This is a genomic window from Streptococcus anginosus (assembly GCF_001697145.1).
In the GTDB taxonomy this organism is placed as follows: domain Bacteria; phylum Bacillota; class Bacilli; order Lactobacillales; family Streptococcaceae; genus Streptococcus; species Streptococcus hominis.
In genome coordinates this window covers 80,172-137,500 of sequence record NZ_CP012719.1, presented here as the reverse complement: position 1 = coordinate 137,500, position 57,329 = coordinate 80,172, and the positions used below count along the sequence as shown (strand labels likewise).

General features: G+C 40.5%; 50 protein-coding genes, 2 tRNA genes and 2 rRNA genes (2 of these 54 cut by a window edge). 6 read left to right on the top strand and 48 right to left on the bottom strand.

The window, feature by feature from the left end:
- The 3 genes from SanJ4206_RS00715 to SanJ4206_RS00705 all read right to left on the bottom strand — a co-directional run.
- Window positions 1-275: ribosomal RNA gene (locus tag SanJ4206_RS00715) — 23S ribosomal RNA — on the bottom strand; it reaches 2,626 nt to the left of the window's first position.
- 264 nt (window positions 276-539) lie between these two features.
- Window positions 540-612: transfer RNA gene (locus tag SanJ4206_RS00710), tRNA-Ala, on the bottom strand.
- 56 nt (window positions 613-668) lie between these two features.
- Window positions 669-2,224, bottom strand: a 16S ribosomal RNA gene (locus SanJ4206_RS00705).
- The 16S and 23S rRNA genes sit together here with 1 tRNA gene alongside, the layout of an rRNA operon.
- Window positions 2,225-2,533: 309 nt before the next feature.
- Here SanJ4206_RS00705 and SanJ4206_RS00700 point away from each other — a divergent pair.
- Entirely contained in the window at window positions 2,534-2,821 is a 288-nt protein-coding gene (locus SanJ4206_RS00700; RefSeq protein ID WP_230454368.1) for a hypothetical protein, read from the top strand.
- Between the two features lie 15 nt (window positions 2,822-2,836).
- A tRNA-Cys gene (locus tag SanJ4206_RS00695) sits at window positions 2,837-2,907 on the top strand.
- Window positions 2,908-3,120: 213 nt separating this feature from the next.
- Here SanJ4206_RS00695 and nusG read toward each other — a convergent pair.
- The 4 genes from nusG to pbp2a all read right to left on the bottom strand — a co-directional run bounded on the left by nusG (window position 3,121) and on the right by pbp2a (window position 6,416).
- Entirely contained in the window at window positions 3,121-3,657 is a 537-nt protein-coding gene (gene nusG, locus SanJ4206_RS00690; protein WP_003027329.1) for a transcription termination/antitermination protein NusG, read from the bottom strand.
- A 151-nt stretch (window positions 3,658-3,808) separates the two neighbouring features.
- Window positions 3,809-3,985 (bottom strand): preprotein translocase subunit SecE, encoded by a 177-nt coding sequence (gene secE / locus SanJ4206_RS00685; RefSeq protein WP_003027327.1) that lies wholly within the window; start codon window positions 3,983-3,985, stop codon window positions 3,809-3,811.
- 9 nt (window positions 3,986-3,994) lie between these two features.
- Window positions 3,995-4,147: a 50S ribosomal protein L33 gene (gene rpmG, locus SanJ4206_RS00680; protein ID WP_003074882.1), complete on the bottom strand. Its 153-nt coding sequence runs from the start codon at window positions 4,145-4,147 to the stop codon at window positions 3,995-3,997.
- Between the two features lie 49 nt (window positions 4,148-4,196).
- Window positions 4,197-6,416: a penicillin-binding protein PBP2A gene (pbp2a, locus tag SanJ4206_RS00675; protein ID WP_003028604.1), complete on the bottom strand. Its 2,220-nt coding sequence runs from the start codon at window positions 6,414-6,416 to the stop codon at window positions 4,197-4,199.
- A 137-nt stretch (window positions 6,417-6,553) separates the two neighbouring features.
- On the opposite strand from pbp2a, the gene SanJ4206_RS00670 reads away from it, so the two are divergent.
- Window positions 6,554-7,414, top strand: a complete 861-nt coding sequence (locus SanJ4206_RS00670) for an RluA family pseudouridine synthase (protein WP_003028603.1) — start codon at window positions 6,554-6,556, stop codon at window positions 7,412-7,414.
- Between the two features lie 285 nt (window positions 7,415-7,699).
- Here SanJ4206_RS00670 and SanJ4206_RS00665 read toward each other — a convergent pair whose 3' ends face one another.
- From SanJ4206_RS00665 to SanJ4206_RS00630, 8 genes are all read right to left on the bottom strand, one after another.
- The gene (locus SanJ4206_RS00665) at window positions 7,700-7,909 is read right to left on the bottom strand and encodes a heavy-metal-associated domain-containing protein (protein WP_003028602.1); all 210 of its coding nucleotides are present in this window, start codon (window positions 7,907-7,909) and stop codon (window positions 7,700-7,702) included.
- Between the two features lie 12 nt (window positions 7,910-7,921).
- Window positions 7,922-10,174: a heavy metal translocating P-type ATPase gene (locus tag SanJ4206_RS00660; RefSeq protein WP_003028601.1), complete on the bottom strand. Its 2,253-nt coding sequence runs from the start codon at window positions 10,172-10,174 to the stop codon at window positions 7,922-7,924.
- Window positions 10,175-10,177: 3 nt separating this feature from the next.
- Window positions 10,178-10,645, bottom strand: a complete 468-nt coding sequence (locus tag SanJ4206_RS00655) for a CopY/TcrY family copper transport repressor (protein ID WP_003028600.1) — start codon at window positions 10,643-10,645, stop codon at window positions 10,178-10,180.
- 144 nt (window positions 10,646-10,789) lie between these two features.
- Window positions 10,790-12,292: a zinc ABC transporter substrate-binding protein AdcA gene (locus tag SanJ4206_RS00650; RefSeq protein ID WP_003028599.1), complete on the bottom strand. Its 1,503-nt coding sequence runs from the start codon at window positions 12,290-12,292 to the stop codon at window positions 10,790-10,792.
- A gap of 9 nt (window positions 12,293-12,301) precedes the next feature.
- A complete protein-coding gene (locus tag SanJ4206_RS00645) occupies window positions 12,302-13,108 on the bottom strand; it encodes a metal ABC transporter permease (protein WP_003028598.1) in 807 nt (268 codons plus the stop codon).
- Window positions 13,101-13,808 carry a metal ABC transporter ATP-binding protein gene (locus SanJ4206_RS00640; RefSeq protein WP_003028596.1) on the bottom strand — a complete coding sequence of 236 codons (708 nt, stop codon included), beginning with the start codon at window positions 13,806-13,808 and terminating at the stop codon, window positions 13,101-13,103. Before SanJ4206_RS00640 ends, SanJ4206_RS00645 begins: the two co-directional genes overlap by 8 nt.
- Complete coding sequence (locus SanJ4206_RS00635; protein ID WP_003028595.1) at window positions 13,805-14,248, bottom strand: zinc-dependent MarR family transcriptional regulator; 444 nt, start codon at window positions 14,246-14,248, stop codon at window positions 13,805-13,807. Before SanJ4206_RS00635 ends, SanJ4206_RS00640 begins: the two co-directional genes overlap by 4 nt.
- A gap of 306 nt (window positions 14,249-14,554) precedes the next feature.
- Window positions 14,555-20,809 (bottom strand): Spy0128 family protein, encoded by a 6,255-nt coding sequence (locus SanJ4206_RS00630; protein WP_037619435.1) that lies wholly within the window; start codon window positions 20,807-20,809, stop codon window positions 14,555-14,557.
- A gap of 421 nt (window positions 20,810-21,230) precedes the next feature.
- On the opposite strand from SanJ4206_RS00630, the gene SanJ4206_RS00625 reads away from it, so the two are divergent.
- Window positions 21,231-21,854 carry a TetR/AcrR family transcriptional regulator gene (locus SanJ4206_RS00625; RefSeq protein WP_003028592.1) on the top strand — a complete coding sequence of 208 codons (624 nt, stop codon included), beginning with the start codon at window positions 21,231-21,233 and terminating at the stop codon, window positions 21,852-21,854.
- Between the two features lie 274 nt (window positions 21,855-22,128).
- Here SanJ4206_RS00625 and SanJ4206_RS00620 read toward each other — a convergent pair whose 3' ends face one another.
- From SanJ4206_RS00620 to SanJ4206_RS00535, 18 genes are all read right to left on the bottom strand, one after another.
- Window positions 22,129-23,703: an ABC1 kinase family protein gene (locus SanJ4206_RS00620; protein WP_003028591.1), complete on the bottom strand. Its 1,575-nt coding sequence runs from the start codon at window positions 23,701-23,703 to the stop codon at window positions 22,129-22,131.
- Between the two features lie 108 nt (window positions 23,704-23,811).
- On the bottom strand, window positions 23,812-24,090 hold the full coding sequence (locus tag SanJ4206_RS00615) for a phasin family protein (protein ID WP_003028590.1): 279 nt from the start codon (window positions 24,088-24,090) through the stop codon (window positions 23,812-23,814).
- 92 nt (window positions 24,091-24,182) lie between these two features.
- Window positions 24,183-25,517, bottom strand: a complete 1,335-nt coding sequence (locus SanJ4206_RS00610) for an Nramp family divalent metal transporter (protein ID WP_022525232.1) — start codon at window positions 25,515-25,517, stop codon at window positions 24,183-24,185.
- Window positions 25,518-25,617: 100 nt separating this feature from the next.
- On the bottom strand, window positions 25,618-25,980 hold the full coding sequence (locus SanJ4206_RS00605) for a DUF1304 domain-containing protein (protein WP_003028587.1): 363 nt from the start codon (window positions 25,978-25,980) through the stop codon (window positions 25,618-25,620).
- 13 nt (window positions 25,981-25,993) lie between these two features.
- Window positions 25,994-26,428 (bottom strand): MarR family winged helix-turn-helix transcriptional regulator, encoded by a 435-nt coding sequence (locus SanJ4206_RS00600; protein WP_003028586.1) that lies wholly within the window; start codon window positions 26,426-26,428, stop codon window positions 25,994-25,996.
- Between the two features lie 92 nt (window positions 26,429-26,520).
- On the bottom strand, window positions 26,521-27,132 hold the full coding sequence (locus tag SanJ4206_RS00595; protein WP_003028584.1) for an HAD-IA family hydrolase: 612 nt from the start codon (window positions 27,130-27,132) through the stop codon (window positions 26,521-26,523).
- Complete coding sequence (locus tag SanJ4206_RS00590; RefSeq protein ID WP_003028583.1) at window positions 27,129-28,406, bottom strand: MATE family efflux transporter; 1,278 nt, start codon at window positions 28,404-28,406, stop codon at window positions 27,129-27,131. The genes SanJ4206_RS00595 and SanJ4206_RS00590 overlap by 4 nt, the downstream gene beginning before the upstream one ends.
- A 130-nt stretch (window positions 28,407-28,536) precedes the next feature.
- Window positions 28,537-30,021 carry a threonine synthase gene (gene thrC / locus SanJ4206_RS00585; RefSeq protein WP_003028581.1) on the bottom strand — a complete coding sequence of 495 codons (1,485 nt, stop codon included), beginning with the start codon at window positions 30,019-30,021 and terminating at the stop codon, window positions 28,537-28,539.
- A 307-nt stretch (window positions 30,022-30,328) separates the two neighbouring features.
- On the bottom strand, window positions 30,329-30,952 hold the full coding sequence (locus SanJ4206_RS00580) for a V-type ATP synthase subunit D (RefSeq protein ID WP_003028575.1): 624 nt from the start codon (window positions 30,950-30,952) through the stop codon (window positions 30,329-30,331).
- 13 nt (window positions 30,953-30,965) lie between these two features.
- The gene (locus tag SanJ4206_RS00575; RefSeq protein ID WP_003028574.1) at window positions 30,966-32,357 is read right to left on the bottom strand and encodes a V-type ATP synthase subunit B; all 1,392 of its coding nucleotides are present in this window, start codon (window positions 32,355-32,357) and stop codon (window positions 30,966-30,968) included.
- Window positions 32,344-34,134, bottom strand: coding sequence for a V-type ATP synthase subunit A (locus tag SanJ4206_RS00570; protein WP_003028573.1), 1,791 nt, complete (start codon window positions 34,132-34,134; stop codon window positions 32,344-32,346). Before SanJ4206_RS00570 ends, SanJ4206_RS00575 begins: the two co-directional genes overlap by 14 nt.
- A 104-nt stretch (window positions 34,135-34,238) precedes the next feature.
- A complete protein-coding gene (locus SanJ4206_RS00565; RefSeq protein ID WP_157621998.1) occupies window positions 34,239-34,934 on the bottom strand; it encodes a GNAT family N-acetyltransferase in 696 nt (231 codons plus the stop codon).
- 7 nt (window positions 34,935-34,941) lie between these two features.
- On the bottom strand, window positions 34,942-35,262 hold the full coding sequence (locus tag SanJ4206_RS00560; RefSeq protein WP_157621997.1) for a V-type ATP synthase subunit F: 321 nt from the start codon (window positions 35,260-35,262) through the stop codon (window positions 34,942-34,944).
- Window positions 35,252-36,262, bottom strand: coding sequence for a V-type ATPase subunit (locus tag SanJ4206_RS00555; RefSeq protein ID WP_157621996.1), 1,011 nt, complete (start codon window positions 36,260-36,262; stop codon window positions 35,252-35,254). The genes SanJ4206_RS00560 and SanJ4206_RS00555 overlap by 11 nt, the downstream gene beginning before the upstream one ends.
- Window positions 36,263-36,273: 11 nt before the next feature.
- The gene (locus SanJ4206_RS00550; RefSeq protein ID WP_003028569.1) at window positions 36,274-36,864 is read right to left on the bottom strand and encodes a hypothetical protein; all 591 of its coding nucleotides are present in this window, start codon (window positions 36,862-36,864) and stop codon (window positions 36,274-36,276) included.
- 46 nt (window positions 36,865-36,910) lie between these two features.
- Window positions 36,911-37,390 carry a V-type ATP synthase subunit K gene (locus SanJ4206_RS00545; protein ID WP_003027244.1) on the bottom strand — a complete coding sequence of 160 codons (480 nt, stop codon included), beginning with the start codon at window positions 37,388-37,390 and terminating at the stop codon, window positions 36,911-36,913.
- Window positions 37,391-37,486: 96 nt separating this feature from the next.
- Complete coding sequence (locus SanJ4206_RS00540) at window positions 37,487-39,445, bottom strand: V-type ATP synthase subunit I (RefSeq protein WP_003028568.1); 1,959 nt, start codon at window positions 39,443-39,445, stop codon at window positions 37,487-37,489.
- Window positions 39,435-39,758, bottom strand: coding sequence for a hypothetical protein (locus SanJ4206_RS00535; protein ID WP_022525235.1), 324 nt, complete (start codon window positions 39,756-39,758; stop codon window positions 39,435-39,437). Before SanJ4206_RS00535 ends, SanJ4206_RS00540 begins: the two co-directional genes overlap by 11 nt.
- A gap of 287 nt (window positions 39,759-40,045) precedes the next feature.
- Here SanJ4206_RS00535 and SanJ4206_RS00530 point away from each other — a divergent pair, with 287 nt between their 5' ends.
- On the top strand, window positions 40,046-40,891 hold the full coding sequence (locus SanJ4206_RS00530; protein ID WP_003028566.1) for a MurR/RpiR family transcriptional regulator: 846 nt from the start codon (window positions 40,046-40,048) through the stop codon (window positions 40,889-40,891).
- Between the two features lie 68 nt (window positions 40,892-40,959).
- Here SanJ4206_RS00530 and SanJ4206_RS00525 read toward each other — a convergent pair whose 3' ends face one another.
- The 8 genes from SanJ4206_RS00525 to SanJ4206_RS00490 all read right to left on the bottom strand — a co-directional run bounded on the left by SanJ4206_RS00525 (window position 40,960) and on the right by SanJ4206_RS00490 (window position 47,867).
- Window positions 40,960-41,844, bottom strand: a complete 885-nt coding sequence (locus tag SanJ4206_RS00525) for an ROK family protein (protein ID WP_003028565.1) — start codon at window positions 41,842-41,844, stop codon at window positions 40,960-40,962.
- A 17-nt stretch (window positions 41,845-41,861) separates the two neighbouring features.
- Complete coding sequence (locus SanJ4206_RS00520) at window positions 41,862-42,779, bottom strand: dihydrodipicolinate synthase family protein (protein WP_003028564.1); 918 nt, start codon at window positions 42,777-42,779, stop codon at window positions 41,862-41,864.
- Window positions 42,780-42,804: 25 nt separating this feature from the next.
- Entirely contained in the window at window positions 42,805-43,452 is a 648-nt protein-coding gene (locus SanJ4206_RS00515) for a YesL family protein (protein ID WP_003028563.1), read from the bottom strand.
- A 24-nt stretch (window positions 43,453-43,476) separates the two neighbouring features.
- On the bottom strand, window positions 43,477-43,932 hold the full coding sequence (locus tag SanJ4206_RS00510) for a YhcH/YjgK/YiaL family protein (protein WP_003028561.1): 456 nt from the start codon (window positions 43,930-43,932) through the stop codon (window positions 43,477-43,479).
- A 13-nt stretch (window positions 43,933-43,945) separates the two neighbouring features.
- A complete protein-coding gene (locus tag SanJ4206_RS00505; protein ID WP_022525236.1) occupies window positions 43,946-44,776 on the bottom strand; it encodes a carbohydrate ABC transporter permease in 831 nt (276 codons plus the stop codon).
- Window positions 44,777-44,792: 16 nt separating this feature from the next.
- Complete coding sequence (locus tag SanJ4206_RS00500; protein ID WP_003074939.1) at window positions 44,793-45,680, bottom strand: carbohydrate ABC transporter permease; 888 nt, start codon at window positions 45,678-45,680, stop codon at window positions 44,793-44,795.
- A 111-nt stretch (window positions 45,681-45,791) separates the two neighbouring features.
- Window positions 45,792-47,117, bottom strand: coding sequence for an ABC transporter substrate-binding protein (locus tag SanJ4206_RS00495; RefSeq protein ID WP_037596356.1), 1,326 nt, complete (start codon window positions 47,115-47,117; stop codon window positions 45,792-45,794).
- 45 nt (window positions 47,118-47,162) lie between these two features.
- Window positions 47,163-47,867, bottom strand: coding sequence for an N-acetylmannosamine-6-phosphate 2-epimerase (locus SanJ4206_RS00490; RefSeq protein WP_157621995.1), 705 nt, complete (start codon window positions 47,865-47,867; stop codon window positions 47,163-47,165).
- A 370-nt stretch (window positions 47,868-48,237) separates the two neighbouring features.
- Between SanJ4206_RS00490 and SanJ4206_RS00485 the strand changes: the two genes are divergently transcribed.
- Window positions 48,238-48,408 carry a helix-turn-helix domain-containing protein gene (locus SanJ4206_RS00485; RefSeq protein ID WP_306806815.1) on the top strand — a complete coding sequence of 57 codons (171 nt, stop codon included), beginning with the start codon at window positions 48,238-48,240 and terminating at the stop codon, window positions 48,406-48,408.
- 283 nt (window positions 48,409-48,691) lie between these two features.
- On the opposite strand, the gene SanJ4206_RS00480 is transcribed toward SanJ4206_RS00485, so the two are convergent.
- The 7 genes from SanJ4206_RS00480 to SanJ4206_RS00450 all read right to left on the bottom strand — a co-directional run.
- Window positions 48,692-49,843 (bottom strand): iron-containing alcohol dehydrogenase, encoded by a 1,152-nt coding sequence (locus SanJ4206_RS00480; protein ID WP_003028554.1) that lies wholly within the window; start codon window positions 49,841-49,843, stop codon window positions 48,692-48,694.
- A 423-nt stretch (window positions 49,844-50,266) separates the two neighbouring features.
- The gene (gene adhE, locus SanJ4206_RS00475; RefSeq protein ID WP_003028552.1) at window positions 50,267-52,918 is read right to left on the bottom strand and encodes a bifunctional acetaldehyde-CoA/alcohol dehydrogenase; all 2,652 of its coding nucleotides are present in this window, start codon (window positions 52,916-52,918) and stop codon (window positions 50,267-50,269) included.
- 363 nt (window positions 52,919-53,281) lie between these two features.
- Window positions 53,282-55,099: an acyltransferase family protein gene (locus SanJ4206_RS00470; RefSeq protein WP_003028551.1), complete on the bottom strand. Its 1,818-nt coding sequence runs from the start codon at window positions 55,097-55,099 to the stop codon at window positions 53,282-53,284.
- Entirely contained in the window at window positions 55,089-55,502 is a 414-nt protein-coding gene (locus tag SanJ4206_RS00465) for an MORN repeat-containing protein (protein ID WP_157621994.1), read from the bottom strand. The genes SanJ4206_RS00470 and SanJ4206_RS00465 overlap by 11 nt, the downstream gene beginning before the upstream one ends.
- Before the next feature lie 8 nt (window positions 55,503-55,510).
- Window positions 55,511-55,939, bottom strand: a complete 429-nt coding sequence (locus tag SanJ4206_RS00460) for a low molecular weight protein-tyrosine-phosphatase (protein WP_003040862.1) — start codon at window positions 55,937-55,939, stop codon at window positions 55,511-55,513.
- A gap of 185 nt (window positions 55,940-56,124) precedes the next feature.
- Window positions 56,125-56,970: a class C sortase gene (locus tag SanJ4206_RS00455; protein WP_003028548.1), complete on the bottom strand. Its 846-nt coding sequence runs from the start codon at window positions 56,968-56,970 to the stop codon at window positions 56,125-56,127.
- Window positions 56,971-57,057: 87 nt separating this feature from the next.
- Window positions 57,058-57,329 carry the 3' end of a SpaH/EbpB family LPXTG-anchored major pilin gene (locus tag SanJ4206_RS00450; protein ID WP_003028547.1) on the bottom strand. Its footprint extends 1,192 nt past the window's final position, so only the last 272 of its 1,464 coding nucleotides appear in the window; its start codon lies off the right edge, out of view; its stop codon occupies window positions 57,058-57,060.

The following is a 57,329-nucleotide window of genomic DNA, read 5'->3' as shown; positions in this document are numbered from 1 at the left end:
TTCTCGGTTTGCCCTCTTGCCCTTTCGCTCGCCGCTACTCAGGCAATCGCTTTTGCTTTCTCTTCCTGCAGCTACTTAGATGTTTCAGTTCACTGCGTCTTCCTCCTCATCTCCTTAACAGAGATGGGTAACAGGTAGTACCTGCTGGGTTCCCCCATTCGGATATCCCTGGATCTACGCTTACTTACAGCTCCCCAAGGCATTTCGTCGTTTGTCACGTCCTTCTTCGGCTCCTAGTGCCAAGGCATCCACCGTGCGCCCTTACTAACTTAACCTTATCTTTGACCTCTCAGTCATATACTCATTAATATTCACAGCGTTTTCGGTTTATTTTCTTGTTACTATTTGATATCGTTATTCAATTTTCAATGTGCTAATCTTAGGATATTAAGAGACGGTTCGCTTGCGAAAACTTCTGTAGAAAAATAGGAAACTGACGCTGTGTTCGTCGAACACAAGGAAGTTTATCTTTTTTCCTAAGAAGTTAGTCTCATATGCAACTTCACTTCTTTATTAAGTTCAGTAGGATTCTATCCTAATGGAGCCTAGCGGGATCGAACCGCTGACCTCCTGCGTGCAAAGCAGGCGCTCTCCCAGCTGAGCTAAGGCCCCACAAGACCTCTCAAAACTAAACAAGACAAACTCAATGGCTTCCGTTTTTTCCTTAGAAAGGAGGTGATCCAGCCGCACCTTCCGATACGGCTACCTTGTTACGACTTCACCCCAATCATCTATCCCACCTTAGGCGGCTGGCTCCTTACGGTTACCTCACCGACTTCGGGTGTTACAAACTCTCGTGGTGTGACGGGCGGTGTGTACAAGGCCCGGGAACGTATTCACCGCGGCGTGCTGATCCGCGATTACTAGCGATTCCGACTTCATGTAGGCGAGTTGCAGCCTACAATCCGAACTGAGACTGGCTTTCAGAGATTAGCTTGCCGTCACCGGCTTGCGACTCGTTGTACCAGCCATTGTAGCACGTGTGTAGCCCAGGTCATAAGGGGCATGATGATTTGACGTCATCCCCACCTTCCTCCGGTTTATTACCGGCAGTCTCGCTAGAGTGCCCAACTCAATGATGGCAACTAACAATAAGGGTTGCGCTCGTTGCGGGACTTAACCCAACATCTCACGACACGAGCTGACGACAACCATGCACCACCTGTCACCGATGTTCCGAAGAAACTTCCTATCTCTAGAAATAGCATCGGGATGTCAAGACCTGGTAAGGTTCTTCGCGTTGCTTCGAATTAAACCACATGCTCCACCGCTTGTGCGGGCCCCCGTCAATTCCTTTGAGTTTCAACCTTGCGGTCGTACTCCCCAGGCGGAGTGCTTAATGCGTTAGCTGCGGCACTAAGTCCCGGAAAGGACCTAACACCTAGCACTCATCGTTTACGGCGTGGACTACCAGGGTATCTAATCCTGTTCGCTCCCCACGCTTTCGAGCCTCAGCGTCAGTTACAGACCAGAGAGCCGCTTTCGCCACCGGTGTTCCTCCATATATCTACGCATTTCACCGCTACACATGGAATTCCACTCTCCCCTTCTGCACTCAAGTTAAACAGTTTCCAAAGCCTACAATGGTTGAGCCACTGCCTTTCACTTCAGACTTTTCTAACCGCCTGCGCTCGCTTTACGCCCAATAAATCCGGACAACGCTCGGGACCTACGTATTACCGCGGCTGCTGGCACGTAGTTAGCCGTCCCTTTCTGGTTAAGTACCGTCACAGTATGAACTTTCCATTTTCACACTCGTTCTTCCTTAACAACAGAGCTTTACGATCCGAAAACCTTCTTCACTCACGCGGCGTTGCTCGGTCAGGGTTCCCCCCATTGCCGAAGATTCCCTACTGCTGCCTCCCGTAGGAGTCTGGGCCGTGTCTCAGTCCCAGTGTGGCCGATCACCCTCTCAGGTCGGCTATGTATCGTCGCCTAGGTAGGCCATTACCCTACCTACTAGCTAATACAACGCAGGTCCATCTACTAGCGATGCAATTGCATCTTTCAAGCATCTAACATGTGTTACATACTGTTATGCGGTATTAGCTATCGTTTCCAATAGTTATCCCCCTCTAATAGGCAGGTTACCTACGCGTTACTCACCCGTTCGCAACTCACAGTCTATGGTGTAGCAAGCTACGGTATAAACTGTGCGTCCTACTTGCATGTATTAGGCACGCCGCCAGCGTTCGTCCTGAGCCAGGATCAAACTCTCATATAAAGTTTGAGCTCTCACTCATTTCTGTCACTGACAGATTTATTGTTTCTTTTTAATGTTTGACGGACTGTTCTTAAACAGTCGCCTGCACATTGGTTCGTCTTGTTCAGTTTTCAAAGGTCTTTGTCGCCCCTCAAGCGACAACTATCTTAGTATATCACCTCCTTCTCTTCTTGTCAATACCTTTTTTCATCTTTTTTTATTTTTCTTAAACTTTTTTCTTCCAAATTGATAGCTGAAAACATTTATTTGTTGAAGAAGTTCCCATGGCTAAAAAATATAAACTTCTAACTTTTAGAAATGTCATATGAGATGGATACAATTATTAAAAAAAGGAAGCAAGTAACGGGAAATCAACTTATGACTTCTTTACTTTTAGGAAGATGGTGGCTGATATTTTTGAAGCTAGTTGATTCAGCTAAACAAGTTTATCTTATTGCTATCTTAACTAAAGCAAGAAAAACTATCAATCCAAACTTTTCTTCGGCTTATCAAAATGATAATTTCACCACTTTAATGATTAAATTTAATCGGAAAACACTAAAATTTTACAAAGAGAAACCAATCTCCACTCTTGACGAAAACGATTTTTTAGGATAAAATAATAAACGTTGTGGCGGTATAGCCAAGTGGTAAGGCACGGCTCTGCAAAAGCTTGATCGTCGGTTCAAATCCGTCTACCGCCTTCCGTAACCTGATTTAACAGGAATTAACCGAATGAAAAGCCCGTAAAATCGGGCTTTTTTATTTTTTTGTTCGGTTAAATTAGGTCAAATATAATAAAATTGGTGGGTGAATTTGAGACAAACATTTTCAACAAGAGTTTATTTTTCATCAAAATAGTACAAAAAGTGAGCTAAACCAATAACTATAAAAATTGATTTCTAGCTCACTTTTTATTATAATTCAGCAATTTGGTTCAGATTTACTTCGGCAACTGTATCATTTCCGAATAGCGAAATAATCATCTTCACTTTGTTGTTGTCAATTTCGGTGATTTTACCCGTATAATCTGCAAAAGCGCCGTCAATGATACGTACGGTATCGCCAACTTTCACATCAATATCAAATTCTTGAACGGTTTGTCCCATTGAAATCAAGATTTGGCGAATTTCCTCTTCCAAAAGTGGTGTTGGTTTAGAGCGGTTTCCATGTGAGCCGACAAAGCCTGTTACGTTTGGTGTGTTCCGTACGACAAACCATGCTTCGTCTGTCATCACCATTTCTACCAAGACGTAACCTGGGAAACGATTTTCTTCAACTTCTTTGGTTTTTCCGTTTTTCTCCACTTGTACCGTTTGCGTTGGAATTTCTACGCGCAAAATATTTTCCAACATATTATAGGTTTGTGCACGTTGTAAAAGATTTTCTTTTACTTTATTTTCATATCCTGAGTATGTCTGCAAGACAAACCAGCCTTTATCAAAACTGTCCATCGTTCTTCCTTTCCTAAATAAAAAAGCCTGAGGGCTTCGGTTTCTTTTCTAGCCCTATTATACCACAAAAATAGCAAATGCCATCTTTTTACTACTATTTTTATAATAAAAGATAAAAGCCTACTTGATAAAACAACAAGCAGGCTAAAATTTAAAAGATATTTAACAATCGTACCAAACCTCTTGTGACAAGTAAGTCGAAAAGATAAATAATGACGACAAAGAAAGCTGTGTATTCCATAACTGAGATAAAATCTACCCAGCTTTGCTTTCTAGTTGGCCAAGTTGTATCTTTTAATACTTGAAATGTATCTTTAATGAATTTCACAACTTTCTCCTATCTAGTTTCTTTATGAATCGTATATTTACTGCAATGCTTACAATATTTATTTACTTCCAGACGTTTTGGTTTTGGCGTACTACTCAATTTGATTGAATAGTTTCTCGATCCACAAACCGTGCACGCCAGACTCGCTTTTTTTAGTGCCATAACGCCTCCATCTTGTTTATTATATCAGGAAAGCCCGTTTTTGACAAGTCTATTGGAACCAACTCTTAACCGTGTCCCAAAGATTCTGTGCTTTTTCAGGAATCTTAGCATCGTCAATTGCTTTCTTAGCTTGGTCAACTAAATTCTTGGCTTTATCTTGCACATCTTTCAAAATATCTGAATTATTGTTACTTTGATTTGCAGTATCATTTGTACCATTCGTATCAACCGGTGCAATGCCATTTTTTGCATAGGCATTTTCGTCACCAAACTTCGTACCATTTGTGTACGGTAGGATACTATTTGCCACACTTCGGAAAATAGCTGAAGCTTCATTGGCACTAGTGCCTGTCAGATAATGATTTTCATCAGTCTTTGGGAAACCTAGCCACTGACTAATCACCACATCTGGCGTGTAACCAATAACCCATTGATCTCCTGATAAATCTGGGTTAAAGTCAGTCTCTGTCGTTCCTGTCTTCCCAGCCATATCATAGCCGTAAGGAGCCGCATAAACACCCGTACCATTGGTAAATGTTCCCAGCATCATACTCGTCATTTTTTCTGTTGTTGAGCGGTTAAGCACTCGCGTTGAAGTTGATTTATGAGTTTTGACTACTTGTCCACTAGCATTTTCGATTTTGGTAATCAAATGAGCATCATTCATAACACCATTATTGGCAAAAGTCGAGTAGGCTTGTGCCATTTGTAGCGGATTGGTTGTTACGCCACTGCCGAGAGCCACCCCAAGAGTCTGATCCACTTTATCCATATTCAAGCCAAATTTTTTACCATATTCAAAAACTTTTTTCAGTCCCAATTCATTAGCAGCAGCAACCGCTGGAATATTTAAGGATTGCGCTAAAGCCTGATACATTGGCACAGTCGGACTGGATTGAATCCCACCATAGTTGTTCACGGTGTAATTTCCGTAAGTCGTTGTGCTATTGTCCAACTCTTTATTGATGGACCAACCTGCTGCAACTGCAGGGCTGTAAACCGCCAAGGGCTTAATAGTCGAGCCAGGGCTTCTTGAAGATTGTGTAGCATAGTTAAAACTTCTGAAATTGGCACTCGTACTATTGATTTGCCCGACAAGCGCGCGAACACCTCCAGTTTTAGGGTCAAGCGCTACACTACCCGATTGGGCTCTTGTCCCATCGGCTGCTTGCGGGAATAAATCTTCGCGATCATAGATGACTTGCATGCTAGCTTGGTAATTCTGATCTAGCTCCGTGTAAATACGATAGCCGTTATTAACAATATCGGCTTCTGTCAAACCATAATCTCGAACTGCTTCATTGATAACCGCATCAAAGTAAGACGGATAGCGATAATCTGCCGATTTTCCTGTGTAAGCATCTACCAATTGACTGCCCAAACCATTCGCTGCTGCCTGATTGGCTGTTGCTTGATTGATATAGCCAGCAGCTACCATATTTTGCAGAACGGTATTGCGCCGATTGGTTGCATTTTTGATAGAAGCAATGGGATTGTATAGCTCAGGTCCTTTAAGCATTCCTGCTAAGGTAGCTGCTTGATCTAGTGTCAGCTGGCTAGCAGATACGCCGAAATATTTTTTAGAAGCATCTTCTACTCCCCACACACCATTCCCGAAATAAGAATTATTGAGGTACATGGTGAGAATCTGATTTTTACTATATTTCTTGGTTAATTCCAAGGCGAGGAAAAATTCCTTTGCTTTCCGCTCAATGGTCTGATCCTGAGATAAGTAAGCATTTTTGGCTAATTGTTGTGTAATGGTAGAACCACCACCAGAACGTCCCGCTGTCAAAATCGCCATGATAAAACGACCGTAGTTAATACCACTATTTTTATAAAAGGAACGGTCTTCTGTCGCAATGACAGCATGTTGCAAATTCGGGCTAATCTGGGACAATTCTACATAAGTTCCCTTTTGCCCTGACAAACTTCCAGCTTTTTTGCCGTCCTTATCATAAATAGATGTCGTTGCTTTCAAAGCATTCTGCAAATCATTCACATTAGTGGATTTGGCAACATAAAAGAGATAACCTCCTGTCACCAAACCAAAACCAAGTCCCAAAATTAAGACAATCTTCGTCAGGTGATAGCGACGCCAAAATCGACGAAATGGGTGTTGAGAAATCGGCTTTTTCCGACTTTTCCCAGACCGGCTCAAATGCAGCTCAGATTCTTCAACCTCTGCCGCTTCATGATACTCTCGTTCAGGACTTTCCTTTTTAAAATGATTCACTACTATTTCAAATAATTCATTTAATTTTTTCATATCTTTATTCTATCACCTTCTCCATATCCAGACAAGAAAGGACTTCTTATCAGGCGTTTAGTTTAGAAAACTTTAAGAAATTGTTTAATCTCGAGCTGGTTATTTTCAATCATCGGCTATTTTGTTACAATAACTATATGCAATTTACGATTACGATTCCACAAGGTTTGCCAGAGATGACAGTCAAAGAGCTACTGGAAGAACATTTTTTGATTCCACGAAAGATTCGCCATTTTCTGCGCATTAAAAAACACGTCCTTGTAAACCAACACCCCATCAACTGGCAAAGTCAGGTTCATCCAGCTGATGTGATTACTTTAATCTTTGACGAAGAAGATTATCCACAGAAATCCATTCTCATGGGAAATGCTAGTCTGGTGGAAGAATTATACCAAGATGAACACATCACCATCGTCAACAAACCCGAAGGCATGAAAACACATGCCAATGAACCAACGGAGCTGGCACTTTTAAATCATGTCTCTGCTTATGTTGGAAATACTTGCTATGTCGTTCATCGCTTAGACAAGGAAACAAGCGGAGCTGTTCTTTTTGCGAAGAATCCTTTTATCTTGCCAATTTTAAATCGATTGCTAGAAAACAAGGAAATTTCGCGCGAATATTGGGCTTTGGTACAAGGAGCATTTCCCCAAAAACGTCAAATCTATACAGATAAAATCGGGCGTGACCGTCACGATCGGCGAAAACGGCTAGTGGATAACAAAAATGGTCAATACGCTGAGACCCATATCTCAAAGCTAAAAGAATTTGAAAACAAGACGCTCGTCAGCTGTCAACTTAAAACTGGGCGAACTCATCAAATCCGTGTACACCTTGCTCATCATGGATACCCCATTATCGGCGATCCATTGTACAATCCGCAAAAAGCAAAGCGTCTCATGCTTCATGCTCATCGTTTAACTTTCACACATCCTTTTACGCTTGAAAAAATTAGTGTTGAAGTCAGCTCTCAAAGCTTTGAGAAAGGATTGATTTAAAAAATAATGGGAGTGGAACAGAACTAAAAATTTTCGATTTTTAGTTCGTGGTCCACCCCCGCAAGGGTAATTATGTGCTCTTCCGAGCTGGAAAAGCGAACAGCTTGGATACTTGCTTCGCAAGTTTTATCTGCCACCTCAAAGCAGTGCTTTAAGCAATCATAGTGGCTTGCTGTGCAAGGCTGATTTCCCGCCTTCAACAATTCAGTGAATTGTTGAAGCTGCGTTATTCGTTTATTACTAATTCTAATAGAAGCTGGGACACTTTTTGCCCAGCCTCATTTTTTATGCAACATTAACAACTTTATAAATCGTTTTAGCCAGAGTAACTTGATAATCTTCTGCACTGTATGCATGATTGGTGGTTACAGTCGCAACCTTTGTATCTAAATCAATTTGAACGTCCGATACACCTTCCAATTTTAGGAAGTGCTCGGTGACATGCTTCACGCAATTTTGGCAAGATATATTTTCTAAAGTAACAATTTGTTTCATGATGAACTCCTTTTATGATTCTATTTTAAAGCGCCGTAAACGCAGCGCATTGGTGACGACAGAAACCGAGCTAAAGCTCATGGCAAGACCGGCTAGCATAGGATTGAGCAGCGGACCGCCAAATACATATAAAAGACCCATTGCGATTGGTATTCCTAAGGTATTGTAGGCAAAAGCCCAGAAAAGATTTTCTTTGATATTTTTAATCGTAGCCTGACTGAGGCGAATGGCTGTCACCACATCTAAAAGGTCGCTGTGCATCAAAACAATGTCGGCTGAGTCAATAGCCACATCCGTTCCAGAACCAATAGCAATCCCGACTTCAGCTTGCACCAGAGCAGGTGCATCATTGATTCCATCACCCACCATGGCAACCTTTTCCCCCTGCACTTGCAAATCCTTGACGACATCTGCTTTGCCGTCTGGAAATACTCCTGCAATCACTTGATCGACACCAGCTTCTCTTGCGATAGCTTGAGCTGTTTCCTCACGGTCCCCTGTCAACATCACAACTTCTAAGCCCATTTTTTGCAATTCAGCAATAGCTTTACGGCTATTTTTTTTGATTGGATCAGCAACTGCTGTAATTCCGACTAACTTTTTATCTACTGCGACAAACATGGCCGTCTTTCCTTGATGAGATAAGGAAATCAAGTCAGAGATATGTTCTCCGAGCTCGACTTGGTATTGTCTCATCAAGCTTTCATTCCCGATTAAAATTTCTTGAGCTTTTACTTGAGCTATAATCCCTTTACCTGAGATTGCTTGGAAATCCGTTACCGGTGCCAAAGATACGACTTCATCTTGAGCGGCTTCCAAAATTGCTACCGCCAATGGATGTTCTGAATGTTGCTCACTACTTGCAAGCAAATGTAGCAATTCCTCCCGTGTGACATCACCAAAAGTCAACACATCCGTCAAACTTGGTTTCCCTTCGGTAATCGTACCTGTCTTATCCAGAACGACAACTTCTACCAAATGAGCCGCTTCAAGAGCCTGTCCCGACTTAATCAAGACGCCATTTTCAGCACCCTTTCCTGTGCCTACCATAATAGCCGTCGGAGTTGCTAGCCCAAGCGCGCAGGGACAAGCGATAACCAATACCGCAATAAAGATAGAAAGTGAGAATTGCAGGCTTTCTCCTGCCAGAAAGTACCACAACAGAACTGCTAAAACTGCCAAGCCCAAGACGATTGGTACAAAGTAGAGCGAGATCTTATCTGCCATAGCCGCAATAGGCGCTTTCGAGCCTTGCGCTTCCTCTACCAAATGAACAATCTGAGCTAAGGTTGTGTCCGAACCGACTTTAGTTGCTTCATAGTCAATAGAACCCGTTTGATTCATAGTGGCACTGGTAATCACATCTCCGATGTTTTTTTCAACAGGAACACTTTCACCTGTCATCATGGACTCATCTACATAGGTTTGTCCAGAGATAACCACACCGTCTACTGGCATACGTTCTCCCGGTTTGATCCGTACAATGTCTCCAACCTTGATGTCTTCTGTATCAATTGTGACGACTTCGCCATAACGAATAACCGTTGCTTGATTGGGCACCAAACTCATCAAACTTTGAATCGCTTGCGAAGTTCGTCCCTTGGCATTGGCCTCCAGATATTTCCCCAGTAAAACAAGAGTGATAATCACACCAACTGATTCAAAATACAACTGGTGTACAAAAGTATGATGCCCCAGTAAAACTTGAACGACCGAGTACAAACTATACAGAAAGGCTGCACTCGTTCCTACGGCAATCAAACTATCCATGTTCGGATGACGTTTTGCCAAATTCCGAAAACCACGTACATAAAAACCACGACCAACCCAAATCGCTGGCAAAGTAAGGAAAAACTGCGCCAATACAAAGGCAATGGGATGCGTCATGTGACCTAAAAAGGAGGGCAACGGCAAGCCAATCATGCTCCCCATTGAAATATAGAGGAGTGGCACGGTCGCTCCTGCCGCAAACCAAATCTGACGCGCCATTTTGCGCACGGTTTCTTCTTTCTCTGCAGCCTGTTTTGCATAATCCGACTGCTTTTGTTCCCCTTTTTCTACCGCTTGGTAACCTGCTTCTTTCACAGCCTCTAAGACTTGCTCGCTTGCAAATCCTTCTTTTGGAAAAACTGTCAATTTTTCCGTCGCCAAGTTCACCGTAGCTTCCTCAACCGTTGGAAGTTCCTTGACTGCCATTTCAATGGTCATCGCGCAAGCTGCACAGGTCATGCCGAATAATTTATACTCTTTTTTGTCTTTTTCCATTTCTTACTCCGCCATTTTAGATTGATTCGTTTCATCTTGACAATGCGCGCCACAAGTACACTGACCTGGTGGACAATTGCACTGAATCGTCTTCGGTGCTTGAACTTGCTTTTCTTTTACAACATCCAAGATTCGGGACAAATCCGTTTGACTGAATTGATTGCTTTCTAGTATTGAAATCACTAAATCACCATGCTTGGTATTGCACATATTGTCAAGTAAGGTCCGCCAACTATTTTCCAAATGCTCATCTTCTAAGATCAGAGCATCATAGTAAAACTTGCCCTCAATCTTTTCCATTGAAATAAACTCTTTGGTCTTCAGGCGATTCAGCAAGGTTTTGACAGTAGCCGGTTTCCAATCGAAATCAGCTTCTAAACGCTCCACCACCTCAGTACTTCTGCTATGAGGATACGCCCACAAAACACGCATAACTTGCCATTCTGCCTGACTGATATTTTGTTGTTCCATTTTGTTTCATCTCTTCTCTGATTACAGTTGTAATTTTCAATTCTTTTATAGTTTACATCTGTAATCAGAATTTGTCAAGCAAAAAAATCGAGAAGATTTACTCAACTCGATTTTTCTCTTTCTGTATTGAAATTCATACCTTCATCAATGCGCAAGCATTTCTTGGGCGATTTCTTGTCCGCTTAATTTCGTTGGATAGTAAGTTGGCCAATTTTCCAATTCGTTAAAGAGGGCTTCTTGGCTTTCACCACCGTAGAAAATGTGGAAGTGTGCTGCTTTCGTTGGGGCGATATTATGGTCGCTAAATTGAACATATTTATACTTACCTGCGTCAGGGTCTGTCGCTTCAAACATGAAGCGCACGCCACGATTACCTTTCGAATACGTCAAAGTGTGTTTGCCGACATATTTGTAAGTATATTTCTTCTTTTGCCCGTTTACTACAAATTCCATGGTCTTATCTGTGATATTGATATGAGACACATCTGTCTTATAGCCTTTTTCATAATAGGCTTTGTACTCAGCCGCTGTCATCTTACCACTCAATTTTGCCTTGTAATCAAAGACTTGGTCTAAAGTTCCGTCTTGCAAATATGGATAGACAGATTGCCATTGACCAGCGTAATCAGACAAAGTACGATCTTTAACAGCACTATCTTCAAAGTAACCGTTTTGAACGGTCTTCGTATTTTCTTCTTTTTCAGCAGAAATTTCAGCGCCCTCTTGGTCAGTTGTCTTCTTCAAGGCTTTCAAGTTTGATTGCATGATGGAAATGTAATCTGCTCCATCTTTTGTTTGCTTTTCAGTCAAACTTTCAAGCGGATTAAGGACATCTAACTTCACACCTGTTTCTTTTGCCAATGTAGAAGCCAATGCTTGAGAAGCATTTTCTTCAAAATAGATATACTTAATATTGTTTTTCTTAATATATTTTGTCAATTCAGCCAAACGCGCTGCTGAAGGCTCACTATCTGGTGAAAGCCCTGAAATAGGAACTTGTTTCAAACCATAATCCAATGCAAGATATCGAAAAGCAGCATGTTGCGTTACAAAACTTTTTTGTTTTGCATTTACTAAACCAGTTGTATATTCTTTATCCAGAGTTTCTAATTTCTTAATGTAGGCTGCTGCGTTTTTTTGGAAAGTCGCTTTCTTATCGGGATAGCGTTTACTTAAGCTGTCACGAATATTTTCCACCATTTTAATAGCACGTTTTGGTGATAACCATACATGAGGATCGTATTCATGATGATGTCCTTCTTTACCATGATCATGATCTCCTTCCTCTTCTGTACCAGGAAGTAGCAACATCTTCCCAGTCGCCTTCACCACATTCACTTTACCTTTTTTCAAGGTTTTAAGCAATTTTGGCACCCAAGTTTCCATGTTTTCATTTTCATAAACGAAAGTATCTGCATCTTGAATCGTTGCGACAGCCTTAGCAGAAGGCTCATATTCATGTGGTTCTGTCCCTGCACCGATTAGCAACTTAACATTGGCAGTATCGCCTGCCACTTGCTTGGTAAATTCATAAACTGGGTAAAATGTTGTGACAACATTTAATTTCCCATTTGCACTTTTTTGATTGGAACAAGCCACTAAAAAGATGCTCAGTAAACTTGCTACTAATAGACCAATTTTCTTCATTTCTTACTCCTATTTGATAAATTTTTTCAATAAATTTACTAGTAAAAATACGCCGACAAAAATAATCGTAATACTTGCACTGGCTGGCGTTTCTGCATAATATGAAATATACAATCCAGCAATCATACCTAAGAAGCCGATGACATTTGCCAACAAGATAACGGATTTAAAGTTCTTGCCCAACCGCAAAGCAATACTGGCTGGCAACACCATAATAGTCGATACCAGCAACGCACCTGCCGCTGGAATCATGAGGGCAATGGCAACACCTGTCACAATGTTAAACAGAATGGACATGGTGCGCACAGGCAAACCGTCCACAAAAGCTGTATCCTCATCAAAGGTCAAAATATACATTGGTCGAATGAAGAGGAAGGTTAATGCCAGCACGATTGCCGCAATGATAAAGAGTGAAATCACCTGCTCCGTACTAATCGTGACAATAGAGCCAAATAAATACTGATCCAAACTCATAGAACTGGAACTCTTGCCCCTACTCATAACAATCAGAGCAATGGCAAGTCCTGTTGACATCAGAATTGCTGTTCCGATTTCCATGAAATCCTTGTAGATTGTCCGCAGGTATTCTAAGAAGACTGCCGCAATGATAACAATCACTACCGTTGAAATCGTAGGTGAGATGCCTAGCACCAAGCCAAAAGCAACCCCCGAAAGCGACACGTGGCTGAGCGTATCACTCATCAAACTCTGACGCCGCAAAATTAAAAAAGTTCCTAACACAGGCGAGAACAGGCTCATGGCAATTACCGCCAGAAAAGCCCGCTGCATAAAGTCGTAAGCTAGTAAATTAAACATGGCTCACCTCCTCCTTGTCACTTTCGTGAACATTGAAGCACCGCCATGGCGAATCTTGATTTCGCACCAAATGAATATTGCGGTCCGCATATTTTCGGACTTCCTCCGGATCATGCGTAATCATCAGCACAGCCTTGCCATGCCGATGTGCACTATGGTGCATCAAATCATAAAATTCATCCTTGCTGCCAGCATCCATCCCCGCTGTCGGCTCATCCAAGACAAAAATATCCGGATCCGAAGCAAACATGCGCGCAATGACTGCCCGTTGCTTTTGCCCACCCGAAAGCGAGCCAATCCGCTTGTCTTGATGTTCCCACATGCCAACGGCGTCCAGACTGACCTTGATATGTTCTTCATCATGCGCATTCAAACGACGAAACCAGCCTTTACGTGGATACCGACCCGATTTAACAAATTCATAAACAGTACTGGGAAAACCCGCATTAAAACTAGCGATTTGCTGTGGCAGATAAGCAATCCGTAATTTCTTCCCAGCAGTATTTGTCTTAGAAATCGTCACCTTTCCAAATCGAGGCTGCAAAATTCCAAGACTAGCCTTGATCAAGGTCGTTTTTGCTGCTCCATTTTCACCTGTCAAAGTCACAAACTCACCACTATCCACATAATAGTTAATATGCTCCAGCACAGGCTCCTTATCATAATAGAAGGACAAATCTTCAACTGTGATATATCTCATTTTCCGATTTCCCCCACTAAGGTTTCTAAGAATTGTTGAATAGTTGCTTGCTCATCAGAACTATATTGATTGGCAATTTTTTCGTAAATTTCCAATGTATGTTGATGATGATGATGATGCTCCGCGGCAACTGGCTTCGCTAATTCTGTCAACCGATAAAAAATAACACGCGCATCTTTCTGATCCTTGAAAGGTTCCAGCATTTCTTGCTTGATGAGCGATTTGATAGCCTTTGTTACAGCTGCTTGACTGACGTTTAAGCGCTTCGCCAACTCTGAATTTGTCAAAGATTCCTCAGACAACAACATCAAAATATGCTCTTGAGTATTGGTCAATGGCATACCGCTCGTGCAAGATCCAATCAAAATCTCATGTTGATTCTCGGATTTTAAAATGATTTCATTTAAAAAACGATCAATTTCATGTGCTAGCTGACTCATTTTTCTCCTTTTCTGATTAACCAGTTGATTCTTTACTAGTTAAGTATATCACAAAGAAAATAAGAGTCAAGTGAAAATTTCAGCGCCTTTTTTCATAAGAAAAGCCTGAGAATCACCTCAAACCTTCATATAATTTCTTTTGTTTTCTATTTTTCACGAAAATGACTTCAATTCTTCCATTGCTTCTCACACCATTTCCTCCCCTAAACATCAAAAAGGAAATCTAAAGAGAGACTCCATTTCTTGAGAGAATTCTCACTAGATTTCCAATTTTAGACTTATATTTTTCCTACAAGCTTAATTCTATCAAGATTTTTTCTTAATAAGATAAACTGCACCAGCCAAAACAATGAGTCCAATGAAAATAGCTAAGGTATGAATGACAGTACCTGTCCTAGGCAAACCTTTCTTTGGTGGAGTATAGCGATTTTCAAATGTCTGTATGTTCTTGTCATGACTTACTTTGGCAACCAAACGACCATTGCCATCATCTGTGACAGTTACCGTCACCTTAATCACTTTCTTATCATAAGTGATTCCTTGAAGTTTTGTATCCTTCTCGGTGATCGTGTAGTGGTAAGTGCCAGCTTTCGTATACTCAATCGTATCGAAAGTGATACTGCCATCTTGAGCATTCTTCTTGCTTTGAGCAACTTTATCATCTTGGCCTTTCAATTCAAACTCAAACTCGCCATCTTTCAAAGCACGGCCTGTCAAGGCTTTTTTAACAGAGAGTTGGGCATTTGTTTTGGCAGCGGAATAAGTGTTCTTGAAGGTCTGATCACCTTTTTCATAAGCAACTTTTGTTACTAATCGGCCTTGACCATCGTCTGTAACAGTGACTGTCGCTTTGATCACTTTGGTGTCATATTTCACACCACCGAGTTTCGTATCTTTTTCGGTGATGGTGTAGTGATAAGTACCTACCTTAGTATACTCAATGGTATCAAAAGTAACGCTACCATCTTGGGCATTTTTCTTCGTTTGGCGAACTTGATCGTCTGTACCAGTCAGTTCAAATTCAAATTCCCCTTCTTTGAGGTTGCGACCTTCTAATAGCTTCTTAGCAGAAAGAGTTGCAGTGGCTTTATCTGATGAATAAGTATTCGTGAAGGTGTTTTGGTTGTTTTCATAAGCAACTGTTGCATGTAGTTGACCTTTACTATCATCAGTGACAGTGACCGTTGCTTTGATTACTTTGGTGTCATATTTCACACCACCTAAAGTACCAGCTTGTTCTTTAATGGTATAAGTATAAGTTCCAGCTGTCTTGAATGTCAACTCTTTGAATGAAATCTTACCATCTTTAGCGTTCTTAGCGGTATCCACCACTTTACCGTCTGGACCAATCAAGTCAAAGGCAAATTCATTCGCTTCTAGGTCGCGACCAGTTAGCACTTTGTTCGCTTCTAATGTCGCAGTTGTTTCCTTAGCAAGGTAAGTATTGCGGAAGGTTGGATTAGCTGTATCGTAGGATACTTGGGCAACTAACTGACCATTGCCATCATCAGTAACTTTGACAGTCACTTTGATTTCTTTCTTATCATAGGTCACACCACCTAAGCCATTGTCTTTCTCTTTGATGGTGTAATGATAAGTGCCAACTTTTGCATAGTCAATCGCATCAAAAGTGACACGACCATCTGCTACATTTTTCTTCGTCTGACGAACGTTGTCATCAGATCCAACTAATTCGAATTCAAACTCTTGATCGTTTAATGCACGACCTGTCAGTTCTTTGGTCACGCCTAATTGTGCACTAACCTTTTGACTAGAGTATGTATTGGTGAAAGTTTGGTCGTTGTTTTCGTACGTTACTTTTGAAACCAGCTGACCTTTACCGTTATCGGTTACTTCAACTGTTACCTTGATAGTCTTGGTGTCGTAAGTCACACCACCCAAGCCTGTGTTTTTCTCAGTAATGGTGTACTTGTGTGTTCCTACAGTTTGGTACTTGATTGCGTCAAACTGAACTTTACCGTCTTTGTCATTCTTCTTAGTTTGAAGAACATCTGCCTTGCCATCTTCTTTGAGTTCGAAGCTAAACTCGCCATCCTTCAAAGCACGTCCGGTGAATTTCTTCGTGACAGAGAAAGTAGCGTCGGTACCTTTGGCAGTGTATTTATTTATAAAGCTTTGTTTAGAAATTTGATTTTTACCGCTCTCGTCAAGACCGAGATAAACGATATTGTAAATCAACTGACCGTCCTCTTCTTGTTGGACACGAATGGTAACCTTGATTGGCTGTTTATCGTAGTCAACACCTGGAACCTTACCAGCTTTCTCTTTGATAAGGTAGTTGTAAAGACCAGTCTTGGTGAACTTAAGAGCTGTGAAAGGAATCGTACCATCCGCTTTATTTTTAACTGTTTGAAGTAGCTTGTTTTGTCCATCGTACAATTCAAACTCAAACTCGGCATCTTGTAGATTTCGACCAGTTAAGACTTTTGTCACCTGCAGTGGCACTGTGATTTCTTTTGGTGTGAACGTATTCTTAAAGGTCGTTTTACCACCGTCATAAGTCACAGTAGTACTTAGCTTCCCTTTACCATCATCCGTTACTTTAACTGTGACTTTCACTTGACTAGAGTCGTAAGCAACCCCTGTCAGACCATTATTTTTTTCTGTAATGGTGTAGTGGTACTCACCTGCTTTGTCGTAGTTAATAGCTTGGAACTGAACTTTTCCTTGGGCATCATTTTTAGCCGTTTGAAGAACATCGGACTTACCATCTTCCTTCAACTCAAACTCAAACTCTTGCGCTTTCAGTTTGCGACCCGTTAACTCCTTGGTCACATTGAAAGTTGCAGAAGTAGCTTGAGTGGTGTAGGTGTTGTTGAAGGTAGTGTCGTTTTTTTCATAGACAATTTCAGAATGTAGTTTTCCTTTGCCGTCATCTGTAATTTTGACAGTAGCTTTTACTTCTTTCGTATCATAAGTAATGCCACCTAACTGACCTTTTTTCTCTGTAATGGTGTAGTGGTAATCACCTGCCTTGTCGTAGTTAATAACTTGGAACCGAACTTTTCCTTGGGCATCATTTTTAGCCGTTTGAAGAACATCTGGTTTACCATCTTCCTTCAACTCAAACTCAAACTCGTCATCTTGTAAATTTCGACCTGTCAGAATTTTATTTACCTCTAATCGGGCAAACGTTTTTCCTGGAGTGTATTGGTTGATAAAAGTTGGATCTTTCGTCTCCTCACCAGCTTTCGAATAAGTGACCTTTGTAACTTCAAGTTTTCCTCCCTTATCTTCGACAGTTACAGTTGCCGAGATAAGATTCGGTTCATATTCAACTCCTGGAACATCACCAGCTTTTTCACTAATGGTATAATGATAGGTTCCTGCTTTAGTATATTCAAGCTCTTTGAATTGAACCTTACCATCAGCTGCATTTTTTACAGTTTCTAAAATCTTTTTATTTCGTTGTAGATCTTTGAGTTCAAATTCAAATTCACCTTCTTGAAGAGGACGACCTGTTAAAACCTTTTTCACTTCTAACTTAGCAGATGTTTTAACTGGAGTATAGCGATTATTGAAAGTTGGTTTTTTAATTTCTTCTCCATCTGTCATATAAGTCACTTTGCTAACTTCAAGTTTACCGGATTTCTCCTTGACTTCTACTGTTACCGTGATAAATTTTTGGTCATAGGTAACTCCTGGTGCAGAACCTTTGTTCTCTCGGATAAAATACTCATAAGTTCCTGCTTTAGTATATTCCAATGATTTGAAATTGACCTCACCATTGGCGTTATTTTTAACAGTTTGCAAGATTTTACCGACAGTTGGACTAACCTCAGTATTATCAACCAAATCAAATTCAAACTCTTGCGCTTTCAGTTTGCGACCAGTCAATGCTTTCTTAACGGAGAGTTGTACATTTGTTTTAGTAGCTGAGTATGTGTTCTTGAAAGTTTGATCATCATTTTCATAGAAAATTTCAGAATTCAGTTTCCCTTTACCATCATCTGTAACTTTGACAGTAACTTTTATTTCTTTCGAATCATAAGCGATACCACCTAGACCATTGTTTTTTTCTTTAATAGTGTAATGGTATTCACCTGCTTTAGTATATTCAACCGTATCAAACTGGACTTTCCCAGCTGCAGTGTTTTTCTTCGTTTGGTGAATATGATCTTCCTTACCAGTCAACTCAAACTCAAACTCGTCTTTTTGTAGCTGACGACCTGTCAGAACTTTGTTCACTTCTAATCGAGCGAAAGTCTTTCCTGGAGTATAGCGATTCTCAAAAGTTGGTTTTTTAGTCTCCTCACCAGCTTTCGAATAAGTGACCTTTGTAACTTCAAGTTTTCCTCCCTTATCTTTGACAGTTACAGTTGCCGAGATAAGATTCGGTTCATATTCAACTCCTGGAACATCACCAGCTTTTTCACTAATGGTATACTCATAGGTTCCTGCTTTAGTATATTCAATATCTTTGAATTGAACTTTTCCGTCAGCATCATTTTTCACAGTTTGGAGAATTTGCCCATTCTCTTTTAGGTCAAACTCAAATTCACCTGCTTGAAGTTTACGACCGATTAGTTCTTTCTTCACCAAAAGATTTCCCTTTGTTTTATCTGGAATATAATGATTGGTGAATTTCTTTTTATCTTCTAAACCACCTTTGTCATCCTTACCTTTATAAGTGACTTCAGTAGTTAGCTTACCTTCTTGATTCCTTGAGACTTTTACTGTTACTTGAATATCATTTGGATCATAGTAGATTCCCTTTTCAGGATGGTCTTCACGTTTTTCAGAAATAGTATAGTTATATGTTCCTTCTTCGGTAAATTCAAGAGCATCAAATGTTACTTTCCCGTCAGCATCATTTGATTTTGTTTGAATCGGAGTTTGTTCACCCTGTTTCTTCAATTCAAACGTGAATTCTTTATCTCTCAGTTGGCGACCAATCAGTTCTTTCTCAACCTGAAGTTGAGCAGAAACTTTTTCATCTTTCTTATTAGTGATTGTTTTTCTGTAAGCTTTGTCTGTTCCAAAGTCAGTTGGCTTAACACGAATCTTTTCAGTTGATTTTTGGTATCCTTTTGGAGCTTCCACTTCTTCAATCGTATAATCGTCTTTTAACAGATTAGGAATTGTAATATCACCGTTTGGATCTGTTGTATACTCACCAATGACTTTCTTATTACTGTCACGCGTTACTTTAAATTTTGCACCAGCTAAAGCTTGTTTTGTTTTTTCGTCTTCTTTATGCAAGTTCATTGAGTAAACATAACCTTCTGCAAATCCGCCAGCAGCTCGATATACTAAAGAGATATTGACTTCTTCCGAAATTTTATCTTTTGAAGAAAGTTTTGCCTTATTTTTAAAAACTTCTCCACCCACCGGTTCATAGTTAGTTTTAACTTGATATCTGATATAGTAACCTTTAGTCCCAATATTTCCTAAGTGAGTTTGGAAGCCACGTTTATCATCATCCATTTTTATCTGGTGGTTAGTTGTAACATCTTTCTCATTATCGTGTTTCCACTCACCATTTTTCCAGGACCATCTTACTTCATATATACGGATACTGCTCTGATCAATTTGAATCCCCTTAGCATCGTCGTCCAGCCTATCTTGAACATTGACTTCTTTTAAATCAATACCTTTTCTATTGATAGCAAGAGCATACTGAAGAAGAGATTTGTTAGCTCCATCTTGCCAAGCACTTTTTTCTAGTATACTTTCGATTTTCTTTCCAGGGCCTTGATAATGAAGTTTTCCACCAATCTTAGTTTTATGACCCACTTTAAAATCAAGATCTATGTCTTTTTCTATTTTAACTTTATTATGGTCAACAGCTGCATAAAAGAACAGTTCTCCTAAAACATCCGAATGTTCAGAAGGATATTTTGTATAGGTCAACGTAATCGTTTTAGTTGTGGGGTTGATTTTTGCATGCGCAACAACTTTATCTTTTGAATCCTTAACTTCAAAGTCTGTCCATTCTGGAAATCGTAAAGTTTCTGGTAACGTAATAGTTGTGGTGTCGCCTTCATTAACTGTGTTATTCGGAAGGCTAAATTTTACATGCACTTGGAAAGTTTCCCACATCTGTACACCTTTTGGGGGGATAGGGTTTCCATCTTTGTTTGTCACATACATTTCTGTGATAACATCATTCCATTCTTTAGCATTTGCAGCGCTAGAAAGATCGTACTTGCTTCCTTCGCTTCTAGGTGTTAAGGCAGGGGGTGCTCCTGGTTTGCTTTCATTTTTTTCCTCCACATTATCAGTTTTCTTTGAAGCAGTATCTTCTTTTACTTGGCTCGAATCAGCACTTGCTTCCGTTTTATTTTCAGAAGCAGGCATTTCAGCCTTTTTCTCTTGGCTAGAACTGTCATTTGTGCCTGTCGAGTCAGTAGAAGGTGTTGTTTGTTTAGCTGTCTCTTCTTCTCTAGACGAATTTTCCAAACCTTTTTTCGTCTCTGACTGAGTTGTCAATGCTGAAGATTGATTCGTCAGCGTTTGAGCAACAGCACTAGCCGGTGATAAGATTGTCGAAGCCAGCAATAATGCTACCCCAACAAGATTCATCATTTTTTTAATCATTACGATTTCCTTTCTATAGTTTTTTAGAATTTTGCATAAAAGTACAAACTTCTAATAAGACCATTATAGCAACCCCTTTATGGCACTTTCAATCAAAATGCCCTGTATTCTCGCTGTATTTCTTGACAGTCTGTAAAGTTTTTGATAAGTTATTTAAAAAATATTTTACTGGATCTGCAATCTCTGTAGTGAGGTAAATCCTTAGCAGAGATTAAGAAGCCCTGCTTTATTGTGATGCCGATAGTATCTGATTTTAAGTCAGTTTTTTTAAATCTAAGGCAAAATACAGTTTAGTTATGTTGTTTTTATATTTATACACATTTTTTATTGTAAACTTGTTTACAAAACGTAAACTTTTCCCAGATTTTTCGCTAGACTACATATATTTTTTACATTAAAATATGTATAAGGAGAGAGTAAGATGGTACTTAATACAAGAGAGAAGATTTTAGAAGCTTTTTTTGAACTTGCAATGGAAAATCCTCAGAAATCGCATTTTTCTTTAGCAGAAATTGCGCAAAAAGCAGGAATCTCAAGACAAGCGATTTACAAACGCCATTTTAATGGAAATTATGAAATTCTAGATTATATTCATAAAGAGCTTGATGCTGAATTTCAACTGATTTTTCAAGGTTATGATAAGAAAGTTTATCCTGATCCTTTTGTCTTTTTTGCAGAAGTGGTTATTCCTATCTTATACACCCACCGAAGGCAAATCAGTTGTCTCTTTAAGACAGCAGCAGATCCCTATTGGAGAGATTTTTTAAGAAATACGTATGGTCAATGGATTGAGCAGCACATTACGATTGATTATCAAAAATTAAACATTCCAAAAGAAAAGGCATCGCAGGTTCTTGTTGGAGGTATTCTCATCTTTATTGAAATTTGGATTACCCAACCTGAACCCACACCGCCTGAGCAGTTTTCCGAGACTTTTTTAAATTTGATTCATTTCCCTTTAACGGACTATGTTCGTTTCAAGCAAGCTTCTTCTAATGACAAACTAATCGTTACAAATAGTTTGGAAGATAAAGAAAAGGAGTGAGACCGAACTAATATTGAAAATTCTTAGTTCACAGTCTCACTCCACAGCTCTTCCGAGCTTGAAAAATGAATGAAGAAGTACTTTGCTTCGCAAGTTGTAGTTGATTTAGTAGACAAAGAGCTTTGAAACCAGAGAACTGTTGTTCAGCCTCAAACAAGATAATTCAACTTTCAAGATGCTAATGTCTAATTTCTAATGTGCTATTTTAAGATTGTAGGAACGAGATAAGTTGTGATTTTCAAAAATTCAACTTGTCGCGCTCTTTTTTGTCTTCTCATCTTGTGGAGCGAATGATGAGATAGAGTAACCACAGCAATACCATTGTCGCTAAGACAAAAAGAAATTTTGCTAAGAATAGCGTATCTGGATTGAGGGTTAAAATCCCACCTGTCAATAATAAAGCCAGAAAGACAAGGCTTAGTACAAGACGATTGGCTACGGATTCGATACGACGAAAGCGTTGATTGTAGTCAATTAAGTCATGATTGACGACCAAGCGACCATTCACAATCTGCTCCACTAGCTGGTGGAGCCGTCTTGGAATGCTTTTCCCATGTCGCAGCAAATAGAGCAGTTCGATTAAGAAAGAATCGTAACTCAAAGTCTGGTGCAAGATGTCTGATTTCATATTTTCGAGGAAATATTGCTTGGCTAAGGTCATCAGATTGATGTTAGGAGCTAACTCGCGAAAAAGTCCCTCAATTTGCAAGGCTGCTTTTTCTAAGATCGTCATCTGGGATGGTACTTGCAAATGATGACGCGTACAAATCGTTACTACATCCTCAAACATATCTGTAATAGACAAGGAGCCTAACTCTAAATTCCCGTATTTGGTTAGCATGCGTTCAACATCTTGCTCTAATTGCAATTTATTGATTGGTTCACTAGCAGTCGTAATGGTTAAAATAGCCTGCGTCATCGAGTCAATATCCTGTGTCGTAAAGCTAGACAACATGTCGTTTAGAGACACACGAAAACCTGTTTCCAATTCCCCCATAATTCCAAAATCAATAAAATAAATCTTTCCTTCATAGATCAAAAGATTGCCTGGATGTGGATCACCATGAAAGAATCCGTCTTTAAAGACTTGCTTGATAAAGCTCAGCATGAGCTTCTGACCAATATCTTCCAAGTCATAGCCAGCTTCTTGTAAAATAGCATATTGGTTAATCCGAACGCCAGGAATATATTCCTCGACAATCAAGTGTGGAGTAGTAAATTCTGGATAAATCTTAGGAACTCCCACACAAGGAATCTCTTGATTATATTGGGCGAACTCATCCATGTACTTAGCTTCGTTGCGAAAGTCAATTTCGTTCAAAAGAGTGGTTTGCAACTGTTGCAAAATATTTGGCAAATCCACCATTGGCAATAGGTGTTTGGGAAAATGACGGGCTAAACGAACCAGAAGAGCAAGGTCTTCTGTAATTTGCTCTTGAATGTGCGGACGCTGAATTTTCAGTACGACTTCATCGCCATTTAACAAAACAGCACGGTGAGTTTGTGCCACGGAAGCGCTCGCTAAATGCTCTTGTGAAACATCTGAAAAGAGTTGCTCAATCGGACGCTTTAACTCATCTTCAATCGCAGCCATAACCGTCTCTTTGTCCAAAGGATTGACATCATCTTGCAGCTTACTTAATTCCTTAATATAGATTTCTGGCAATAAGTCACTACGGGTAGATAAAATTTGACCGATTTTTACAAAACTGGGTCCTAGTTGTTCAAAAGCTTCTCGCAATTGCTTGGGAGCCTTTTTCTCATCCAGTGGTTTTTTTCGATCTTTCAGATTGGACCAGCCGACTGCACTAAAGGCTGTTAGAATCTCTCGTAAGCGTTTGTTTGCCATAAGGTTATCCTCATTCTGTTTGTCATCATCAATTTTTCTTTCAAATCCTACTTTTAGTTTAGCAAAAAACGCAGCCTTTATAAAGTTGTGACTGCGTTATCAGGAAGATTATTCTTCTGTTTTTGAAAGTCCTTTGAGTAGCTGATCTAGTTTATCTTCTAGTCGCTCAATATCTTGCTTGGTAGCATATACATCATCTGATTGCTCCTCTGGACTTTCAGCCGTTTTTTCATTTACTTTGCGCTTTAGCTCTGACTGAAGCTGCTTGCCTTCATCCACCGTCAAGCGACCTTTGGCAATCAATTCTTTGACAAATTTGGTAGCTTTATCATAAGTCATGGAAGTCAATCCAATACCTGCCAGCAAAACTTTTTTCAATTCGTCCATCTTGACACCTCCGTATATGAGACTCTTTCCACTTTCATTATAGCGCTTTTAAGCCATTTATTCTAGAGAAAATTGAACTGATAGACAAATTTTTAAAAAAGATCAACCACAAGTTTTACATTCAAAATAGTTAATAAAATAGAAACGGCATAAGCTAAGTAGGTATTCCATTTGCTGTTGACAAATTCGCCCATGAGCTTTTTATTAGAGGTGAAATATACGAGTGGAAAGATTGAAAATGGCAAAGCGACAGAAAGAAAGACTTGGGAATAGACCAAAAGATTGTCTAGCACTTGTTCTTTGTCTCCGTATAAAATAGCAACAATCACAACTGGCAAAAGAGCTAATAAGCGGGTTACCAAGCGGAGAAACCACGGTGGTAACTTCATATTTAAGAAACCTTCCATCACAATTTGTCCCGTTAAAGTTCCTGTAATAGTTGAGTTTTGACCACTCGCTAACAAAGCCACTGCAAAGAGCGTTGAGAGGATAGGACTAGCAATAGCACCAGCAATTTGAGGGTCTTTTAAGGCATTGTACATTGCAGAAAAAGCACCAATTTTATCCGCATGTCCAAAGAATAATGCTGCCCCTAAAATCAACAGCAAAGAATTAACCACAAAAGCCAAACTCAATTGAATATTCGAGTCCCACGTCATAAATCGTACTGCTTCATGCACGGATTGTTTGGCTCTGTAATTAACTTTTCGCGTTTGCGCGATAGAAGAGTGCAAATACAGATTGTGTGGCATGACCGTTGCCCCCACAATGCCTAGTGCTAAGGTCAAAACGGACGTTCCATTTTTACTAGCCGTATGTTGATAAGCTGCCAGATTTGGCAAATATCCCGATAAAATATGATGAAGATCGGGTTTTGCAAGGATCACCAGATATAAGAAAATCAATAAAATAGTTAAAATCAGCGTTCCAACAATTGCTTCAATCTTACGAAAGCCTAATTTCATCAAAAAAAGCAACAAGAAAACATCAAAAACTGTAATCAGAATCGAAAATAGCAAAGACCAACCAAATAGTAAATGAAGCGCAATCCCTGCACCGATGACTTCTGCCAAGTCCGTTGCCATTAAGGCCAGCTCTGTAATGACCCAAAGGAGATAGCGAACTGGCTTTGACGTATGAGCCGCAATGGCTTGTGCCAAATCCATCCTAGTGACAATTCCTAATTTTCCCGCCATTTGTTGTAACTGCATAGCCATTACAGAAGAAACCAAGACAGCTGATAAGAGCAAATAACGATAGGTGGCACCACCTACAACACTTGTAATCCAATTTCCCGGATCCATATAACCAACGGCAACCAACATTCCCGGCCCTGAAAAAGCTAATAAAGTACGAAAGAAACCAGCGTTTTTAGGCGTTGCAATGCTTTGGTTAACTTCACTTAAAGAAACCTTTTTATCTGACATTTCTATCATTCTTTCTATTGTAGAATATTTCTACTGTATATTATAGCACAAACTATTAACGGTGGTTAATTTATATTTTTATAATGGTTAATATTTGGTGCTATTTAAACAATAAAATGCTTAGAATAGCTAAAATCGCAGGGCCCCCTTGGGTCAAGATGATTTTCTTATTAGCCGTTACAGCGCCATAAGCTGCAACTCCAATGACAAATAAAACAAAAATGGTCACCATTTCTAAATTATGTGAAATATACAAGCCATATAGCAGGAAAAGAGCTAAAAAGGCATTGTAAATCCCTTGATTTTTAAACAAAGATGTGACGGACGGGCGAGATAATTCTTCCTTTTTCATATTAAAGACTCGGCTGGTGCTGTCTGACTGGGTAGCGATACTTTCTAGATAAAAAATATAGAGGTGTTCCAGTGCGACAATTGTTGCTAATATCGTAGTAATGAGTGACATACATTTCTTCTTTCTAATGTTTTTCTACAGTAATCTGATCTAAGCCAGATACAAGTTTTTCTAATAAAGTGCTCAGCGTCCTTTGCTCATCATCCGAGAGAACTTTTTCCATTTGCTTTTTGACATCTACATGATAGGTCTGTGGCTCGTGCAGAAGCTGCTCTTTTGCAACATTCGTAACATCCACTAAAACTTCTCGTTGATTTTTGGGATTGCGGCTCCGTTGGACATAACCGCGTTCTTCTAAGAGCTTGAAATGTCGGGTCAATGCTGCGGGATCGATTTTTAAGACCTCTTGCACAGCAACTTGACTGCATGGAGCATTGTCCAATAAAAAGTTCAAGATCTCGTACCGCGTTAAGCTAATTTCTAATTTTTGCTCAAAGAGTTGCGTGATAGCTTGATCGGTTAAATGTAATTGATACAGCAGATGATGAATGGCAACCATATTTTCTCCTTTCCGGTTTTGATTGACTAGTCAATTATTGATAAGTCAATTATAAAACACAATAAAAAGAAAAGCAAATATTTTGCCTTTCTTTAACGGATTATCTGTTTAATCTCTAGTAAATAGTCGATTTTGTGATTAATGTTTGGTCGATCATCGCAGAAATTGATTGATTGAATACCACTGTTAAAGGCAACATCTACATCCAACGTCCGATCGCCGATATAGTAAGTGCTTGTCTTATCCAGCTGGTATTTCTCTACAAGGTAGTTCACACCTTCTGGGTCAGGTTTTCTTGCGAATCCATTTGCAGTAGTCACAATTTCTGTGAAATAATCCAAAATCTCTAAATCCGCCAAAATTTGGTAAGCATTTTTCCCTTTATGAGTATAGACAAACTGCTGAATATCTGCTTTCTGCGCCCAATCAAGAATCGCTTTCGCACCTTTCATAAGACGAACTTGAGCATTTTTCTCTTGCAAACTTTGACCTCGAAAACAGTTCATCTCTTCAGCATCTAAACCTTTTTCTGCTGCAACTTTTTCCAGTAGTTTCTGAACAGAATGCTGCAAGATATAAGCATGGATAGCTGGTCTGTCAAAATCTAAGCCATAGTACATATAGGTTTCCTCAAGCCCTGCCAAAATCGCATCATAAGAGTCCAGCAAGGTTCCGTCCAAATCCCAAATAAAAGCTTTTGTCATGTTATTTTCCTCATTTTCCGTTGATAGATGATTTGTAAAAAGATCCAGCGAAAGCCATTGTCCAAAAGAGTGGCGCTCCAAACTCCGGACAAGCCCAATCCCAGAGTTACTCCCAGAAAATAGCCCGCTACAATGCGAATCAGCCACATACCAACAGTCGTGGCACAAAAAGGTAACTTGGCATTTCCCAATCCTTGCCAAACAGCTGTGTAAATGACTGTTCCTGCTGTCATAGGCACACCCAAAAGTGAAAAAAGAATGACCGACAAGCTAGCTGTCACAGCGCTACTGTCCTTTGTATAAAGATGTGTTAGTGGTTGACCCAGCGCAAAAATAAGTAAAGCCACCGGTAACATGAGCCCTAGAGATAGCCAGTAGGTCTGCTTCGTCAGCTTCCTAACTGTCTGAAAATCCGCCTGTCCCACCGCGTGAGCCACCAACATAACCGTTGCGGTAGCGACTCCAAAGCTCGGCATATAGTTGAACTGTGTCAGAACCTCTCCAATAGCATTTCCCGCAACGGCATCTGTCCCGAACTTAACGATAATGGCAATAATCACCACGTCCCCAGCGCGCATCATCAGCCGCTCTCCAGCAGCTGGCAGAGATAAACGCAACAGTTCCCAGTCCAGCTTCCAACTCCAAGATGCCAGAGGCAGAGACAATTCTTTCCATAAAATCAAAACGCCCACCAGACGAGCTAAAATGGTACCCAGTGCCACTCCAACGATTCCCATGTGAAAAATAAAAATCGCAAGACTGGAAAAAAGGACATTGAGCAGATTGCTCAAAAAACTGACATACATAGGCAGGCGAGGGTTGCTAGTTGCCCGAATCAAGGAGCCTAGCGTAGTCATCAGACCCAAAAGGAGAATCATTCCCCCGATTAAAGCTAGATAAAGACCACCTGCATTGGCGACGGCAGGCTCCGTTCCCAGCCAAGCTAATATCTGGCGTCCAAAAACAAGAGAGAGGAGCCCCAGAAACATACTCACAAGCATGGTGAGCTTAATGGCTTCGCTAGTATGATAAGCTAGATTGTCTCGATCTCCTTCTCCCAAACTTTTAGAAATTAGACTGGATACCGCTGCTCCCAGCGCAATAAAAATGGCCTGGTAAATGCTGATGATATTGCCTGCAACGGAAACCCCTGAAATAGCCACGAGACCGAGACTCGCTACTAAATACGAATCCACCATTCCCATTAACATTTGCAGAAAATTTTCCGCCATAGCTGGTAAAGCGATGTTTAAAATCTTTTTGTAATTGGTCATCTATTAAAAACTCCTAAGATTGATTATACACTTTTCTGCACCAAGCTTACAACATCTTAACCACATAGATACTTTTGCAAAATAAAAACACCCAGTTGGCTGACCAGCTGAGCGTTGATAATACCTTTAATTAAATCCCTAGATAACTCTCTACTGCTGTCTGCATCTGGTCAGCGGCAACAGTCGTTTTATGGCGAACTTGTGCGGTTTCTAGGTTAGCAACTGCAGAAGGCACTGCAACTCCTGAAATCTCGTGGAGTTTTACTAAAGCTTCAAAATCACTAAGACCACTTTGTCCCATTACAGCTTCGACTACCACTACTGGGAATTTATAAGGACTGGCGGTTGAAGCAACAACAGTCGTAGTCTCATCACCTGTAGCTGTCCGGTATTTTTGATAAACAGCTGAGGCGACTGCTGTGTGCGGATCTTCAATGTAATCAGACACTTCATAAACTCGTTTGATTTCAGCTGTTGTCTCGGCTTCCGTGGCATATTCTGCCGCAAAGAGTTCTAAAATAGCTGGGTCAAAATCAGTCAACTCATACTGACCATGCTGATTGAGAGATTTCATCAAATCTGCTGTCTTTTCTGCATTATTTCCTAACAGGTGGAAAATCAAGCGCTCTAAGTTTGAAGAAACTAAAATATCCATAGACGGACTAGACGTTACCTTAAAGCTACGCTTTTTGTCATAAACATGTGTCTTAAAGAAATCCGTTAGGACATTATTTTCATTAGAAGCACAAATCAACTTGCCGACCGGAAGACCAATTTGTTTAGCATAGTAGGCTGCCAAGATATTACCAAAATTACCCGTCGGAACTGTGAAATTAATTTTATCACCAGCTACGATCTGACCAGTCTTAACCAGCTGTGCATAAGCATAGACATAGTAAACAATCTGTGGCACCAAGCGCCCGATATTCATGGAGTTAGCAGAAGAAAATTGCAACTTGTTCGCTGCCAGCCGCTCACGAAAATTCGCATCATTAAACATACGTTTAACATTGGTCTGGGCGTCATCAAAATTACCCTCAATAGCTACCACGTGAGTATTGTTCCCGGTCTGAGTGGTCATCTGCAACTCCTGAACCTTGCTGACACCGTTTTTAGGATAAAAGACGATAATTTCTGTTCCCGGAACATCCGCAAAGCCTGCCATAGCTGCTTTTCCGGTATCACCAGAAGTTGCCGTCAGAATGACGATTTTATTTTTCAAGTCATGCTTTTTCGCTGCTGTTGTCATCAAATGCGGGAGAATAGACAAGGCCATATCCTTAAAAGCAATCGTAGCACCATGGAAAAGCTCCAAATTGTATTGCCCATTCAGTTTCACCAAGGGAGCAATCTCTGGTGTGTCAAACTTTCTGTCATAGGCATTGTTAATGCAGTCATCCAGCTCTTGATCTGTAAAGTCATCTAAAAAAGCAGATAAAATCAATTTTGCAACTTCTTGATAGGAAGCGTCTTTGAGTTTGGCAAAGTCCAATTCTACCTGCGGATAAGAAATCGGCGTAAAGAGACCACCGTCCGTTGCTAACCCCTGCAAAATAGCCTGACTGGCTGTTACCGTATTGTTTGTGTCACGCGTTGATTGATAAACTAAAGTCATGAATTTCCGTCCCTTTCGTGTAGTCTGCTTTATTATAACATGATTTATCAGAAAATTCTCGCATTTTTATGGAAAAAGTGAGAGGGAATAGCTGTTTATCTTTACTAAATTGAGATAATCTATCCAAATCTCCTTATTCTATATATTTCTCATGAGCATGTGAATCAAAAGTTGTAAATGCAATTTTTAACGCTTTTTCTTTTTGCTGAACTGAACAAAAAAAGTCGGGCAAACAAAGATGACTTCACATGTTTATCAAACATTTCGTCAACTTCTATCGCTGGACTCTTTTTAATTATTTTGTAGTTTATTTCACCTTCATTACTCTTACTAGACTAGCGCGTTCGGCTTCTTCTAGCTTCATTTCGATATAATGAATGGTTTCTGTGAGATCTGGAATGGTTGCATACTCTAAGCCATTGACCCGACGGCGGGTCTTTTCAATCTCATCTGCCATCAGCTGGCAACTCTTTTCAATTTCTGCTAAGCGCAGGAGGTCGGGCAATAAGTTGCCCATATCCTCAATCGTCTCATCCATTTGGCTGTTAGATGCCACATAGCTATAAACTACATCTCCCTCGTCATCACCATAAGGATTGTCAATATGAGCATGCATTTTTGGCACCTGCACACTCATGATATTTTCCTGTTCGATATGAAGGTTGACTTCTCGCATAGGAACAGCAAAAATCTCTTCTACCATGAGGTCGCTTTCTAAGGCTTTTGCCAATACAAAATCCTGCATGTGGCCGACCAGAGCTGATTCAACTTTTTGGCGGAAGTGATTGTTCTCGCGAACAGCCTCAATGAAACGACGCATCAGTTCATCCCGTTTATCCTTGAGGAGTTTGTGACCGCGAGTAGCTGTTTTCAGTCGCTCTTTTAGATTGTTCAGCTCCATTCGGGTTGGTTTGACATTTAAACGAGCCATTCAGATCACCTCCTTAGGCTTGCTGTTTACTTTCTGGTAAATATTGATCAATCATGTCGTCCTTGATCCGCTTAAGTTCTGTCCGTGGCAAAATAGACAACAATTCCCAGCCTAAATCCAGACTTTCTTCAATCGTTCGATTGGTATAAAAACCTTGATTGATGTACTCTTTTTCAAATCGCTCGGTAAATTGAACATAGAGCTTATCGGTGTCAGATAAGGCGGATTCTCCCAATACAACCGCTAATTCTTTGGCTTGTTTGCCTTGTGCATAAGCTGCAAAGAGCTGATTCATAGTTGCTGCATGGTCTCCCCGAGTCTTTCCCTCGCCAGATCCTTTGTCCTTGAGACGTGAAAGAGACGGTAACACATTAATCGGTGGACGATAACCACTATTGTAAAGGTCACGCGACAGGATAATCTGACCCTCAGTAATGTAACCGGTCAAATCAGGAATGGGATGAGTGATATCATCCTCAGGCATGGTAAGAATTGGAATTTGTGTGACCGAGCCTTTCTTCCCTACCAAACGTCCCGCACGCTCATAAAGAGTGGAAAGATTAGTATAGAGATAACCCGGATAACCTCGACGCCCCGGCACTTCTCGGCGAGCCGCAGATACTTCACGCAAGGCCTCGCAGTAATTGGTCATATCTGTCATGATGACGAGAACGTGCATGTCTTTTTCATAAGCCAAATATTCAGCGGCAGTCAGGGCAATCCGCGGTGTCGCAATCCGCTCAATAGCAGGATCATTGGCTAGGTTGATGAAGAGGATAGACCGATCAATAGCTCCCGTCTCTCGCAAATCATTCATGAAAAATTCGGCTTCTTCAAAGGTAATCCCCATAGCCGCAAAAACCACCGCAAAATTTTCTTCTGAATTGAGCACCGTAGCTTGACGAGCAATCTGGGCAGCCAATTCCTTGTGAGGCAGACCTGAACCAGAGAAAACTGGCAATTTTTGTCCTCGAACTAAAGTATTGAGGTGATCAATAGCTGAAATCCCCGTCTGGATAAACTCATCGGGATAATCTCGCGCGACTGGATTGATGGCTTGACCGTCAATATCTAGATATTTCTCAGGCAGAATGTCAGGCCCCCCGTCAATAGGCTTGCCCATACCGTTGAAAATTCGTCCTACCATATCTTCTGACACTGGCAATTCAAGCGGTCGACCAGTAAAACGAACCTTGGCTTTTTCTAGATTGATACCGCTGGAGCCTTCAAACAGCTGCACCATCGCCTTGTCTTCCTGCACTTCCAAGACCTGTCCCCGACGCTTGGTTCCATCATGGAGCTGGATTTCCACCAGCTCATTAAAATGCACACCCTCAACTTGCTCCACAATCATCAAAGGACCAACAACTTCGCTGACGGTACGGTATTCTTTAATCACGTTCATTGTCTGCTCCTCCTTGGGCAAGAATATCATGTAAGTTTTCTCGAATAGCAGCATCCAAATTCCGAATTGCATCCAGCTGCTCTTCTGGGATAAATTTAGAGCGAGCAATTCGATCTCGCAGCTCCACAGTACCGTTCATGATTTCGGTAAAGTAGGCACCTAAATTCAAGGCACGATTGGCTTCCTCATCAAATGTTAAAATATTAGTGAGCAGAGCTACTTGTTTTTTAAAGGAAGTGTAGGTATCCACTTCGTCAAAAGCATTCTGCTGCAGGTAGTCCTCACGAATCATTTTTGCTGTATTCATGGTGAGACGATCCCTTTCAGACAGAGAATCCAGACCAACCAGCCGCACGATTTCCTGTAGCTCACTCTCTTTTTGAAGAACATTCATCGCCTTGGTCACTTTTTCCGACCAAGCCAACTGCTCATGCTGATCGATATATTGACCCACCTCGTCTAGATAAAGCGAGTAAGAGCTAAGCCAGTTAATCGCAGGGAAATGGCGACGTTGTGCCAACTGAGCGTCCAAGCCCCAGAAAACTTTGACAATCCGTAGAGTATTTTGCGTGACTGGCTCAGAAATATCTCCACCCGGAGGGGAAACAGCGCCGATTGCGGTAATGCTTCCCTCACGCTCGTCACTCCCTAAGGTTTTAACCCGACCCGCTCGTTCGTAATATTCAGCAATACGGCTGCCCAGATAGGCTGGATAGCCTTCGTCGCCCGGCATTTCTTCCAAACGCCCTGACATTTCACGAAGTGCTTCTGCCCAACGCGAAGTCGAATCCGCCATGATAGCGACAGAATACCCCATATCTCGGAAGTATTCAGCAATCGTAATTCCTGTATAGATAGAAGCTTCACGCGCCGCAACTGGCATATTGGACGTGTTGGCAATCAGAACAGTTCGCTGCATGATAGACTGACCAGTCGTTGGATCAATCAGCTCTGGAAATTCATTGAGCACATCGGTCATTTCATTGCCCCGCTCACCGCAACCCACATAAATCACGATATCCACATTGGCAAACTTAGCAACCTGATGCTGAACGACCGTCTTTCCCGCACCGAAAGGACCTGGAACAGCAGCCGCACTGCCCTTGGTCACAGGGAAAAAGGTATCAATCACTCGTTGACCCGTCACCAAAGGCTCCTCTGGAATTAGCTTTTGAGCAAAGGGACGACCTCGACGAACCGGCCACTTCTGCATGAGACTGCCGACAAAGACGGAGCCGTCTGCCTGCTCAATCTCATAGATAGGCTGATCGACAGTATAGCTCCCCGCTTCTATCTTAGTCACACGACCACTGACACCAATCGGCACTAGAATGCGGTGGACTACCAGCTCGGTTTCTTGAACCGTGCCCAGAATGTCTCCAGCGGTCACCTCTGCTCCAATCTCCAGATAAGGCACAAAGTCCCACTTGGTCTCACGATTCAGATGAGGCAGCTGCACTCCGCGCACCAGGAAATCACTCTGCGTCACCGTTTGAAAGCGTGCCAAAGGTCGCTGAATTCCGTCAAACATTTGCGAAATCAGCCCCGGTCCTAATTCGACCGACAACGGACTCCCCGTCGTTTCCACCGGCTCTCCTGGTCCAAGCCCAGAGGTTTCTTCATATACTTGAATGGAGGCCTCATCTCGACGCATCTCAATGATTTCCCCAATCAAGCCCAAATTGCCCACACGACAAATATCCTGAATATTCGCTTCCTGCATCCCAGAGGCAACTACCAAAGGACCCGAAACTTTTATAATCTTTCCTTGACTCACAATCTTCCTCCATTCTTTGGGAGATTTTTGCTTATTTTCTATCCTTGCCGTGAGCTTGAAACCCTTCTTAGCTATCTCTACAGCAAAAATTGATACTTCTTATTTTAAAAATCAGACAAGGCTTTTATTTGTTGCCCATTTTCATCGAAATTATCTGGGCTTAGCCATTTTTCTAAACGAATTTTGACCGCTGGCCAGTCCTTGTCAATCATGGCTAGCCAATCAGTATCTCGGTTACGCCCTTTATAAACAATTGCCTGACGAAAAGTGCCTTCGTAGATAAAACCAAGCCTTTCTGCTGCGTATCTTGAAGGTTGATTGAGTGCATCGCATTTCCACTCGTAGCGGCGATACTCAAGCTCCTCAAAAACGTAGCGTGCCAACAGATATTGGGCTTCTGTCGCCAGTCTGGTTCGTTTCAATTGGGGCGAATAGGTCACAGACCCCACCTCAATGACACGGCTACCACGATTAATTCTCATTAGAGCAAAAGTACCCAATGCCTTGCCACTCTCCTTGTCTACAATGGCATAGTAAAAACGACCCTGAGCTGCCAACATCTGATCTAGCAAGGCCGACCATTCTTCCTGACTTTGAACAGGATTTTGAAAGAGATACGTCCACATATCAGCAGGAGAATTCGGACCATAGACTTCATACAAATCCGCCCCATGCTTGTCCTTGGACAGACATTCAACGATAACATATTGTCCTTCTAGTCGCTCCAGCTTGGGTAAATCTCCCGGTTTGAAATTCGGCAGGGCATCTCCAATGGGCTGGCCTAATTCATTTATTTTCATAAAAACCTCACAATATATCCTGTCCGACTGCTTTTTCTACATTCTCACGAATGCGTCCCCGTCCTAATCCCATTATTCCTTTATGAGTCGGGATTAAAATAATCGCCGGCAGCACTTGCTTATCATAGTAAGCCAATGTTTCAGGGATTTCTGCAGCCACATCCTCTGTCAAATAAATAATGGCAAAATCTTCTCGACTCAGTCGGCGTAAAACATTCACAACCTCAGCTGCTCCTGTGACTGGAAAAGTCTGAAAACCAATCAGGCGAAAAGGCAGAATGGCGTCGCGGTTCCCCACCACACCAATTTTATAAGTTTTACTGGCCATAAATCGGTCTCATCCTTTCTTTAATGTTTTCTACTGGAAGCTGATTTGTCAAACCGGTCAAAATAAGTCGAAGATTCTTCACTTCCAACTCTTTTCCCAATAAATAACGAGCGAGCGGAAGCGGACCACTTGTTTCAAATCGCCCTTGCTCTAAGAGCTTAAACTGAACCAAGTCTGCTAGATACTCCAGTTCAAGATTTGTCAGTTTACCCGAACGCAGTTTTTCTTCATAAATGCTTAGTTCTGCGTCAAATTCTAGTGGATTAACTTTGGAAAACCAGCTAGCGAGATGACCTTTTTCTGCCAATTCAATCCACTCCGCATTCGTCAAAGTGCCTTCATCAGATAAGAGTTGCGTCATAAAACTGTGCGGTTTTTGGTGCCGAATCGCTCGCTGCACCGTTACTGCATTATAAAAATCGATTGTCAACCGCACCAGTTGCTTGAGCCGCTCATCTTCAAATGCAGATTCCAAGCTTTTTAAGTGCTTGAAATAAGCCAGATCCATTCCAATTTCCAGAACGCGTACATCTTGATAATCTTGATATTCCGCCCAAGTCGCTTCTATTTCATCCACCATCAATTTGGGACAGTATTCCGCAGAAAAAGTTGTAATCAGCTGCTCCAGCATGTCTAACGAATATGACCCGACAGGAATCAACAGATGCTTTAAATTTAAGCCTGTTGCCTTGTGCTTAAGCAACACTTTAAGATTGTGATAAGTATATTTAAGCGTGAAAAACTCCACCAAAGCAGATGTTGGACTGACTTCAAAAGCCCATGTATACTCTGCAAACAAATGCTTCATGAGAAATCTCTCAATCGTATTTAAGTCAGTTAGTTGTTCATGATTCGGATTATATGCTGTCCCTTCCAAAGCTGCTGAGCGACTTTCAGAAGTTGAAGCTCGCAACAACTGCTCATATTGCGCAGGACTTAAGAAACTACTCTCATGAATACTAATTTCTGTATTCACTTGAGCGAAGGTCTTTTCATTCATAGAACGCCTCCTTAGTCTGCTTCATCTTGGAAAATCGTCTGAGCAAGCTGATAACTCTCCTCCTGCCACAAAGAATCTACTAAATTGCGATAGAGGTAATTATCGTCAATATTGCCTCGCGAAAGGAGAAAACCTGCTTCTCCACTCACAGACGAGGAAGCCAATTTTACGTGCGGATAGTGCTCTAACAATCGTTCCAATTGTCCAGCCGAATATTTAACCAATGTCCGTGAGCCAACTGTCAAAACAAGTTCTTCTTGCGGATACTTTTTTAAGACCTGCTCCAAGAAATCCTGCTCCTGCTCGACCGACCAAGTCGCCATTTGCTCATAAGCCTCCGCAAATAATTCTTTCAAAATCCCTTGCTTGGTCGCCAAAGTAGACTGACGTTTTTCATTTTCTAGCTGCTGCACTTCACGCTGTACCTGACGGTTGATCGCTTTTATTTCTTGCTCACGCTGTTGCAGTTTTTCTTGTTTCAACCGTGTTTCTTGCTCTTTAGCTTCACGCTCAATAGACTCTTTAGCATCGGCTAATAGCTGCCGCCCATTTTCATGCGCCTGCTCCAAAACCGAATCCCTCAAATGAGATTCAAATTCCATATCTGCCTCCTTCTATGAAATCTTGTTTCAAGACATTGAACCTGTCTCATTTTACATTCAATACCATCAAAAGAGATACAACAAAGGCAAGAATAGCATAGGTTTCTACCATAGCAGCAAGGATAACCCCTTTCATGACGTCTTCAGGTCGCTTTGCCAAAATCTGCATACCAGCGGTTGCTACATTTCCTTGATATTTAGCAGAGTAATAACCAACAATTCCGATTGGAAGTGCGGCAAAAAAGAGGGCTAGACCTGTCTGAAGAGCCATTTCAGGCTGGATTTTAAAGAAAATCAAAATCCCGATAACAAAACCGTACAAGCCTTGCGTACCTGGCAAAAGCTGCAAAATCAAAGCGCTAACGAATTTCTCAGGTTGTTCTTTTAATAGGGCTGCCGCAGCCTGACCGGTTGAACCGACATTGCGCGCAGAACCGATACCGCTGAGAAAAATCGCAAAAACCACACCGAGTGCGGCAAAAAAAGCACCACCGTAAGTTGAAAAATAAGATGAAAAAGCTTGCATGAATAAACTCCATTTCTAATAGTAAACATTATTTATTTAGTAATTTTGTCAATGACATAAAACTTCTAGCTGAGTTGTTAAAATAATTTCGCTGTGCTATTTTTTGTAGCGGACATATTTCTCTGCTGGCTTCAAAGGTTTAAAAGCTTTTCCGCCACCGTCGTAGAATTTCCCAAAAAATTCAACAAAAATCAAACGCGCTCCGTGCACATAGCCTGATAAAAAGGAGAGAAACATATTGATACCGTGGAGGGCGAGAAACAGCACAATCCCAATACTAAAGCGAGCAAAAGGCGGAAAGAGACTAACAATTAAGTTAAAGGCTGAGCCAATGCTTGCACCAGCAAGCCCCAAAGCCATGAGTCGCGTAAAGCTCACCAAATCTCCCACATAGCTGCTGATATTGTATAGATTAAACAGTGCAGAACCCAAACCTTTCAAACTCCTAGCACTGATAATAGAAACCAGTACAATGCCCACAGCATTTACAATAGCCAGCCATTGCCCGATAAAGCCGACCATAGCAAGAGTTGGGAACAGTCGCCCCGCTGCTAGCAAAGCCAGACCAATGAGAATCAGCATCCACGCAAAACCTGAATTATAAGCTGCCGCATAATCCTTCATGCGAATGTTCTTTTTGCCACTGAGAAACAGTCCTGTCATGACTGTTACAAAGCCAATCACGACCGAAATAATCAAAATGGTTATCACATCTGTGCTGGTATCAATGAGCGCAAAAGGCAATTTGAAGCCAAAGAAAGAACCATAAATCACTCCCCAGAGTGCAACACCGATTCCTAAAATTCTAAAAAAGCGTAAATTCTTTGCTAGACTTGGCTTAACATATAAAGTCTTCAAAGCCCAAGTCGTTCCGCCAAAGAGCAACAGACCATAGCCAATATCAGCTGCCATCATGCCAAAAAAGATAAAGTAGAAGACCGAAACCACGGGCGTTGGATCTTTATCTTCGTATTTCGGCAGCGAATACATCTCTGTCACCAGCTCAAAGGGCTCAATCAGAGCATTATTTTTAAGTTTTGTCGGGACTCGCTGTCGATCAGCTGCCTCCATTTCATGGATTTGAAGCAAGACAGCCCCACCAAATTGTTGCGCAAGACCCATTTTCAAATCTTCTATCTGCTCTTGCTCAATCCAGCCTTCTAAAGCAACCAAATTCTGCGTACTGGCAAGATCTCCCTTGCTTTCTTGGCGAGAAGTAAGATTCAAAATATAGTCCAACTGAAGTTTGAGCTGTTGCAGTTCCTTGCTGGAAGCTGCAAGCTGCGTTTGCATTGAGCTGATAACCGTTTCTTGTTCCTTTATCGTTTCTTTTAACGATGTCAAGCGCTCACTAGGCAATTCTTCAAAGGGATATTCAAAAGGTTTGAAACCAAGCTCTGTCAAGAATGCTTGCATTTCCTTAGCTGTTTCTGCTTTACATAGCACAAGAATTCCACTTTCTGTGGTACTGGTGAAAATCTCTTGGACTTCCAGATTAGGATAGTCCCGTAATCGAGCATTTAGCTGATTGTTCTCACTGCTTGGAATGCTTCCCACAAACGCACGAAGGTGTTTAAAATGCTTAAGTGCTGACGGCGTAACGGCTAAACTTGCCCATTTTTCTAGCTCTGCCACATCTGACTGAGCTCTTTCTTTAACTTCCTGCGCTCTTGTCAACGATTGAAATTGTTGTTGAATGTTAGCAAGAAGCGCTTCTTCATCACGCGCCTGCCCTGCTTCTTCTAGACTTACAAAGGTTGTTTCCAAAGGAGCTTCCTTCAACGACTCCAGTAATTTCTTCTTTGGCACAAACGCTTGCAAACGTTCAATCATATTTGCAAGTTTTTCCTGCCGCCGAGTCAAAGTTTGAAGATGTTCCGAGAAAGACTTATCAGGATTCCACACTAACTTTTGCTCGAAAGCTCCCTGCCAAGTTTCTTTTGTCTGCAAGTTTTGAATTTCAACCGACTGGAGATTTTGCAAATAGGAGAGGACATCATCCAACAAATCTTTTGGCAATAGCAGCGACAACTCCTGCATTTGACTAATGGCCATATTTTTCTACCACCCTGTCCACAATCATTTGTAGCAGCACTTCTTTTTTATTTGACAAAGCCGCTTGGGCTTTTTCTTCGTTCTCTTGTCTCGTTTGCTCTAAATCCTGTGTTAAGACAGCTAACTCTCGTTCAGAGCGCTCCTTTAACTCGGTCACCAATCGCTCTTTCTCTTCGTCGTAAGATTGCCCTAGCTGTTTCAGATTACTAGCCGCTTGCTCTCGCAATTCCTGAATTTGACTTTTATAGCCCGCCAACACTTCATCTGCTGCTTGCTCAATTTCCTGCATTTGCTCAAGAGTAGCATTCGTCATATCTCGCACCTCCTTTTGACACAATAGGTGTAACGCTTTCTTGTGTAAATTATAACACATTTTCAAATCATTCGTCACAGAGTTTTATTTCTTTTCTAGGTAGATGAACATTTTTTATATTGTATTTTCCACTCTATCAGTTTATATTTCCTGCTTATTTACGTGTTTCCTAACTACCTGTTCTGAAAAGCTCCCTCCTACTTAATTCCCCTTAAAAATGTTATAATACAATTATACTCTTAAAACAGTTGTTCTATAACTATCACCAGCAAAGAAAGTGACCTCTTATGGAAAATACGCAGCATATCTTAACAACGATTGAAAGCCACTTTGATAGCATGACCGACTTAGAAAAGCGGATTGCCAACTACTTTTTGAGCCCTTCTAGCATCTATGACGATCTCTCTTCTCAAAAAGTTGCGCAAGCTCTCTACATCTCTCAAGCAGCCTTGACACGCTTTGCAAAGAAATGCGGATTTAAAGGCTACAGAGAGTTTAATTTTCAATACCTTCATCAATTGCAAGAAAACGCGGAACAGGACGAGAAAGTACAAAATGACTTATCTCGTAGAGTGCTACGAAACTATGCTCAAATCCGTCAACAAACTGAGGAATTGGTTGACGAAGACAAACTGCTGCGCGTTGCCAATCTCATCGAAGCAGCTGACCGCGTCTATTTCTTTGGGACGGGAAGCTCTGGTCTTGTCGCACGCGATATGAAACTGCGCTTCATGCGGCTTGGTGTTGTCTGCGAAGCGTTGACAGATCAAGACGGTTTTGCTTGGACAACCAGTATCCTAGATGAAAATTGCTTGGTTATTGGATTTTCTTTGTCCGGAGGAACGCAATCTATCATCAACAGTCTCATCGACGCTCAAGCAATGGGTGCGAAAACGGTGTTAGTAACAGGACACCCCAACAAAGTCAAAGAAACCTTTACTGAAATCATCACTGTTGCCATTCAAAGCAAACCAGAGTATATCTTACGCATCTCAGCACAGTTTCCTATGCTACTTATGATTGACCTCCTTTATGCCTTTTTCCTAGAAATTGACCGGGAAAAGAAGGAAAAAATCTTCAACAGCTTTTGGGAAAATCAAAAATTAAACGGCTATTACAGGCGACACAAATAAGGGATCAAATAAAAATGAGCATCTCCTCACCAAAGGATTTGCTCATTTTCATTATAGAAGGCTTTTCGTTAATGATGTTTATTTTTAAAGTGATAATAAGCTCCAAACATCCCTGCAGCATTTTGATGATGAGCAAAAGCGAGCTTGGTTTTTTCAGCAATACTTGGTACCAGACAAGCTTTCATAGCAGTCTCAATTCGAGGACGAAGAATGGCCTCTTGACCCATAATGCCGCCACCTAAGATCACCACTTCTGGATTGACCACATAGCAAATATTCGCAATCCCTTGCCCCAAATAGTTGACCATGCGGTCGATTCCTTGGATACAACGTGCATTTCCTTCGGTCGCTTCTTTGAAAATGCGGCGTCCATTCCACATAGTAGGATCTTCTCCGTGAAGCTCTGCTACATAGTTGACCATGGCAGTCGTTGAAGCCACATCTTGGAAAGCACCGTCTGGCAGATACACATAACCGACTTCACAGGCCGAATTACTAAAACCGTGGAAAACCTGACCGTCCACCAGCAAGCAACCACCGATACCCGTTCCAATCGTCAAACAAATCGCAATGCTCGCTCCCTTGCCGCTGCCTGACATAACTTCCGCCAAGCCAGCACAATTGACATCATTTTCAATCTCACAAGGAACGGCAAATGTTTCTTCTACCACTTTCTTGAACTGAGTACCAGCATAATTTGGAATCTGAGGGCCAGCATAAAAGATTTCTCCTTTATCTGGATCGACCATTCCGGCTGAGGAGATACAAACCCCAGCAACTGGAATTTGTTCTAAATAACGTGCTACAATTCCCTTTACCTTGTGTAAAATTTCTGGACCGCCCTTATGAGCCTCTGTTGGGATTTCATGCGCTTCCAGCAAGGTGTCGGTATCATCAATCAGACCATATTTGATATTTGTTCCACCAATATCAATGGCAATATATTTCCCCATAATCCACCTCTTTTTTATTACAAGAACGTTTCCTTAGCTACACGAATCAAGCGAGCTGCTTCTTCTACAATCGGACGATCCGCGTCTGTCACTGGTGTTAATGGAGAACGGACAGAACCGATATTCAGATTTTCATTGATTTTCAAGACTTCCTTGATGACAGAATACATATTTCCATGAGCAGCAGTTAATTTTCCGATAATAGTGTTGATGGTAAATTGTAATTCTTTTGCTCTCTCCAATTCTTTGTCGGCAATCAATTGGTTGAGCTTTAAGAAAAGCTCTGGCATTGCTCCATACGTTCCGCCGATACCTGCTCTTGCTCCCATCAGGCGACCACCTAAGAACTGTTCATCTGGACCATTAAAGACGAGGTGGTCTTCTCCACCAAGTGCTGCAAAGGTTTGAATGTCTTGGACAGGCATGGAAGAGTTCTTCACACCAATCACGCATTCATTTTTGAGCATTTCTGTATAGAGACTCGGCGTCAGAGCTACACCTGCCAACTGCGGAATATTGTAAATCACGAAGTCTATTTGTGGCGCAGCTGCGCTAATATCGTTCCAATATTGGGCAACCGAGTATTCTGGCAAGCGGAAGTAAATCGGCGGAATAGCCGCAATAGCATCTACTCCCAAACTTTTTGCATGGCGTGCCAATTCCACACTATCCTTAGTGTTGTTGCAAGCGACGTGGGCAATAATCGTTAGTTTCCCTTTTGCCACCGCCATGACTTCTTCCAAAATCAATTTCCTATCGGCAACGCTTTGATAGATACACTCCCCCGACGAGCCATTGACATACAAGCCCTGAACTCCTTTTTTGAGGAAATATTCTACCAAAGCCCGCACACGCTCCGGACTAATCTCACCTTGGTCATCATAGCAGGCATAAAAGGCCGGAATGACCCCTTCGTATTTTTTTAAATCTCTCATATTTTATTCTCCAATTTGATTGATTTTATCGTTTGTACTTATTAAAAATAGTTTCCATGATGGGCAATTGCAAAAATCCTAAGGCTGCAAAACCGACTAATACAAAAAGAGTAAAGCCTAGTAGCAACACAAATCCTGAACTAGAGAGGAAAAAGATGATTGCAGCTAATAAGGCTATCATCAAAAAAAACCACGGGAAATGCAAACTCACCATGATAAGACCCGTTTGCAACATATCTTTTATCGTCATTTCAAACTTAACTGCCAAAGGATAGATACATAAAAACAGCAAACTAGTAAAAATGATGACACCGATACAAGTTGCTTTTAACATTTGAAATGGTAGCGTCTCTTGTCGCCAAAAGAGCATGAGGTCAAATAGACTGATACCTACAATCAGCAACTCTAGCAAACCGAGTTTGAAACCAATTTTCCAGTTTTTTCTAAAAGCCTGCACATAGGTTGCTGTGACTTTTACGCGACGCGAATCTTTGATGACAAACAAAGTCTGATACAAGCTCATCTTTGCAATACCAATCGTAACAATTGGCAAGCAGGACAGCAAAAAGAGCAAGTTCACAGTCACCAAATCTAATATTTTCTCACATATTCTCATAAAGAAATTATCTGTATCAAAAATACTTTGTATTAGCTGAGAACCTCTCTTTTCCATGACTCTACCTCCTCGTTAGTTATTTCAATCGTTGAGCAAAACCTTTACGACACATTTTTTGACCTTATCACCTTTAGCAGCAAACCTATTGGGCTGATGCGGCTCATTGGGTAAAAATAGAACAAAATTCTGTTTATCCAAATAAAATGGAAGAGATTGCTCACAAGTCACAAAGCCAATGTCCTTCTTTTTATCATACGGTTTTCTCACTTCTTTTACCCTGTTGCCATATCGAATGATTTCATGCCCTGCTAAAAGCAAATGCAAGTCTAGATAATGGTGATGAAATTCAAAATCATCTGTCGTGTCAGAACACAATTCATTTTCCTGTACAAACAGAAATACTTTTTCTCCGTCAATCTCATACCGTCCCGAATCATAATCGTTTACATCGTGCGTCAGGAGATAATCAATGGCGCAATCTAAATTCTCATGGATACCTTTGTAGTGGGCGAGATTTTCTAATTCATCGAAAATCATTTGGTCGGCCTCCTTATCCTTTCACAGCTCCCATGGTAATACCTTGCGTGAAGGATTTTTGGAATATTAAGAAGACAGCTACAATCGGAACAGCTGCCATAGCAGCACCAGCCATAATCAAACCGTAGTTGGTCGCCATTTCAGCTTGCATTGTTGCCACCCCAAGTGAAATAGTCAGATTCTGACGCGATGTCAGCATGACCAATTGCATAAAGTAGTCATTCCATGTATTGATAAAGGTAAAAATAGCAAGAGCGGCAAAACCTGGTTTCACAATTGGAAAAGCAACATTCCAAAAAGTACGAATCTCACCACAGCCGTCCATCTTAGCAGATTCCAACAATTCTGTTGGGATATTTTCGCTAAATTGCTTCATGAGAAAGACCCCAAAAGGCCAGCCGACAAGAGGCAAAATAACTGCAGCTAGTGTATCATGAATTCCCATAAAGTTGACAATACGAACCAAAGGAACCAGCACAACTTGCTTAGGCAAAGCCATAGCAGCGATAAAGGTCGCAAAAAGAATACGTTGCCCATAAAAACGCTTCTTGGCCAAAACATAACCTGCTAAAGAAGAGGTAATGCAGACCAAAAACATGGTTGCTAGCGAGATAAAGACACTATTCCACATCCATTGCAGGGCTGGATTTTGCACCATCAGCTGTTGGAAATTTTCTAATGTTGGCATCTTAGGCCACCATTGAGGTGGAATGACAATCGTATCTGGCTGCGATTTGAAAGCCCCTGTTAAAATCCAATAGAAAGGAAAAACAAAGAGAACGGTCAACACCAAGAGAATAATCGTTGAAATTACCGTAAAGGCACTCATTTTTTTCTGTTTCATCTTGTCTCTCCTTTCTTTAATATTCGACATCATTTCCAAGAATCTTGAATTGGGCAAAGCTAATCAAAGCAATCATGACAGCTAAAAATACTCCCATGGTATTAGCATAACCATATTCAGATAACTTGAAGGCTTTTTCATACAGGTAATACATCAATGTACTGGTTGAATAGTTTGGCCCTCCAGATGTCAACAGCTGAATCAAGGCAAAACATTGGAAAGAGTTAATCGTAGTAATAATCGCAATATAGAGCGTTGTCGGAAGTAAGCTCGGCCATTTAATCTTCCAGAAAACTTGCAGTTCTGTCGCTCCATCAACACGCGCAGCCTCCACCAATGAATTGTCAATGTTTCCCATAGCAGCAATATAGAGAATAATGGGTTGTCCGACAGAAGTTGTCAGCAAAATCACAATAATCGCCATTAAAGCCCAATGCTTATCTCCTAGCCAGGAAATGTTTTGATTGATGACATGCCCTGACTTTAGTACAAAGTTTAAAATCCCTGACAGCGGGTCGTAAATCCATTTCCATACAACGGTTACCGCTACACTCCCTGTTACCACTGGCAGGAAGAAGACAAACCGATAAAATGACCGTGCAATCGCATTCTGACTATAGGTTTGAGAAGCCACAAACAAAGAGAACAACACAACAATTGGTACCGAACCAATAACAATAATCACCGTATTAATGAGAGATTTAATAAAGACTGGATCTTTAAACATTCGTGAGTAATTGTCCAATCCAACGAATGAAAAGGATGTCATAGAATAATTAAAGAAACTCGTTACAAATCCCATCACCATCGGTGCCAATACAAAGACAATAAAGAATAATAGAACTGGTGCCAAAAAAGCATAGGAAATCACCGTTTCTCTCATTCTTATTTTATTCACTTTCACATTCAACACCTCATTTAGCTAGAGGAGATACTGACCTCCTCTTTTTGATAAAAAATTCCCTTTTCCTATTTTATGAAACCAACAACAGAAAAAGGGAAATCGTTACATTATTTATTTTTTACTTTTTTTAATGGTTTCATTTGCTTTTTCTGTAAAGGTCTTCAAAGCAGATTCAACTTTTTCATCGCCATTTGAAACAGATTGCAACATTGGGAACCAGAGTGTTCTCATTTCTGCAAATCCATCAATCGTATTGTAATATGGTGAATAATATTTTGTCCAAGTGCTGATTGTTTCCATCCGTTTGTCATTATACAATTTTCCAAATGAGGAACGAACTGGGAAGGCACCTGTACGAACAACATTTTTTGGCCCCCACTTTTTATCATCCGCAATAAATTTGACAAACTTTTTAGCAGCTTCTACTTTCTTTTTATCTTTATTGTTAAAGATACCAAAACCATTTACAAGGTATTCCAAAGCTGGTTTTCCGTTATCTGATGGGAATGGCACTTCCACAACTTCGACACCACTAGCTTTCAAGAGTTTAGCTTGGATGCCTTTTTGCGCAGGTGCCCAAAGAACAGTATAAGAAGTTTGCCCATTTGCAAAGTTTTGAATATCTGCTCCACCATCGAATTGAGATCCGTTTGTCATCAAACCATCTTTAATCCAGCTCACTGCTTTGTTCAAACCTTTGACAAAGTTTGGACTGTCCGTTGTATATTTTGTCACTTTATCATCTGTTACAGAACCACCATAAAGATTTGAAATGAAAGCACGTGTACCTTGGTCACCACCTTGACCATTACTGAAGAGTGAGCCAGGAGTATACCCTTTAGCTTTCAATGCTTTTAATACTTTTTCGAAGTCAGCAGTTGTCCAGCCCTCTTTAACAAGGTCTAACACACCAGCTTCTTTTAGCATTTTCTTGTTCAATGCCATGTAAAATGGCGCAGAGCTAATTGGATACATATAGGCTTTGTCACCAGCTTTGCTGGCCTGAATGATTTGATTGTTATTGACATCTTTGACAAAATCATTTGTAAAGAGATCGTTCAATTCTGCCAATTTACCATTTTTACCATATTGAATGATCCGGCCCGGTGCGTCAAAGAGGACATCTGGTGCTGTTCCTGCTTCAATCGCAGTTGTAATTTTTTCTGGACCAGATTTGAAATCAATTGTTTCTAGTTTCACTTTAATATCTGGATTGGCTTTTTCAAATGCTTTGATAATTTCTTTTTCATAAGTTCCAACACCATCGTTTGCTTTTTCTTGCGTGAAGACTGGGAAAGCCCACCAAGTAATCTCTGTCTTACCAGAAGAATTACCTGAATCAGCCGACTTGTTTGAACCACCTGAATTTCCACATGCTGCCAAAGATAAAATTGCAGCTCCTGCAACTAACGAACAAAGTATTTTCTTCATCCTCATATTGTTTCTCCTTTTATTGTCATCCTTTTTAGGATAAAATTGTTCCTACTTTTCACTTACTGCTGCAACAAAACGCTCTGTAATTTCTTTTGGACGCGTAATGGCACCACCTACTACAATTCCTCTAACACCTAAGTCATGAATCGTTTTAGCTTCACTTGGATAATGAATTTTTCCTTCCGCGATAACATCCAAACCTGCATCACATAAATTTTTTATCAGATCAAAATCCGGCCCCTCACCTTGCAAACTATAAGAAGTGTAGCCCGACAAAGTTGTCCCTACAAAGTCCACACCCGCTTCTACCGCAGCAGCTCCCTCTTCAAAGGTACTCACATCTGCCATGAACAATTGATGAGGATATTTCTCCTTCACTTGCTTGATGAAATCCGCAATCTTTAAACCATCAAAACGCTCCCGCTTTGTACAATCAAAAGCAATCACTTCAATATCCAGAGTTGCTAGTTCATCAATTTCTCGCATCGTTGCGGTAATAAATGGCTCTTGAGGTGGATAATCCCGCTTGATAATGCCGATGATCGGCAACGAAGTAACCTCTTTAATTTCCTTAATATCCCGAACACTATTAGCTCGAATGCCAACAGCTCCTCCTTGTTCAGCCGCTTTCACCAAAAGGGGAATAATCCCACCTGCTTCAGTATATAGCGGTTCGTGTGGCAAGGCTTGACAGGAAACAATGATGCCATTTTTTATTTTGGCAATCAGCTCGTCTTTTGTCATTTGTGCCATAGACAGCCTTCTCCTTTGCTATTGTAGATCGATTTTTAAAGCGCTTTCAATCTCACGATGTTATTATAACTATTTTTTGAAGCGCTTTCAACAATATCTGAGATTTTGGTTCTAATTTCTAATAACAATTACTTTTCTCTTAAATCTTGAAAGTAGTTTCAACCAGAACGATAGCTCTGTTAACATGACGCTATAATCATTGCGGATTGCCTATGAGGTATACAAAGACTGCATCTATGCGAATGCTATCTCCCCCCCCCCCCAAGAATTGTCTAGAATGGAGACCCTATAATAGAATTAGCAAGGGGGAATGCTTTTTTCAGGAGTATCATCCAGAGTCGCTTTTGAATAAAAGTTTAAAATTTTCTCAGTGCTGGTGTTCTTTTCGGTATTGTCCTGGCGTCCGTCTAAACATCTTCTCCTATCTACACGTATGCCAATTTACGAGGTAGCACAAAGTGTTGGATTTTCAAATAAAACTTACTTTTATGACAAATATCGTACCTATTTTGGACATTCCCCAAAAGACGAACGCAAATAAAAGGCAGAGACAATATTATCCCTGCCTTATTTTATAATAGCAAAAAGCTTTTGACATAGTAGCTAATATCTAAATACTTCTTTAAAGTTACAGCAAAGCAAACCACTCCTTAGTCATTTTTCAAGCTTAGATGAGTATTTTTGACGAAAACTGCGTTTCTCTTCATTCACCACTTTGACAGCCCGAGAGGCTATTGAACAACTTTGCGAAGTTGAAACTACTGACTAAAAATTTTCAAATATTAGTTCTATCTCGCTTTTTTATTTTTACGACAAATCAGCGCTTAAAACAACTCTTTGTAAAGAGCAATCGTTTCTTCTAAGGTTGGCATAAATGGATTTCCTGGTGCACAAGCATCAATGAGTGCATTTTTAGAAAGGTATTCAAAGTCAAATTCCTCTTCTTTAATGTCCAGTTCTGTCAATTTTTTCGGAATGCCCACAGTTGCTGATAATTTTTCAATTTCAGAAATGGCATAATCAGCGCATTCTTTATCACTTTTACCTTCCGTATGGAGACCAAGAGCTTTTGCAACATTTCGGAATGCTTCTGGCACACGTTTCGCATTTTCACGCTCTACAACTGGTAAAAGCATGGCACAGCAAACACCGTGAGGAAGATTGTAAACTGCTCCAAGTTGATGAGCCATAGAGTGTACATAACCTAGCCCAGCATTATTAAAGGCCATACCACCTAGGAAAATCGCATTAACCATAGCTTCGCGTGCTTCAATGTCATGGCCATTTTCAACAGCACGAGGTAAAAATTCTTTAATTAACTCAATTGCACCAATAGACAATTTTTTCGTCACATTATACGCACCTGGTGTTACCAAAGCTTCAACCGCATGTGTAAGAGCATCCATACCTGTTGCAGCTGTCAAAGCTTTTGGTTTTGAAATCATCAATTCTGGATCATTTACTGACAGGAGCGCAAGGCTATTCTTATCAACCATAACCATTTTTACTTTACGCTCTTCATCAGTAATAACATAGTTAATCGTGATTTCAGCTGATGTTCCTGCTGTCGTATTGATTGCTACAACCGGCAAGCCTTTTTCCTTTGATTTGTGAACGCCTTCGTAATCTTGCGGACGCCCGCCATTCGTTGCAAGAATTGAAATACTACTTGCAGCATCTTGTGGCGAACCACCACCAAGTGAAATAATAAAATCACAATTATTATCTTGCAAAACAGCTAAACCGTCTTCAACATTTTTTACAGTTGGATTTGGCTCAACATCACTAAAAACGACATACTCAATACCTTCCTTATCAAGTGGTGCAGTTACCTTAGGTAAAATGTCACTACTTGCAATATAATGGTCTGTCACCAAGAGAGCTTTCTTATACCCCAACTCTTTGATATGACCACCTATTTCATTAATCACACCACAACCAATAAGATTAACTGATGGAACATAAAATACTGACATTATATTTCCTCCTTATTTTTATAAATATCATCTATTTTAGAAACCGTTTACACAATTATATTATAACACTCATAATGCTTTAACATCAACTTTTCATTATTTTAGTATCAAATTTACAGATTCAAAACTTATCAGTCTATTATGATATTTTAGGGAAAAGAGAAGTATAAGATTTTCTGTATCCACAATGACATCGTCCCTATCAAATACCAACAATTGAAACATGACCGCCCTCCTTTTTTCACAACTAGTTTACAGGAAAACGCATACAATATCAAGCAAGAGAAAGAACACTCTCTCCAAATAGAAAAATCTCCCTACAAAAGCAGGGAGATGGTGACTGATAAACTGATTTATGTCTAAAAATCTGAATACATTGTCTGTACAATGACGAACGATTCAAATTAGAACAAACTTTACTGTCTATTTACGACGTCCTGGACGTTCTGCATAGCCATAGTAGGCATCAGCCATAATTTCTTCCATGTCAGTAACTATTGGCAAGCGTGGATTTGCTGGTGAACATTGGTCTTCATAAGCAAGAACGGCAATATCATGTAAGCTATCTTTCCAAGTTTTTTCATCAATACCTTGATCTTTAAAGTTCATCTTGATGCCAACCGCTACACCAAGGTCATAAACAGCTTTGGCATACGCTTCAACCGCTTCTTCTGGTGTTGAGCAAGGAAGACCTAGCATACGAGCAATATCTTGGAATTTTTCATCAGCTTTCCAGTAGTTGTACTTAGGCCATGTTGTAGTTTTAGATGGACGAGTTCCATTGTAACGGATAACATAAGGAAGTAAAATAGCATTTGTACGTCCGTGAATGGTGTGGTGAACAGCACCAATCTTATGCGCCATTGAGTGACTCATTCCAAGGAAGGCATTTGCAAAGGCCATACCAGCCATTGTAGAGGCATTGTGCATCTTTTCACGGGCTTCTGGGTCAGCCGTTTTTACAGATTTTTCCAAGTATTTAAAGACCAACTTAATAGTTTGAAGGGCAATACCATCTGTATAGTCATTAGCAAAGTTTGAAGTATAGGCTTCTGTAACGTGAGTTAGAACATCCATACCTGTGTCGGCAGCAATAAATGCTGGAACAGATTCTACCAAAGCAGGGTCAACAATTGCAATAGTTGGTGTCAATGCATAGTCAGTGATTGGGTATTTACGATTATTTGCCTTATCAGAAATAACTGCAAACGGTGTTACTTCTGAACCTGTACCAGATGTTGTTGGAATACCGATATATTGTGCTTTCTTACCAAGTGATGGGAATTTGAAGGCACGTTTACGGATATCCATGAATTTTTGAACGAGGTCACCGAAGTCAACGTCTGGCTGTTCATAGAACATCCACATACCTTTAGCCGCATCCATTGGTGAGCCACCACCAAGGGCAATGATAGTATCTGGTTCAAACGAGCGCATTACTTCAACACCACGACGAACTGTTGTGATATCTGGATCTGGTTCAACATCTGAGAAGACTTGAATCGTGACTTTGTTTTTACGAAGATTCAATTGGTCAATCACACGTTGTACAAAACCGAGTTTTTCAATTGATTTATCGGTAACAATCATGACACGTTCGATACCTTCGCAAGTTTGAAGGTATTGGATTGCGTTACGTTCGAAGTAGATTTTTGAAGGAACTTTAAACCATTGCATATTATTTCTACGTTTCCCTACTTTCTTGATGTTAAGAAGGTTGATAGCTGATACGTTATCACCAACTGAGTTGTGTCCGTATGAACCACATCCAAGTGTTAATGATGGAATGAAGGCGTTATATACATCACCGATACCACCAAAGGTAGATGGAGAGTTCCATATGATACGCATTGCCTTTATTTCCGTACCGAAACGTTTTGCAAGAGCTTCGTCTTTTGTATGGATAGCAGCTGAGTGTCCTAGACCATTAAATTCAACCATTTGACGAGCTTTTTTAAGTCCATCTTCAGTATCTTCAGCTTTCAAAACCGCAATAACAGGTGATAATTTTTCACGAGTCAATGGTTCTTTAATTCCAACTTCTGCACATTCAGCAGCCAAGATATTTGTACCTTCTGGTACTTTGAATCCTGCTTGCTCAGCAATCCATGTAGCTGGTTTACCAACAATATTTGGATTCAATTTTGCACCAGCGCAGTTCTTGCTGTTGGCTTTTGCACCAAAACAAAATTCTTCCAAAAGCGCTTTTTCTTTCTTGCTGACAAAGTAAGTATGGTAAGATTTGAATTCTGTTACAAATTCATCATAGATTTCTTTATCAATGATCACAGCTTGCTCAGATGCACAGACCATACCATTATCAAATGATTTGGACATCACGATATCATGTGCTGCTTGGCGGATATTTGCTGATTTTTCAACGTAAGCTGGAACGTTACCAGCACCAACTCCAAGAGCAGGTTTGCCACATGAATAAGCAGCTTTTACCATGGCGTTCCCACCAGTCGCAAGGATTGTTGCAATACCTTCGTGGTTCATCAAAGCTGTTGTTGCTTCCATAGATGGCTGTGTAATCCATTGAACACAGTTTTCAGGTGCACCTGCTGCAATCGCTGCATCACGTACGATTTGTGCCGCATGAGCAGAAGATTCTTGAGCAGATGGATGGAAAGCAAAGATAATTGGATTCCGCGTTTTCAATGAAATCAATGATTTGAAAATCGCTGTTGAAGTTGGGTTGGTCGTTGGAGTGATTCCGCAGATTACTCCGACCGGTTCAGCAATTTTCGTTAAACCTGTAATAGGATCATCTTCAATCACACCAACAGTTTTAACACCACGCATATTGTTAACAACGTGTTCGCAGGCAAAAAGGTTTTTTGTTGCTTTGTCTTCAAAGACACCGCGACCTGTTTCTTTAACAGCATGTTCTGCTAAGATACCATGTGCATCAAGAGCAGCAACTGAAGCTTTTGCAACAATGTAGTCTACTTGTTCTTGATTTAATTTTCTCATTTCTTCCAGAGCAACTAGCCCTTTTTGAACAAGTTCGTCAACATGCTTTTCAGCAGCTAACTTTTTTTCTTCGGGAGTTAATGTTTTTTTATCAGCCATGTGTTCCTCCAATGGTTTTTAGGATTTTTATAAACCCTTTGTTAAATTTTTCACAAGATTATTATACCTTATTTTTTTTCTCTTGTAAACAGTTTCATGCAAACTTCACAAACTTTTTCTTTTATATTGTGAAGTTATTTCAAAACATGAGTTTTCTATTATATTTAAAAACATTGTTTGTGAATTTTAAAACATAAAATTATATATTTCACATACTTTTTCAAGATTTCCTAAAACAAAAGTTATGTAAAAAAGAGCATTTTTGCCATGTATTCCTCCACCCTCGTTCTACCCTACTATCCTTTTTACAGTACACAAAAGTCATGAATCGCAAGGCAATCCATGACTTCTAATTATTTACTATTATTTCTTCACCGTTCCTTTTTTCACAGCTTCATCAATGGCTTGTTTAACGGTTTGTGCATAGAGCTCACCGCCCTTGGTGATTGTTGTTGTCTCCGAGCCAAAGTGCACATAGTCAGTTCCGTACCAAATTTCTGGGTGTTCGATAGCAGTTTGATACCAATCTGCTACAAAGACATAATCGTATTTTTTCGCCAATTCCAATTCATACTGACGGGTTTTGAATGCCAGGCTAGAAGCATTATGTGCTGTGCGACCATCATACGGCGTCACTAAAACCAAACGATGTCCTTTCGGTAGTTTCTCAATAAATTGATTGAGCAAACTTTCGTAGTTATCAACCGTATTGGTTCCCAAGGCTAAGACCACTGTTTCCAGAAGCACCTTGTTTGAAATATCAGTTTGATAGACTTGCAAGCCCGATTCTAAGTTTCGACTGACTGCTGCATCCACTTGAATTTCCGGCATAGCCTGCTTGAGCCATTCACTTGCTCGCAAAGCTACCGAATCTCCGATAACGGTTGTACCCTTTGCTACGTTGTATTGACTGGCACTCACATTATCAGCTTGGGTACGAGTGATCTGCATTTTACTGTCAGCTTGATTTAACCCATTGACGAGCAAATTTTCTTCAAAAGCACCAATTTTCGGAGCAGTCACGATCATGACCAAAGCGACCAGTGTTAATGGAATCAAACTATAAAATACAGGCGTTGTGATTTGCTTGATGTCCATCTTCAAGCCAAATACTTTTGGCTCTCTACCTGCTAATGTCGGCTCTAACAGATAGAAAGAGAAAGCAGACAAGGCAAAGGAAAGCACGGTTGTCAATAGAACTGCCCATCCATTGCCCATCAATTGGGAAAAGATGATGTAAAACGGCCAATGGAACAAATACACGCCGTAACTCGTATCTGCAATAAATGTGATAACAGGCGGCTCATCAACATGCGACGTTTTATCATGAAGCACACGTGTTGCCAAAATCATCACGACTGAAAATACCGTTGCCAAAAGGAAACCAAACAGATAAGTCAATAAATTATCAAATCTCAAGAGGAACGTTAGTAACAGCAAAGCTGCAAAACTACCACCAAGTAAATAGAAGGTCTTTTTTAAATCAAGCGCCTGCTCCATTTTACGAAAAGGTGCTCCCAAATCACTCACACCCGAAAGTGTCGCTAAAATACTTCCTGCAAAAAACGGGAAGATATGCGTGAAACTTGAAAAGTAAATCACAGAAAAGTTTGAAGAGAAGAAACTTCTGACAAACATAGAGAGAAAACTAATCAAGAACAAAGCAGATGATAAAAGAAAGATAATACCACGAAATTGCCCAATGGTTTTACTTTTCTTCGCTAAATACCATGTTGCCAAGCCCCACAAGATATAGTAGTGCATCTCCAAAGCCAAGCTCCATGTGTGCACAAAGAGATGTTGGATAAATTGACTCTCGTAATTTCCACCAGACAAAATTTCATAAAAATTTGTCACAAAGCCAAGCGTAGCAGCGATTTGCATCCCAATATCAGCCACAAAATCCTTCCGAATCAGCAAGGTAAAGGGCATGATAAGCAAAATCATAAAGACAAGCGGTGGCACAATCCGATAAAAGCGACGTCTCAAGAATCCTTTAACATCAATGTCTTTGTCTCTGGCAAATTCATCAATCAAGAGAGATGTAATCAAAAAGCCTGAGAAAGTGAAGAAAATATCCACACCAATAAAACCGCCAGGAAAAGCTTTCTGGAAGAAATGATAGAGCAGAACTAGGAGTAATCCTGTAATCCTCACTAATGAAAACCATTTAATGCGCATTTTGATAAATCCCCTGTTTAAACTTTCCCTTGTAGACAACATTATTTTCTGTTGTTAATTTGCCTTGCCCTTCAGGCTGTCCATTCACAAAGTTGCCTTCATACTTCCAACCAGCTTTAGCTATAAAGGTTCCTTTCCCATTAAAAGTACCGTTCTTAAAATTACCTTTATAAGTATCCCCATTTTTAAAGGTTAAGGTTCCTTGACCATTCATTTTACCACGAACAAGGCTGCCATTATATTTGAGTGCTCCTTTATCCAAGGTCAATGCCCCTTGACTGGGAATACCTGATGTAAAAGCCACCATCGCTGATAGGACAATAACCGTTACTGCTAGCAATTCCAAGTTATGCCTTGTGAGATAAATTTTGTACTTTTCGTAAAATTCTTTTAATGTATCCATTCTCTCCACTAATCTTCGCTCTTCACGCGCTCAATCCATTTCTGACAACCTGCCAAAATAAGCCGATAAGTCTCGTCAAAATCACCTGTGTACCAAGGATCTGGCACACTTCTCTCTTCAAATTGAAATACTTTCTCCAGATATTTTCCCGGTGCAATTTTCCTCAAATCTTGAAAATTGGATTTATCCATTCCGATAATATAATCAAAGTCTACAAAATCCTGCTGTGAAATTTGTTGAGAAGTTTTGCTTTTGTCATAAGGAATGGCATATTTTTTAAAAATCGCCTGCGTTCCAGAGTGGATTGGATTGCCATGCTCCCAGTCTGAAGTCGCCCGACTTTCAACATAAACATCATCTGTCAAATCTTTCATCACAAACTCTGCCATCGGACTGCGACAGATATTTCCCAAGCAAACAAACACAATTTTCTTCATAGCATAGACCTCTTTACTATTATAACAAAATCTAAAAAAATAGGAATTTAAACCCTTGAGATTTTTTTGAAAAACTTCATTTTTCAATTTAGAAACTGTTATCTTCGTATACAAATAAAAAGATTGAGAACGAATTGTCCTCAATCTCAAATTGCGCATATAATTATTAGTGAATCAACGACACTCTAAGTTGACCGTCTGCTGCGCCTGCCTTTTCTCACTTTTCGAGAATGAAATCCCCAGCCAACCACCACTAAAAGCAACACAACACTACTCCCCATGATTTGCCAAAAATCGTTACTTGATTCTGTTTTATGATTTTTTATTGTTTTTGGAGTAACTACTCGATGACCTCTTACCAACAATCGATGAGTATTCACACCATAAGGCGTACAGGTAACAAGGGTACAGTAATCCTGATTTGGATCAATCTTCAAGGCTGAAATCTCTTCTGGTTTAACTGTCAAAATTTGATCCACTTTATAAGTTAAAGTTTTACCTAATACATGAATCATAAACCTATCGCCATTTTTCAAATGGTTAAGATTAGTAAATAGATTAGCAGAGGGCAAACCACGATGTCCAGAAATAACAGAGTGCGTCCCTTTCCCACCTACTGGAAATGAAGTCCCAGGGATATGCCCAATTGCTATTTCTAAAATAGCTTCATCAGTCCCATGATAGATAGGCATAGTCGTCTTTAGCTTAGGAATCTCAACATAAGCCATAATGCCCGTACCTGTGACATCCAAGATATGATTATACGTTTCTATTTCGGACTTTGTCAGATTTAAAAGGGGGGTTACTCCTGTCGCTAAAGTTTTATTATAAGCATGAGCAGCAGATAGCATTTCCTCTTCTTTACTCTGCTTCATATCTGCTACATGATGCTTATAAGATGCGATTGCTTCCGACTGATGATAAGAATTCCAGATATTGCTAAGTGTAGGATATAGGAGTAATGATAACCCACTTAACAAGATGATAACTAATATAAAAGTAATAAAGTGTTTTTTAATAAAAGTAATCATGTTAAATGAGTTCCCCTTGTATAGCAAATAAAAGAGATAGAAGCAATTTGTCCATCTCTTTTGCTTGAGTCTGTCTCAAACTCTAAATCATTTTGTATTCATACGCTTTCTTACGATAAGCAAAGCACCTGAACCAAGAACTAAGATTGTTCCAACAGCATAAAGAATTGTTGTCCCAATGCTACCTGTTGACGGGAGGATTGAACCTTTTTTATTGACAACATTTGCGGTCAATGAGCCATCAGTGATATTGCTAGTAAATGTTAGCTTATTCGTAGAAGTTGCTGTAGCCGTTAAAGATTTCAAGGTTGGATTATCAGATGTGCGATCCATTTCAGCAGAAATTTTAAATTCTACGT

Bases quoted from the DNA above. Each gene is read 5' to 3' on its own strand.
- SanJ4206_RS00550 (WP_003028569.1), bottom strand. From the start codon at position 36,864: ATGGAATTTGAATCTCATTTGAGGGATTCGGTTTTGGAGCAGGCGCAT.
- SanJ4206_RS00560 (WP_157621997.1), bottom strand. From the start codon at position 35,262: ATGGCCAGTAAAACTTATAAAATTGGTGTGGTGGGGAACCGCGACGCC.
- SanJ4206_RS00645 (WP_003028598.1), bottom strand. From the start codon at position 13,108: ATGTTTAATTTACTAGCTTACGACTTTATGCAGCGGGCTTTTCTGGCG.
- SanJ4206_RS00525 (WP_003028565.1), bottom strand. From the start codon at position 41,844: ATGGGGAAATATATTGCCATTGATATTGGTGGAACAAATATCAAATAT.
- SanJ4206_RS00580 (WP_003028575.1), bottom strand. From the start codon at position 30,952: ATGGCTCGTTTAAATGTCAAACCAACCCGAATGGAGCTGAACAATCTA.
- SanJ4206_RS00505 (WP_022525236.1), bottom strand. From the start codon at position 44,776: ATGAAACAGAAAAAAATGAGTGCCTTTACGGTAATTTCAACGATTATT.
- SanJ4206_RS00660 (WP_003028601.1), bottom strand. From the start codon at position 10,174: ATGGAAAAAGACAAAAAAGAGTATAAATTATTCGGCATGACCTGTGCA.
- SanJ4206_RS00465 (WP_157621994.1), bottom strand. From the start codon at position 55,502: ATGGATACATTAAAAGAATTTTACGAAAAGTACAAAATTTATCTCACA.
- SanJ4206_RS00530 (WP_003028566.1), top strand. From the start codon at position 40,046: ATGGAAAATACGCAGCATATCTTAACAACGATTGAAAGCCACTTTGAT.
- SanJ4206_RS00540 (WP_003028568.1), bottom strand. From the start codon at position 39,445: ATGGCCATTAGTCAAATGCAGGAGTTGTCGCTGCTATTGCCAAAAGAT.
- SanJ4206_RS00650 (WP_003028599.1), bottom strand. From the start codon at position 12,292: ATGAAGAAAATTGGTCTATTAGTAGCAAGTTTACTGAGCATCTTTTTA.
- SanJ4206_RS00575 (WP_003028574.1), bottom strand. From the start codon at position 32,357: ATGAACGTGATTAAAGAATACCGTACCGTCAGCGAAGTTGTTGGTCCT.
- SanJ4206_RS00655 (WP_003028600.1), bottom strand. From the start codon at position 10,645: ATGGAACAACAAAATATCAGTCAGGCAGAATGGCAAGTTATGCGTGTT.
- SanJ4206_RS00510 (WP_003028561.1), bottom strand. From the start codon at position 43,932: ATGATTTTCGATGAATTAGAAAATCTCGCCCACTACAAAGGTATCCAT.
- SanJ4206_RS00590 (WP_003028583.1), bottom strand. From the start codon at position 28,406: ATGACCAATTACAAAAAGATTTTAAACATCGCTTTACCAGCTATGGCG.
- SanJ4206_RS00455 (WP_003028548.1), bottom strand. From the start codon at position 56,970: ATGATTACTTTTATTAAAAAACACTTTATTACTTTTATATTAGTTATC.
- SanJ4206_RS00515 (WP_003028563.1), bottom strand. From the start codon at position 43,452: ATGGAAAAGAGAGGTTCTCAGCTAATACAAAGTATTTTTGATACAGAT.
- SanJ4206_RS00480 (WP_003028554.1), bottom strand. From the start codon at position 49,843: ATGTCAGTATTTTATGTTCCATCAGTTAATCTTATTGGTTGTGGTGTG.
- SanJ4206_RS00600 (WP_003028586.1), bottom strand. From the start codon at position 26,428: ATGGTTGCCATTCATCATCTGCTGTATCAATTACATTTAACCGATCAA.
- SanJ4206_RS00605 (WP_003028587.1), bottom strand. From the start codon at position 25,980: ATGTCACTCATTACTACGATATTAGCAACAATTGTCGCACTGGAACAC.
- SanJ4206_RS00595 (WP_003028584.1), bottom strand. From the start codon at position 27,132: ATGACAAAAGCTTTTATTTGGGATTTGGACGGAACCTTGCTGGACTCT.
- thrC (WP_003028581.1), bottom strand. From the start codon at position 30,021: ATGACTTTAGTTTATCAATCAACGCGTGACACAAACAATACGGTAACA.
- pbp2a (WP_003028604.1), bottom strand. From the start codon at position 6,416: ATGAAAAAATTAAATGAATTATTTGAAATAGTAGTGAATCATTTTAAA.
- SanJ4206_RS00700 (WP_230454368.1), top strand. From the start codon at position 2,534: ATGGATACAATTATTAAAAAAAGGAAGCAAGTAACGGGAAATCAACTT.
- SanJ4206_RS00535 (WP_022525235.1), bottom strand. From the start codon at position 39,758: ATGACGAATGCTACTCTTGAGCAAATGCAGGAAATTGAGCAAGCAGCA.
- SanJ4206_RS00495 (WP_037596356.1), bottom strand. From the start codon at position 47,117: ATGAGGATGAAGAAAATACTTTGTTCGTTAGTTGCAGGAGCTGCAATT.
- SanJ4206_RS00625 (WP_003028592.1), top strand. From the start codon at position 21,231: ATGGTACTTAATACAAGAGAGAAGATTTTAGAAGCTTTTTTTGAACTT.
- SanJ4206_RS00555 (WP_157621996.1), bottom strand. From the start codon at position 36,262: ATGAATGAAAAGACCTTCGCTCAAGTGAATACAGAAATTAGTATTCAT.
- SanJ4206_RS00610 (WP_022525232.1), bottom strand. From the start codon at position 25,517: ATGTCAGATAAAAAGGTTTCTTTAAGTGAAGTTAACCAAAGCATTGCA.
- rpmG (WP_003074882.1), bottom strand. From the start codon at position 4,147: ATGGCACTAAAAAAAGCGAGTCTGGCGTGCACGGTTTGTGGATCGAGA.
- SanJ4206_RS00615 (WP_003028590.1), bottom strand. From the start codon at position 24,090: ATGGACGAATTGAAAAAAGTTTTGCTGGCAGGTATTGGATTGACTTCC.
- SanJ4206_RS00470 (WP_003028551.1), bottom strand. From the start codon at position 55,099: ATGCGCATTAAATGGTTTTCATTAGTGAGGATTACAGGATTACTCCTA.
- SanJ4206_RS00630 (WP_037619435.1), bottom strand. From the start codon at position 20,809: ATGATTAAAAAAATGATGAATCTTGTTGGGGTAGCATTATTGCTGGCT.
- SanJ4206_RS00665 (WP_003028602.1), bottom strand. From the start codon at position 7,909: ATGAAACAAATTGTTACTTTAGAAAATATATCTTGCCAAAATTGCGTG.
- SanJ4206_RS00670 (WP_003028603.1), top strand. From the start codon at position 6,554: ATGCAATTTACGATTACGATTCCACAAGGTTTGCCAGAGATGACAGTC.
- SanJ4206_RS00490 (WP_157621995.1), bottom strand. From the start codon at position 47,867: ATGGCACAAATGACAAAAGACGAGCTGATTGCCAAAATAAAAAATGGC.
- SanJ4206_RS00640 (WP_003028596.1), bottom strand. From the start codon at position 13,808: ATGAGATATATCACAGTTGAAGATTTGTCCTTCTATTATGATAAGGAG.
- SanJ4206_RS00635 (WP_003028595.1), bottom strand. From the start codon at position 14,248: ATGAGTCAGCTAGCACATGAAATTGATCGTTTTTTAAATGAAATCATT.
- adhE (WP_003028552.1), bottom strand. From the start codon at position 52,918: ATGGCTGATAAAAAAACATTAACTCCCGAAGAAAAAAAGTTAGCTGCT.
- SanJ4206_RS00620 (WP_003028591.1), bottom strand. From the start codon at position 23,703: ATGGCAAACAAACGCTTACGAGAGATTCTAACAGCCTTTAGTGCAGTC.
- SanJ4206_RS00545 (WP_003027244.1), bottom strand. From the start codon at position 37,390: ATGCAAGCTTTTTCATCTTATTTTTCAACTTACGGTGGTGCTTTTTTT.
- SanJ4206_RS00520 (WP_003028564.1), bottom strand. From the start codon at position 42,779: ATGAGAGATTTAAAAAAATACGAAGGGGTCATTCCGGCCTTTTATGCC.
- SanJ4206_RS00565 (WP_157621998.1), bottom strand. From the start codon at position 34,934: ATGAAAATAAATGAATTAGGCCAGCCCATTGGAGATGCCCTGCCGAAT.
- SanJ4206_RS00460 (WP_003040862.1), bottom strand. From the start codon at position 55,939: ATGAAGAAAATTGTGTTTGTTTGCTTGGGAAATATCTGTCGCAGTCCG.
- nusG (WP_003027329.1), bottom strand. From the start codon at position 3,657: ATGGACAGTTTTGATAAAGGCTGGTTTGTCTTGCAGACATACTCAGGA.